The sequence below is a fragment of the Runella sp. R5_40 genome, from assembly GCF_057652295.1.
Genome location: NZ_JBYFCH010000025.1, coordinates 1 through 57,671, shown reverse-complemented (window position 1 = coordinate 57,671; position 57,671 = coordinate 1). Strand labels below are relative to the sequence as shown.

General features: G+C 45.6%; 53 protein-coding genes (1 of these 53 running past the window's edge). 23 read left to right on the top strand and 30 right to left on the bottom strand.

Going from position 1 to position 57,671, the window contains the following annotated elements; genetic code table 11:
* From AC23N5_RS27255 to AC23N5_RS27225, 7 genes are all read left to right on the top strand, one after another.
* Positions 1 to 666 carry the 3' portion of an RNA/DNA-binding domain-containing protein gene (locus tag AC23N5_RS27255; protein ID WP_487757962.1) on the top strand. It extends 969 nt beyond the left edge of the window, so only the last 666 of its 1,635 coding nucleotides appear in the window; its start codon lies beyond the left edge, outside the window; it ends in the stop codon at positions 664 to 666.
* Between the two features lie 126 nt (positions 667 to 792).
* Positions 793 to 2,196, top strand: coding sequence for a 3-isopropylmalate dehydratase large subunit (gene leuC, locus AC23N5_RS27250; protein WP_183975066.1), 1,404 nt, complete (start codon positions 793 to 795; stop codon positions 2,194 to 2,196).
* A 65-nt stretch (positions 2,197 to 2,261) separates the two neighbouring features.
* On the top strand, positions 2,262 to 2,858 hold the full coding sequence (gene leuD, locus AC23N5_RS27245; protein ID WP_487757961.1) for a 3-isopropylmalate dehydratase small subunit: 597 nt from the start codon (positions 2,262 to 2,264) through the stop codon (positions 2,856 to 2,858).
* 23 nt (positions 2,859 to 2,881) lie between these two features.
* Positions 2,882 to 4,381, top strand: a complete 1,500-nt coding sequence (locus AC23N5_RS27240; RefSeq protein ID WP_229601358.1) for an alpha-isopropylmalate synthase regulatory domain-containing protein — start codon at positions 2,882 to 2,884, stop codon at positions 4,379 to 4,381.
* 33 nt (positions 4,382 to 4,414) lie between these two features.
* Complete coding sequence (locus AC23N5_RS27235; protein WP_487757960.1) at positions 4,415 to 4,792, top strand: GxxExxY protein; 378 nt, start codon at positions 4,415 to 4,417, stop codon at positions 4,790 to 4,792.
* 67 nt (positions 4,793 to 4,859) lie between these two features.
* Positions 4,860 to 5,933, top strand: a complete 1,074-nt coding sequence (gene leuB / locus AC23N5_RS27230) for a 3-isopropylmalate dehydrogenase (protein ID WP_028522076.1) — start codon at positions 4,860 to 4,862, stop codon at positions 5,931 to 5,933.
* 5 nt (positions 5,934 to 5,938) lie between these two features.
* The gene (locus tag AC23N5_RS27225; RefSeq protein WP_183975072.1) at positions 5,939 to 6,301 is read left to right on the top strand and encodes a VanZ family protein; all 363 of its coding nucleotides are present in this window, start codon (positions 5,939 to 5,941) and stop codon (positions 6,299 to 6,301) included.
* A gap of 92 nt (positions 6,302 to 6,393) precedes the next feature.
* Here the strand turns inward: AC23N5_RS27225 and AC23N5_RS27220 are convergent, their stop codons facing one another.
* Together AC23N5_RS27220 and AC23N5_RS27215 are read right to left on the bottom strand one after the other, a co-directional pair.
* The gene (locus AC23N5_RS27220; RefSeq protein ID WP_487757959.1) at positions 6,394 to 6,738 is read right to left on the bottom strand and encodes a DUF779 domain-containing protein; all 345 of its coding nucleotides are present in this window, start codon (positions 6,736 to 6,738) and stop codon (positions 6,394 to 6,396) included.
* A 2-nt stretch (positions 6,739 to 6,740) separates the two neighbouring features.
* Complete coding sequence (locus AC23N5_RS27215) at positions 6,741 to 8,264, bottom strand: aldehyde dehydrogenase family protein (protein WP_487757958.1); 1,524 nt, start codon at positions 8,262 to 8,264, stop codon at positions 6,741 to 6,743.
* A gap of 216 nt (positions 8,265 to 8,480) precedes the next feature.
* On the opposite strand from AC23N5_RS27215, the gene AC23N5_RS27210 reads away from it, so the two are divergent.
* Complete coding sequence (locus AC23N5_RS27210; protein ID WP_183975078.1) at positions 8,481 to 9,410, top strand: AraC family transcriptional regulator; 930 nt, start codon at positions 8,481 to 8,483, stop codon at positions 9,408 to 9,410.
* A 19-nt stretch (positions 9,411 to 9,429) separates the two neighbouring features.
* Here AC23N5_RS27210 and AC23N5_RS27205 read toward each other — a convergent pair whose 3' ends face one another.
* Positions 9,430 to 10,497 carry a hypothetical protein gene (locus AC23N5_RS27205; RefSeq protein ID WP_487757957.1) on the bottom strand — a complete coding sequence of 356 codons (1,068 nt, stop codon included), beginning with the start codon at positions 10,495 to 10,497 and terminating at the stop codon, positions 9,430 to 9,432.
* A gap of 363 nt (positions 10,498 to 10,860) precedes the next feature.
* Here AC23N5_RS27205 and AC23N5_RS27200 point away from each other — a divergent pair, with 363 nt between their 5' ends.
* Positions 10,861 to 11,361 carry a GNAT family N-acetyltransferase gene (locus AC23N5_RS27200; RefSeq protein WP_487757956.1) on the top strand — a complete coding sequence of 167 codons (501 nt, stop codon included), beginning with the start codon at positions 10,861 to 10,863 and terminating at the stop codon, positions 11,359 to 11,361.
* Positions 11,362 to 11,365: 4 nt separating this feature from the next.
* On the opposite strand, the gene AC23N5_RS27195 is transcribed toward AC23N5_RS27200, so the two are convergent.
* The 4 genes from AC23N5_RS27195 to AC23N5_RS27180 form a co-directional block, all read right to left on the bottom strand.
* Complete coding sequence (locus AC23N5_RS27195; RefSeq protein ID WP_487757955.1) at positions 11,366 to 12,136, bottom strand: TIGR02757 family protein; 771 nt, start codon at positions 12,134 to 12,136, stop codon at positions 11,366 to 11,368.
* Positions 12,136 to 12,324 (bottom strand): hypothetical protein, encoded by a 189-nt coding sequence (locus AC23N5_RS27190; protein WP_183975085.1) that lies wholly within the window; start codon positions 12,322 to 12,324, stop codon positions 12,136 to 12,138. Before AC23N5_RS27190 ends, AC23N5_RS27195 begins: the two co-directional genes overlap by 1 nt.
* An 80-nt stretch (positions 12,325 to 12,404) precedes the next feature.
* Positions 12,405 to 13,097, bottom strand: coding sequence for a hypothetical protein (locus AC23N5_RS27185; RefSeq protein WP_487757954.1), 693 nt, complete (start codon positions 13,095 to 13,097; stop codon positions 12,405 to 12,407).
* Positions 13,094 to 13,567 (bottom strand): hypothetical protein, encoded by a 474-nt coding sequence (locus tag AC23N5_RS27180; RefSeq protein ID WP_487757953.1) that lies wholly within the window; start codon positions 13,565 to 13,567, stop codon positions 13,094 to 13,096. Before AC23N5_RS27180 ends, AC23N5_RS27185 begins: the two co-directional genes overlap by 4 nt.
* A 40-nt stretch (positions 13,568 to 13,607) precedes the next feature.
* Between AC23N5_RS27180 and AC23N5_RS27175 the strand changes: the two genes are divergently transcribed.
* Complete coding sequence (locus AC23N5_RS27175; protein WP_487757952.1) at positions 13,608 to 13,961, top strand: hypothetical protein; 354 nt, start codon at positions 13,608 to 13,610, stop codon at positions 13,959 to 13,961.
* Positions 13,962 to 13,973: 12 nt separating this feature from the next.
* Here AC23N5_RS27175 and AC23N5_RS27170 read toward each other — a convergent pair whose 3' ends face one another.
* The 13 genes from AC23N5_RS27170 to AC23N5_RS27110 form a co-directional block, all read right to left on the bottom strand.
* On the bottom strand, positions 13,974 to 14,747 hold the full coding sequence (locus AC23N5_RS27170; RefSeq protein ID WP_487757951.1) for a glycoside hydrolase family 16 protein: 774 nt from the start codon (positions 14,745 to 14,747) through the stop codon (positions 13,974 to 13,976).
* Positions 14,748 to 14,759: 12 nt separating this feature from the next.
* Positions 14,760 to 17,603: a family 78 glycoside hydrolase catalytic domain gene (locus tag AC23N5_RS27165; protein ID WP_487757950.1), complete on the bottom strand. Its 2,844-nt coding sequence runs from the start codon at positions 17,601 to 17,603 to the stop codon at positions 14,760 to 14,762.
* Positions 17,604 to 17,690: 87 nt separating this feature from the next.
* Entirely contained in the window at positions 17,691 to 19,076 is a 1,386-nt protein-coding gene (locus AC23N5_RS27160; protein WP_487757949.1) for a sulfatase family protein, read from the bottom strand.
* 135 nt (positions 19,077 to 19,211) lie between these two features.
* Positions 19,212 to 20,666, bottom strand: coding sequence for an FAD-dependent oxidoreductase (locus AC23N5_RS27155; protein ID WP_487757948.1), 1,455 nt, complete (start codon positions 20,664 to 20,666; stop codon positions 19,212 to 19,214).
* Positions 20,667 to 20,705: 39 nt separating this feature from the next.
* Complete coding sequence (locus AC23N5_RS27150) at positions 20,706 to 22,172, bottom strand: RagB/SusD family nutrient uptake outer membrane protein (RefSeq protein ID WP_487757947.1); 1,467 nt, start codon at positions 22,170 to 22,172, stop codon at positions 20,706 to 20,708.
* A gap of 44 nt (positions 22,173 to 22,216) precedes the next feature.
* Entirely contained in the window at positions 22,217 to 25,561 is a 3,345-nt protein-coding gene (locus tag AC23N5_RS27145; RefSeq protein WP_487757946.1) for a TonB-dependent receptor, read from the bottom strand.
* 184 nt (positions 25,562 to 25,745) lie between these two features.
* Complete coding sequence (locus tag AC23N5_RS27140) at positions 25,746 to 26,756, bottom strand: FecR family protein (RefSeq protein ID WP_487757945.1); 1,011 nt, start codon at positions 26,754 to 26,756, stop codon at positions 25,746 to 25,748.
* A gap of 31 nt (positions 26,757 to 26,787) precedes the next feature.
* On the bottom strand, positions 26,788 to 27,345 hold the full coding sequence (locus AC23N5_RS27135) for an RNA polymerase sigma-70 factor (RefSeq protein WP_183975102.1): 558 nt from the start codon (positions 27,343 to 27,345) through the stop codon (positions 26,788 to 26,790).
* 158 nt (positions 27,346 to 27,503) lie between these two features.
* Entirely contained in the window at positions 27,504 to 28,877 is a 1,374-nt protein-coding gene (locus AC23N5_RS27130; protein WP_487757944.1) for a RagB/SusD family nutrient uptake outer membrane protein, read from the bottom strand.
* A 15-nt stretch (positions 28,878 to 28,892) separates the two neighbouring features.
* Complete coding sequence (locus tag AC23N5_RS27125) at positions 28,893 to 31,907, bottom strand: SusC/RagA family TonB-linked outer membrane protein (protein ID WP_487757943.1); 3,015 nt, start codon at positions 31,905 to 31,907, stop codon at positions 28,893 to 28,895.
* A 279-nt stretch (positions 31,908 to 32,186) separates the two neighbouring features.
* Entirely contained in the window at positions 32,187 to 33,044 is an 858-nt protein-coding gene (locus tag AC23N5_RS27120; RefSeq protein ID WP_183975740.1) for a sugar phosphate isomerase/epimerase family protein, read from the bottom strand.
* 149 nt (positions 33,045 to 33,193) lie between these two features.
* Positions 33,194 to 34,633 (bottom strand): sulfatase family protein, encoded by a 1,440-nt coding sequence (locus AC23N5_RS27115; protein WP_487757942.1) that lies wholly within the window; start codon positions 34,631 to 34,633, stop codon positions 33,194 to 33,196.
* Positions 34,634 to 34,812: 179 nt separating this feature from the next.
* On the bottom strand, positions 34,813 to 35,913 hold the full coding sequence (locus AC23N5_RS27110; protein WP_487757941.1) for a slipin family protein: 1,101 nt from the start codon (positions 35,911 to 35,913) through the stop codon (positions 34,813 to 34,815).
* A gap of 569 nt (positions 35,914 to 36,482) precedes the next feature.
* Here AC23N5_RS27110 and AC23N5_RS27105 point away from each other — a divergent pair.
* Positions 36,483 to 37,493: a helix-turn-helix transcriptional regulator gene (locus AC23N5_RS27105; RefSeq protein WP_487757940.1), complete on the top strand. Its 1,011-nt coding sequence runs from the start codon at positions 36,483 to 36,485 to the stop codon at positions 37,491 to 37,493.
* Positions 37,494 to 37,619: 126 nt separating this feature from the next.
* Here AC23N5_RS27105 and AC23N5_RS27100 read toward each other — a convergent pair whose 3' ends face one another.
* Positions 37,620 to 38,525 (bottom strand): dihydrodipicolinate synthase family protein, encoded by a 906-nt coding sequence (locus tag AC23N5_RS27100; RefSeq protein ID WP_183975109.1) that lies wholly within the window; start codon positions 38,523 to 38,525, stop codon positions 37,620 to 37,622.
* A 112-nt stretch (positions 38,526 to 38,637) separates the two neighbouring features.
* The gene (locus AC23N5_RS27095) at positions 38,638 to 39,612 is read right to left on the bottom strand and encodes a GlxA family transcriptional regulator (RefSeq protein ID WP_487757939.1); all 975 of its coding nucleotides are present in this window, start codon (positions 39,610 to 39,612) and stop codon (positions 38,638 to 38,640) included.
* A gap of 128 nt (positions 39,613 to 39,740) precedes the next feature.
* Here AC23N5_RS27095 and AC23N5_RS27090 point away from each other — a divergent pair, with 128 nt between their 5' ends.
* From AC23N5_RS27090 to AC23N5_RS27075, 4 genes are read left to right on the top strand one after another with little or no spacing between them, the layout of a single operon-like run.
* Positions 39,741 to 40,202 carry a VOC family protein gene (locus AC23N5_RS27090; protein ID WP_183975111.1) on the top strand — a complete coding sequence of 154 codons (462 nt, stop codon included), beginning with the start codon at positions 39,741 to 39,743 and terminating at the stop codon, positions 40,200 to 40,202.
* 12 nt (positions 40,203 to 40,214) lie between these two features.
* The gene (locus tag AC23N5_RS27085) at positions 40,215 to 40,631 is read left to right on the top strand and encodes a transcriptional regulator (RefSeq protein ID WP_487757938.1); all 417 of its coding nucleotides are present in this window, start codon (positions 40,215 to 40,217) and stop codon (positions 40,629 to 40,631) included.
* Positions 40,628 to 41,047 carry a VOC family protein gene (locus AC23N5_RS27080; protein WP_487757937.1) on the top strand — a complete coding sequence of 140 codons (420 nt, stop codon included), beginning with the start codon at positions 40,628 to 40,630 and terminating at the stop codon, positions 41,045 to 41,047. Before AC23N5_RS27085 ends, AC23N5_RS27080 begins: the two co-directional genes overlap by 4 nt.
* Positions 41,044 to 41,418: a DoxX family protein gene (locus AC23N5_RS27075; protein WP_487757936.1), complete on the top strand. Its 375-nt coding sequence runs from the start codon at positions 41,044 to 41,046 to the stop codon at positions 41,416 to 41,418. Before AC23N5_RS27080 ends, AC23N5_RS27075 begins: the two co-directional genes overlap by 4 nt.
* Here AC23N5_RS27075 and AC23N5_RS27070 read toward each other — a convergent pair.
* Positions 41,412 to 42,287, bottom strand: a complete 876-nt coding sequence (locus tag AC23N5_RS27070) for an AraC family transcriptional regulator (RefSeq protein ID WP_487757935.1) — start codon at positions 42,285 to 42,287, stop codon at positions 41,412 to 41,414. The genes AC23N5_RS27075 and AC23N5_RS27070 overlap by 7 nt on opposite strands.
* Positions 42,284 to 43,102 (bottom strand): endonuclease/exonuclease/phosphatase family protein, encoded by an 819-nt coding sequence (locus AC23N5_RS27065; RefSeq protein ID WP_487757934.1) that lies wholly within the window; start codon positions 43,100 to 43,102, stop codon positions 42,284 to 42,286. Before AC23N5_RS27065 ends, AC23N5_RS27070 begins: the two co-directional genes overlap by 4 nt.
* Positions 43,103 to 43,150: 48 nt before the next feature.
* Between AC23N5_RS27065 and AC23N5_RS27060 the strand changes: the two genes are divergently transcribed.
* Entirely contained in the window at positions 43,151 to 43,678 is a 528-nt protein-coding gene (locus tag AC23N5_RS27060; protein WP_487757933.1) for a hypothetical protein, read from the top strand.
* Between the two features lie 241 nt (positions 43,679 to 43,919).
* On the opposite strand, the gene AC23N5_RS27055 is transcribed toward AC23N5_RS27060, so the two are convergent.
* Positions 43,920 to 44,837, bottom strand: coding sequence for a DMT family transporter (locus tag AC23N5_RS27055; protein WP_487757932.1), 918 nt, complete (start codon positions 44,835 to 44,837; stop codon positions 43,920 to 43,922).
* Positions 44,838 to 44,891: 54 nt separating this feature from the next.
* Complete coding sequence (locus AC23N5_RS27050; protein WP_487757931.1) at positions 44,892 to 45,926, bottom strand: tetratricopeptide repeat protein; 1,035 nt, start codon at positions 45,924 to 45,926, stop codon at positions 44,892 to 44,894.
* 287 nt (positions 45,927 to 46,213) lie between these two features.
* Here AC23N5_RS27050 and AC23N5_RS27045 point away from each other — a divergent pair, with 287 nt between their 5' ends.
* Entirely contained in the window at positions 46,214 to 47,203 is a 990-nt protein-coding gene (locus tag AC23N5_RS27045; protein ID WP_183975128.1) for a hypothetical protein, read from the top strand.
* Between the two features lie 334 nt (positions 47,204 to 47,537).
* On the opposite strand, the gene AC23N5_RS27040 is transcribed toward AC23N5_RS27045, so the two are convergent.
* Entirely contained in the window at positions 47,538 to 49,055 is a 1,518-nt protein-coding gene (locus AC23N5_RS27040) for a P-loop NTPase family protein (RefSeq protein ID WP_487757930.1), read from the bottom strand.
* 267 nt (positions 49,056 to 49,322) lie between these two features.
* On the opposite strand from AC23N5_RS27040, the gene AC23N5_RS27035 reads away from it, so the two are divergent.
* Both AC23N5_RS27035 and AC23N5_RS27030 read left to right on the top strand, forming a co-directional pair.
* Complete coding sequence (locus tag AC23N5_RS27035) at positions 49,323 to 50,225, top strand: Abi family protein (protein WP_487757929.1); 903 nt, start codon at positions 49,323 to 49,325, stop codon at positions 50,223 to 50,225.
* 98 nt (positions 50,226 to 50,323) lie between these two features.
* On the top strand, positions 50,324 to 51,328 hold the full coding sequence (locus tag AC23N5_RS27030) for a 4-hydroxyproline epimerase (RefSeq protein WP_487757928.1): 1,005 nt from the start codon (positions 50,324 to 50,326) through the stop codon (positions 51,326 to 51,328).
* 139 nt (positions 51,329 to 51,467) lie between these two features.
* Here the strand turns inward: AC23N5_RS27030 and AC23N5_RS27025 are convergent, their stop codons facing one another.
* The 3 genes from AC23N5_RS27025 to AC23N5_RS27015 are packed head-to-tail and all read right to left on the bottom strand — an operon-like array spanning position 51,468 to position 53,936.
* Positions 51,468 to 52,241 carry a glucose 1-dehydrogenase gene (locus tag AC23N5_RS27025; protein WP_183975134.1) on the bottom strand — a complete coding sequence of 258 codons (774 nt, stop codon included), beginning with the start codon at positions 52,239 to 52,241 and terminating at the stop codon, positions 51,468 to 51,470.
* A gap of 38 nt (positions 52,242 to 52,279) precedes the next feature.
* A complete protein-coding gene (locus AC23N5_RS27020; protein ID WP_487757927.1) occupies positions 52,280 to 52,744 on the bottom strand; it encodes a hypothetical protein in 465 nt (154 codons plus the stop codon).
* A gap of 4 nt (positions 52,745 to 52,748) precedes the next feature.
* The gene (locus tag AC23N5_RS27015; RefSeq protein ID WP_183975138.1) at positions 52,749 to 53,936 is read right to left on the bottom strand and encodes a M20 metallopeptidase family protein; all 1,188 of its coding nucleotides are present in this window, start codon (positions 53,934 to 53,936) and stop codon (positions 52,749 to 52,751) included.
* 107 nt (positions 53,937 to 54,043) lie between these two features.
* Here AC23N5_RS27015 and nadD point away from each other — a divergent pair, with 107 nt between their 5' ends.
* From nadD to rnc, 4 genes are read left to right on the top strand one after another with little or no spacing between them, the layout of a single operon-like run.
* Complete coding sequence (nadD, locus tag AC23N5_RS27010; protein WP_122933924.1) at positions 54,044 to 54,616, top strand: nicotinate (nicotinamide) nucleotide adenylyltransferase; 573 nt, start codon at positions 54,044 to 54,046, stop codon at positions 54,614 to 54,616.
* 57 nt (positions 54,617 to 54,673) lie between these two features.
* On the top strand, positions 54,674 to 54,910 hold the full coding sequence (locus tag AC23N5_RS27005; protein WP_028522122.1) for an acyl carrier protein: 237 nt from the start codon (positions 54,674 to 54,676) through the stop codon (positions 54,908 to 54,910).
* 31 nt (positions 54,911 to 54,941) lie between these two features.
* Complete coding sequence (gene fabF / locus AC23N5_RS27000) at positions 54,942 to 56,195, top strand: beta-ketoacyl-ACP synthase II (RefSeq protein WP_028522123.1); 1,254 nt, start codon at positions 54,942 to 54,944, stop codon at positions 56,193 to 56,195.
* A 12-nt stretch (positions 56,196 to 56,207) separates the two neighbouring features.
* Positions 56,208 to 56,954 (top strand): ribonuclease III, encoded by a 747-nt coding sequence (gene rnc, locus AC23N5_RS26995; RefSeq protein WP_028522124.1) that lies wholly within the window; start codon positions 56,208 to 56,210, stop codon positions 56,952 to 56,954.
* The last annotated feature ends 717 nt before the right edge of the window (positions 56,955 to 57,671 follow it).

Below are 57,671 nucleotides of genomic sequence, written 5' to 3'. Positions count from 1 at the left end.
ATCCTTCACAAGAAACAACGCAGAAATCCTTACCTTATCAATGTTCTTCATGATTTGGGGCTTATGGAGGGAGAAGGCTCAGGTTATGACAAAATCTACGAAATCCTTGGACGTGATTCTAAAGCTTACCCAGTCATTGAAAGTGATTTTGACTCCACGTCAGTGTTGCTGATGTCTCAAATCGAAAGCCCAGAATCATTAAAAGTCATGGATTTTATTTTGAACCATTACCCTTTACGTCAAAGAGAAATCATGACGTTGGGGGTGATAGCTCGCCACCAAAAAATATTAGCGACCCAATTAGCCAAAACCCTTCAACTATCCGATGACGAACGACTTAGGGCATACACTTCAAAGCTGATAGACGGAAAAATTATTGAAAGTCGGGGGGTAAGGAAGGGTACTGAGTTTTTGATAAATCCTACTATAATCAGTGCTGCTAGGATTAACCAAAAGCCTACACTAAAAACGGTTGAGCCTCATGTACTAGAAGCACTCATTATTCAAGACTTACGCGTTTATCCTAACTCTAAAATCAGTGAAATTCATAAGCGTATGGAGGATGTAATGATTGAAGATATCACCAAAACCGTTTATCGTATGGTAAATGACGCTCGATTGCAAGTAAATGGTGGCAAAAAAAATAGGACGTATCATTTGGCATAAAAAAAATAAAATAAAAATAAAAATAAGTTAAGCCGCAGCTAAATGCCCCAAATAGTGCTAAATACGCCCAATAATACCAAAATAAGAATGGTATAAAACGAGTAAAAAGAAAACAAAAATAAAAAAATGTCAAACCAACCAACAACTCTCTTCGACAAAGTGTGGGATGCGCACGTTGTCCGCAAGATTGCAGATGGCCCCGATGTATTGTTCATCGACCGCCACTTTATTCACGAAGTAACCAGCCCCGTAGCATTTTTGGGCTTGGAAAGCAGAGGCATTGGCGTGTTGTTCCCTAACCGTACATTTGCTACGGCCGACCACAACACCCCTACCATCAACCAACACTTGCCAGTTGCTGACCCACTTTCGGCCAATCAGCTCAAGGCGTTGGAAACCAACACCGCCAAATACGGTATTTCGCACTGGGGCTTGGGCCACCAAAAAAATGGTATCGTACACGTGGTTGGGCCAGAAAATGGCATCACCCTCCCTGGCATGACGATTGTTTGCGGTGATTCGCACACTTCTACCCACGGAGCGTTTGGAGCGATTGCGTTCGGTATCGGTACGTCGGAAGTAGAAATGGTATTGGCGTCGCAGTGTATCATGCAGCCAAAACCAAAGAAAATGCGCATTACCATCAATGGGCAATTGGGCAAAGGTGTCCTTCCTAAAGATGCAGTATTGTACATCATTTCTCAAATTTCGGCCAGTGGTGCTACGGGTTACTTCGTAGAATATGCAGGTGACGTGTTTGAAAACATGAGCATGGAAGGCCGTATGACGGTGTGTAACATGTCGATTGAAATGGGTGCGCGCGGTGGTATGATTGCCCCCGACGAAAAAACGTTTGCTTACCTCAATGGCCGTGAGCAGTCGCCAAAAGGCGAAGCATGGGAAAACGCCGTTGCGTACTGGCAAACCCTCAAAACCGACGAAGGCGCTGGGTTCGACTTGGAATACACCTACGATGCGGCCGACATTGAGCCACAAATCACCTACGGAACCAACCCTGGTTTAGGAACGGGCATTACCAAACACATCCCGAAAGCTGCTGATGTACTTGACGGAGCTGCTTCTTACGCTAAGTCACTGAACTACATGGGATTTGCCGAAGACGAAAGTATTTTGGGCAAAGCCATTGATTTCGTTTTCTTGGGAAGTTGCACCAACGGCCGTATTGAAGACTTCCGCGCGTTTGCCTCAGTGGTAAAAGGTCGTAAAAAAGCTGACAATGTAACGGCTTGGTTGGTACCAGGTTCGCACATTGTAGAAGCCCAAATCCAAGAAGAAGGTATTTTGGATATTTTGACCGACGCGGGCTTCCAATTGCGCCAACCAGGGTGCTCGGCTTGCTTGGCCATGAACGACGACAAGATTCCTGCGGGCAAGTATGCCGTAAGTACCTCTAACCGTAACTTCGAAGGTCGTCAAGGCCCAGGAGCACGTACCTTGTTGGCCAGCCCATTGGTAGCCGCTGCCGCCGCTATTACGGGTAAAGTCACTGACCCACGGGAGTTTTTGTAGTTCTATTGCGCATACATTATCACCCAGTATTTGTCACCCTGCAAAGGGTCTAATAATCACTCATCATGGCATACGATAAATTCACCATACTAACCAGTTCGGCAGTGCCGCTTCCGTTGGAAAACGTGGACACTGACCAAATCATCCCTGCTCGTTTCTTGAAAGCCACTGAGCGTAAGGGATTCGGCGATAACCTTTTCCGCGATTGGCGCTACAATGGCGACGATACGCCTAAGGCCGATTTCGTTTTAAACAATCCTCTTTACAGCGGTAAAATCTTAGTAGGAGGCCGCAACTTCGGAAGCGGTTCGAGCCGTGAGCACGCGGCCTGGGCTATCTACGATTACGGATTCCGTTGCGTAGTATCCAGCTTTTTTGCTGATATCTTCAAAAACAACGCCATCAACGTAGGGATTTTACCAGTAACGGTAAGTCCTGAATTTTTGGATAAAATTTTCCAAGCCATCGAAAAAGATGCTAACGCGGAGCTAACGGTCAACCTTCCTGAGCAAACCATCACGATTATTTCGACGGGTGATTCGGAGTCATTTGACATCAACGGCTATAAAAAACACAACCTCATCAATGGCTACGACGATATCGACTATCTACAAGCCATGAAAGAGGAAATCGGTGTATTTGAAGCCGCTCGGCCGTACTAATTTTTATGAGATACATTGAAATAATGGATACGACACTCCGCGACGGTGAACAAACCAGCGGGGTGTCTTTTTCGGCTTCGGAGAAATTGGCTTTAGCGCAGTTGCTCCTTACGGAAGTCAAAGTAGATCGTATTGAAATTGCTTCGGCTAGGGTATCGGCAGGGGAGCTAAAAGCAGTACAAAAGATTACGAAGTGGGCACAAGAAAATGGCTTCATCGACAAGGTAGAGGTACTTACGTTTGTCGATGGCGAAGCTTCTATTGATTGGATGCTGGAGTCGGGCGCTAAAGTGATGAACCTTCTTACCAAAGGGTCGCTTAATCACTTGACGCACCAACTCAAAAAAACGCCCGAAGCGCATTTTGCCGACATCCAAAAAGTAATTGAATTGGCACAATCGAAAGGGATTTCGGCCAATGTTTACCTCGAAGATTGGAGCAATGGAATGCGTAATTCACCCGAATATGTATTTCAATTTCTTGATTTTCTAACTACTCAGCCGATTCTACGGGTATTGCTCCCCGATACGTTAGGCGTACTTACACCCGCCGAATCATATTCGTACATTAAGTCAATTGTGGAACGTTATCCCGATCATCACTTCGATTTCCACGCGCACAACGACTATGACCTCGGCATCGCCAACGTCATGGAGGCTGTGCGGGCAGGGGCACATGGTCTGCACTTGACCGTCAACGGCATGGGTGAGCGTGCGGGCAATGCTCCGTTGGCCAGTGCCATTGCGGTATTGAAAGACTTTATGCCAGAAGTGGAAACGGGCGTCGTGGAAGAGTCCTTGTTTTCGGTGAGTAAAATCGTTGAAACCTTCTCGGGATTGCGTATTCCTGCCAATAAGCCCATTGTTGGTGACAATGTGTTTACCCAAACGGCGGGAATTCATGCCGACGGCGACAAGAAAAACAACCTCTATTTCAACGAGTTGATGCCTGAGCGTTTCGGGCGGAAGCGTTCGTATGCGTTGGGTAAAACCTCGGGCAAGGCCAATATCGAGAATAACCTTCGCGAATTGGGCATTAAACTTTCCGACGAAGACCTCAAAAAGGTAACGCAGCGTATCATCGAACTCGGCGACCGTAAAGAAGTAGTGACGCAGGAAGACCTGCCGTACATTATTTCGGACGTGTTGGACACCAATGCGATTGAGTTTAAGATTGAGATTCTCAATTATGTTCTGACGCACTCCAAAGACCTTCGTCCCTCGGCCACGCTCAAACTCAAAATTGAGGATGAGACGTTTGAGGAAAGCGCCCAAGGCGACGGTCAGTACGATGCGTTTATGAATGCGTTGAAGAAAATTTATGCCAAGAAAAGCCTTGAACTTCCTTTGCTGACCGACTACGCCGTCCGTATCCCAACGGGTGGAAAGACGGATGCCCTTTGCGAAACGGTCATTACGTGGAACTGGAACGCCAAAGAATTCAAGACCCGAGGCTTAGACTCTGACCAAACGGTTTCGGCCATCAAAGCCACTCAAAAAATGCTAAACTTGATTTCGCTTTAGAAGACAATTGATTAACCACAAAGGACTCAAAGAATGGCACAAAGTTCACAAAGTATAGATTACCAAATTGTCGGGTGCGCCTTAGAGGTTCACAAAGCACTTGGGCCTGGACTTCTGGAAAGTGCTTACAAAGAGTGTCTTTTTTATAAACTCAAACAATCAGGGCTATGGGTTGAAAAAGAGAAGCCAATGCCTTTGGTTTTTGAAGAAGTCAAATTAGACTGTGGTTACCGTCTTGATTTATTGGTAGAAAACAGCGTCGTGGTAGAGCTTAAAGCAGTAGAAACCCTGAACGATGTTCATTTAGCCCAAATTCTAACCTATATGCATTTGGGACATTTTAAATTAGGTTTACTCATCAACTTCAATGTCGCAAGATTAAAAGAGGGAATCAAACGAGTCATTCTTTGAGGCCTTTACGGCCCGCCGCTGCGGTGCTATTCTTTGTGCTCATTGTGGTTTATTTTTTACTAAGTAAATGGCAAAAAAACACATCCTTATCGTACCCGGTGATGGAATCGGGCAAGAAGTTACCACGGTTGGTAAACAAGTACTAGACCGTATCGCCGAAAAATTCGGCCATGAATTTACCTACGACGAAGCCCTCATCGGCCACGTAGCCATCGAAGCCACGGGCGACCCGCTTCCTGAAGAAACGCTCGTAAAGATGCGGGCTTCGGACGCCATCTTGTTTGGCGCCGTAGGTCACCCAAAATACGACAACGACCCTTCGGCCAAAGTACGCCCAGAACAAGGTCTGTTGAAAATGCGGAAAGAACTTGGTTTGTACGCCAACCTTCGTCCTATCAAGTTGTTCGACGAGTTGTTGGAAGCCTCAAGTATCAAACCTGAAATCCTTAAAGGCAGCGATATCCTTTTCTTCCGCGAATTGACGGGTGACGTGTATTTTGGAAAACGTGAGCGTCTCGACGACGGCAACACGGCTTACGACACCATGATTTATAGCAAGTACGAAGTAGAGCGGATTGCTCGCAAGGCATTTGAAGCGGCTCGTACGCGTAGTAAAAAATTGATGTCGGTTGACAAAGCCAACGTACTGGAATCGAGCCGTTTGTGGCGCGAAGTGATTCAAAAAATCGCCCCAGAATATCCTGATGTTGAAGTAGAGCACCAATTCATTGACGCCGCTGCGATGTTGCTCATCAAAGACCCACGTCGTTTTGACGTAGTGGTAACGGGTAACCTTTTCGGGGATATTTTGACCGACGAAGCCAGCCAAATCGCAGGCTCAATGGGTATGTTGGCCTCAGCCTCGGTAGGCGACAGCACGGGTGTTTATGAGCCTATTCACGGTTCGGCACACGACATCACGGGCAAAGGCGTAGCCAATCCGTTGGCTTCTGTACTCTCGGCAGCGTTGTTGTTGGATATTTCGTTTGGCCTAAAAGCCGAAGCAGATGCTATCATCGCCGCAGTTGACAAAGTATTGAAAGACGGTTTCCGCACGCGCGACATCGCTAACAGCGAAACTCCTGCCGACAAAATCCTCGGCACCGACGCCATGGGCGCAGAGTTGTTGAAGCATTTGTAGAATCAATGATTCAAGCGATTCGAAACATACTATCAAAGCCCCATATAGCCATCGTTTGGACGGTGGTTATTTTGGGGCTTTGCTCTATTCCACGCCAAGAAATGCCCGATGGAATGGGTTCTGACAAACTTCACCATTTTGGGGCATTTGGAATATTAGGTGCGCTTTGGTATTGGGCCAAACCTAACCCTTGGTGGGTCATTATTGGTGGAAGTCTGTATGGCTTATTTATTGAAGTTTGGCAGTACATTATGCCCATTGGCCGCACCTTCGATTTGTACGATGCCTTGGCCGATGCCGTTGGCGTCATCGTTGCGGTACCTATTGCCCATTGGGTTTGGAAATACTTCAAAACCTATGAGGTTTGAAAACACCCGAACTAAAACCTCATAGGTTTCAGAAATCTTAAACAAAAAAACCTATGAGGTTTGAACGCAACCGAATTCAAACCTCATAGGTTTCAAGAACCTACCTCGTGAGGTTGTAATAACCTCGATTTAATAATAAAACGCACCCCCATTGGTATTTCCAACGAAAAACTAGCCCCTCGTCCTGGTACTACGTCGAGGGTCAAGTGCGTGTGTTTCCAGTACTCAAACTGGTCGCGCGACATGTAAAAATCGCGGCCGTGAATTTCGCCTAGTTTTATATCGGTTTCGTTCAACATCAACTCCCCCACCTCAAAACACATCGGAGCTGAGCCATCGCAGCAACCGCCACTTTGGTGAAACATCAACGCACCGTACTTGGCGCGGAGCGTGTCAATGACCCGCTCCGCCGCCGCCGTTATTGCGATTCTAGACATGCCTAAAAGAATCCTAACTTGTTCTTATCATACGAAATCAACATGTTTTTAGCCTGACGATAATGGTTCAACATCATCTTGTGCGTCTCACGGCCAATGCCTGATTTCTTGTAGCCACCAAATGGCGCATGTGCTGGATATGCGTGATAGCAGTTGACCCACACACGACCCGCTTGTACGGCACGAGCCACTTTATACGCTTGGTGCGTGTCGCGCGTCCATACCCCTGCACCGAGGCCATAAAGTGTATCATTGGCAATTTCAATAGCTTCCTCTTCCGTTTTGAAGGTGGCTACACACACCACTGGCCCAAAGATTTCTTCTTGGAAAATGCGCATTTTGTTGTTGCCTTTAAACAACGTTGGCTTAATATAATACCCACCTTCAAGTCCTTCGTTGTAAGCAGCGCCACCACCCGCCAACAACTCTGCACCTTCTTCTTTACCGAGGTCGATGTAGTGCAAAATCTTTTGGTATTGGTCATTCGATGCCTGTGCCCCCATCATCGTACTTGGGTCGAGTGGGTGACCTAGTTTAATGGCGTTAATGCGCTCAACTACGCGCTCAATAAAGGCATCATAGATAGATTCATCCACCAAAATACGCGACGGACACGTACATACTTCGCCTTGGTTGAGGGCAAACATCGTTGCTCCTTCCAAGCACTTATCGAAGAACTCGTCGTCGGCATCCATGATGCTTTTGAAGAAAATATTGGGCGATTTTCCACCCAATTCGAGCGTAACAGGAATGATATTTTTGGAAGCATACTGCATAATCAGCTGCCCCGTTGTGGTCTCGCCCGTAAACGCAATTTTATTGATACGAGGGCTGGATGCCAATGGCTTACCTGCTTCAATGCCAAAGCCGTTGACAATGTTCAGTACACCCGCTGGCAACAAATCTTGAATCAATTCGGCCAACACCATGATTCCCACGGGCGTTTGTTCGGCAGGCTTCAACACCACGCAGTTTCCTGCGGCCAAAGCAGGCGCAATTTTCCAAGCGGCCATCAACAACGGAAAATTCCAAGGAATGATTTGCCCAACCACGCCAAGCGGTTCGTGCACAATCAGTGATAACGTATTAGAATCCAATTCTGAAGCCGAGCCTTCTTCGGCCCGAATAACGCCCGCAAAATAACGAAAGTGATCAATCGCCAAAGGTAAATCAGCCGCTTTGGTTTCTCGAATTGGCTTACCGTTGTCCCACGTTTCTACACTTGCCAACAGTTCCAAGTTTGCCTCCATCGCATCCGCAATTTTTAACAAAATGTTGCTTCTCGTCGTCACCGAGCTGTTATTCCACTGCGGAGCGGCAGCCCAAGCGGCATCCAAAGCAAGGTTAATGTCCTCTTCGGTCGAACGGGCTACTTTGGTAAATACCTGTCCGTCAACGGGCGAGGTGGTTTCAAAATATTCGCCTTTAACAGGACTTACCCACTGGCCGCCAATGAAGTTATCGTAGTGCGTTTTAAAGATGGGCTTCGCCACCAAGTTGTTTTGTTGTGTGATTACAGTTGACATCGTTTAAGGGCTTTGTGTTTCAAAAAGATTTTGCACAAAACAACCTTCAAAAAATCACATTTAATTGACTTATCCTGCTTACCATTTTCCCTATCCTATCAACTGATTGCACTATTCTATCAACTGTTGTACAATACTACCATTGTATGCGTTTTTGACGTACTTTTAGTATGATTTTAAGAATTAATACAACAAATTCTTTAGCAATAGATACCCATGGTTGAGTTAAATCCTTTGCATTACCAAAACCGCCGCCTCGAAACGTTGGTAGAAAATCGTACCCTGCATACGCTTAACAATGCCGAACTCAACATTTTTGAGACGCACCAAAAGGCCGCGCAAGTGATGTTGCAGTTTCATGAGCCTGTGTTGGCAAGTATGATACGGGGCAAAAAAATTATGCACCTTCAGAATACGCCTTCGTTTGGGTTTTTACCTGGCGAATCGGTGATTTTACCCTCTAACGAATTGATGTGTATTGATTTTCCCGAAGCCTCCGAACAAAATCCTACGCAATGCCTAGCGTTGGCCTTCAACGAAGCCAAACTCCAACAGGCCGTGAATTTGCTCAATGAACGTGGGCTGAAACAAAATGGGAAGGAATGGAGCATGACCGATTATAATTATCATTTTACCAACGACATTGCCATCAACCAAATCCTGCAACGACTTATTTTTATTTTCACCGAAAACCACCCCTCTAAAGATATTTTTGCCGATATGCTGCTGCAAGAGCTTATCATCCGCATTTTACAAACTGAATCGAAGAGTATTTACCTTAAAAAGTCTTACACCCAACCCAACAACGACCGTATTTCGTTTGTGCTCAATTTTATTCGGGAAAATATCACCGAAGACCTCACCATTGAGTTGCTGAGTGAAAAAGCCTACATGAGTGAGTCAAATTTTTACCGTACGTTTAAGCACGAGACGGGTTCTACTCCCATTGATTTTATCATCGAAGAGCGTCTAAAATTGGCAGAAAGTCTGCTTCGTGACCCTAAAATGAGCGTCAAAGAAGCTTTTATGGCCAGTGGTTTCAATAGCTTTTCGTACTTCTGCCGTATTTTTAAGAAAAAGAAAAACCTCTCTCCTACTGAGTTCAAAGAGAAATCGAATCAACTCAAAAATCGGCCCATGGCGTAGGTTGGTACACGTCGATGGGCTAGTTTTTCTTCGTAAACTTCTTTATAAATACATATACAGCAATCGCCAACCGCCAAGCAGCCCGCTTTACGGTATCTAGGCCAAATGCCCAAGTGATGTAGAGGCTTTTTTGAAGTGGCCCATAATTTTCTTCGAGGTATTTTTTTGCATTTTGCTCCGCATCTTGGTAAACCTCAAAATGCGTTTTGGATTTTGTTCCGCTTCCTGAGCTATCAAAGGGCGAATGGTTTGCATAATCATCAATGGGAAAAGCGATGAATTTGTACCCTCTTTTGTAAATTTCGTGGCTCCAAACAGTCCCTAAATCAACGCCTCCCCATGACCCTCCATAACAACCTAAATCCCCGTGAGGAAGTGTTTCTTTGCGGTATTTTTGAACGTCAATCAACGCACAATACTCATTAAGTCGGCATTCTGGGAGCAAGTGAACCCTTCCTTCTTTCAAAACTTTCAACTGTATGTCACGGCGTGGTGTTTCGTACTTTTCGGTGAGCTCAATGGCTTCCTCTAGCGAAGGCACATAGTCTTCATAGCGATTGCTGTTGCATTTATTTCCCCAATTAGGCCCTGCTGGACAGCTCCAACATTGGCCAACCGAACCTACTCCGATAGTATGTTGTGGCGATTCTTTTATTAGCTTAATCATCTCCCCCACAATATTTTTATGAAATAACATATCGTTGTGCATCACAACTAAATACTCTTTATCTGTTATTTCAAGTGGGTACTGAAACATGATACTGTGCCGAAACCGCGAATCAGATTTTGTTCGCTCATAATCGCTCAAGCCAACGGGAATAAAATAACGCGGATAGTACACGGATAAGTTTACCCCTGTGTTTCGGAAGTAATCAATCACTTTATAAATACCAATGTAGTCATTATGAGGCTGAACTCGCTCCCTAGCAAGATATATTGTATCAATATGCTCCCCACAGTGCTCTATCAGGCTTTTTATGGCAATGATTGTGTGGTGCGGCTTTCCATAAAAAGCAATAGAAACATCTACTTTTGAAGACCCTGCTTCCTCTTTTGTGATTTCATTTAAAACTGATGGCTTGTTCATGCGTGTGGAGTCTTAGTGCGCAAATAGTCGATTGATTTTTAATTGGTTTGCTTTTAATAGGTTGTTTATTAAGTTTCTTTATAATTTACCCGCAGATTTACGCTGATTCTAACACCGCAGATAACCGCAGATTTTGGGTGAGTAATTCGGCTAATGAGATTATCTGCGCCAATCCGCGTTGAATTTTAATCTGCATTTATCTGCGGGATAAAAAATATCATACTACTTTTCAAACAAGGTATTTAATTTCTACCAAGTCAGTCTTTATTTACTAGGAAAATAGTATGTTTAAAAGAAAACAAGTTAGGTATTTACTGTGAAATTACCGTCATAAGCCTAATTTTGCTCCAAAATGCGCTCATTATGCTTTACCTCGAAACTCCACGCCTGTATTTCCGCATTTTCCGACCCGAAGACGCTGCTGACTTATTCCGAATCGAAGGGGATGCCGATGTTATGCGATTCATCCGTACCCCTGCGGCTGACATTTCGCATAGCCACCAGCGCATCGCCAATGAACTCGTTTATGCCTCGGAAAACGAAGGACTAGGATTATGTGCTTGTTACGAAAAAGAAAGTGGAACGTTTGTAGGACTTGTCAAAATCAAACACGTAGAAAATACCGATGCCCTCGAAGTAGGATACGGGTTTGTGCCCGAAGCTTGGGGCAAAGGCTACGCCACCGAAGTGACTCGCACATCTATCGAACACCTCCAAACGAATTTTGCTGGACGCCCCATCATCGCCTTCATCCATCCTAATCATCATAGTTCACGGCACGTATTAGAAAAAGCGGGCATGAAGCAAGTACCAACCATCTTTGAAGGGCATGAAGAGGCGGTTGTGTTTGAGTTTATGGCTTAACTTCTCACATTTCCCCCTCTACACCGAGCCCAAACAGGGCAAAATCGTACTTAACGGGGTCGTTGGGATCGAGTTGTTTGAGGTTTTCGGTGAGTTCTAGGGCCGTTTGCCAGTCGGTGGTGGGACGCTGAATAAGTCCCAACTTACGCGCTACCCGATCTACGTGTACATCGCACGGGCATATCAATTGCGAAGGTTTCAGGGCATTCCAAAGGCCAAAATCAACTCCTTTGTCGTCTTTGCGCACCATCCAGCGCAAAAACATATTCAGCCGCTTACACGATGATTTTCGTACGGGTGTGGCAATGTGTTTACGGGTACGTTCTGGAAAATCTTCGAGGCTAAAAAACAACTCATGGAAGCCTGCAAGGCCCTTTTCTACGTGCAGCGCCTCTACGGGAAGGGCGTGTACAAACGCTTCTTCTAGCGAGTGATGATGTTGGTAAAAGTGCTTAAAAAAATGAAGAAAATAGAGCGTATCGGTGGCGTTGAACGTCCGATGTTTGAAGTTGAGAAACCGTTTTAGGTCTGATTCGGTATGATTACGAACAAAATCGTAAGGAGCACCGTCCATGAGTTGAATCAACTCTTGGCATTTGTTGATAATCGTTTTACGCTGTCCCCACGCCAAAACTGCCGCCCAAAAACCCATGATTTCGATGTCTTGTAACTTCGAAAACTGATGCGGAATACTAATGGGGTCGTTGGGGATAAAATTGGGCTGGTTGTACTGAGCTACTTTTGCTTCCAGCAGCTCCACCACATAGTTGGTCATTAGATGCTACGACCTCCCTTCAACACCCACACTAACCCGCGAGAAAGCCCCGAAAATAGCAGAACAATCCCCGTAAATATCCACGTAAAAAGCGAAATAAATGGGTAAAAAATGGTAAAAGCAACGCTCCAAATACGAAAGCCGAGGGATTTTTTGATTTGTTCGCGTTCTTGGCGGCGAGAAAGCATTTTTATTTATGTTAATGGTAATTAGTACAAATTTCGGTTTTTGAATCGAAAACAAAAAATCAATTTGTGAGCACTTTATTTTATCGCGACCCAAGGAGATAGAACAATTGGACTGTTGCCCCGCCCGTGCCCGTTACTAAACCATTAGACAACCGCAATCCTTGGCCTGGCAGGTAGGGATAATTTCGATTCCCAAACGCTGAAATAGCCATCGCATTGCGTGCCAATAATCGTGTTTGTAGGCGTTTAAATAGTAAGAATTGCGCTCCTAAAGTAAAATCTACCCCTGCTTCCCCCCCAGCTTTTGAGGGAACAGCCGTGGTATAACTTGGAAAATACTCGCCGTCAAGTACGATGTTTCCTTCTGCTTTGGTGCGAGACAGGGTAAGGTAATATCCCCAAAAGAAACTCACGGCCCCATGTCTAGTAGCACTATGATGTTCTCTGCCAAGTTTAAGATAAATCCCCGTTATCCGTTGTTGAAGGCGTTGGGCTTGTAGATGTTCTAACGAAGCGTATCCTAGCCCCAGCGTTATCAATTTAGAAGTATTTGCGCGCCCCAACTGCACATACACTTCTCCAATTCTAGGATTATAAAGACGCGCCTTTTCGTTCGTCACCAAACCACTTATTACTGTTTCGCTTTGAGAAAAAGTCATAAAAGGAATATTTTTAAACCCATCTATCCCAATAGCCTGAATTCGTAATGGCTGTTGCTGGGCTCCTGCCAACCATGAAAAGCTTAGCAAGAAATAAGTCATTAGCTGTTTCATAGTTCTGCAATTTGAACGTTTATTCCCCCTCCTGTACCGCTTTGGTAACTTGCATAATACCCATTATACTGTACTTCTGCCCTTTTGAAACTCGATAAAATGGTGCGCCCAGTCGTTGGTTTGGCTATTTCCAATACGTAACCGCATCGTCTAAAATTCTGTATATTGGTTGTATAAAACACCGTGAGCGTGTCAGTACGCCCTTGTTGTTCAAAAATATAGGTTGTTTGCGATTCGTTTAGGTTTAGTGGCAAATGCAAATCTCCATAAGCTGCTTCCGTGGAGGACTTTATGCCTTGGGGAGAAATTTCTTTTGTAGCGCCAACTACCCTAATTTTAGTAAAAATAGGTTTGGCACTCCGCCAATTAAATTGAATAGACAGCGTAGGTTCCGACGTCACACCGCATTCTTCGGTACAGCTCAAACAGGATAAGGCCCCAAAAAGAATAATGAATACTTGTATTTTCATGGCGTGTTATGAAGTATTATTACCCCAAAAATAAGAAACTATGTTTGAACACCACAGCCAAAAAGTCATCTCTCAACCTCGTTTTCAACGTCGAGTTATCAAATATGCTGCCGTAGCAGTCGGAATGATTGGAATTTCGTGGTTGATTGGCGCACTGGGCTACCGCTACCTCACCGACCCGCACATGGGCTGGGTAGATTCGTTTTATAATGCGGCGATGATTTTAGGAGGCATGGGTCCCGTTGATACGCTTCATTCGGACGTAGCCAAAGTTTTTGCGTCTTTCTACGCACTTTTTAGCGGAATCACCTTTTTATCAGCAACTTCGGTTCTGTTCGCCCCTTTTGTGCACCGTTTTTTACACGTTTTGCACGTCGATTCAAAAGACCAATAACCAACAGAATACCTACTTTTTATACACCCTCACGTAATCCACCAAAAATACGTCGGGGTAAACAGTGTATTGTAAATCTTTCTTTTCCGAGGGAAGTTCCATGCTTAAAATCAGGTATTCTTCCATCCGTGAAATCCCGATGGTTACTTCATAAAACTTGTACCCATCAATAAAAAAGGCGTATTTGTCGGGCGTCCATTCCAACGCAAAAGTGTGGAATCCTTCGCTTACTCCTTTGAGGTAACTTTGCATTCCGCGCGTACTTTTTTGGTTGGGGCCATACGCCCAATGTACATTATGGGAGACAATATCCACACCCAGTTTTTTGAAGAATTCAAAAATATCTATTTCAGCTCCATAAACGGCGGGGTCTTCACCCTTGGATATGTCAGGCGACTGAATCCAGAACGCTGCCCACACGCCTGGCGATTTCTGCAACTGCGCCCGACATTCAAAATAGCCGTATTTGGTTATCAGTTTCCCCTGCGTACCCACCGCCCCAATCAGAATACTGTCTCCTTTTTGGATAGCGTGCAATTTCAAAAAACCGTCCTTCACTTCCACCGCTTCGGGCGACACGTAGCCTAAGGCGCGCGGCCCTACTCCCCTTACCGCCCATTTTTTAGCATCCAGTTGATTCCCATTAAAATTATCTTCCCAAAACAGGGAATAGCCTAGTTTTTCGGGTGTAAACTGCTCCTGAGACATCGGCGGCTGGGCAGGACGCTGGGCCAAACAAACCTCAACGCATAAAAAACTAAGGAAAAAACAGACAAACGTTTTCATGTAAGGAGGCGTTTAAAACCCTGACAAAGCCGATTTTTTGTAACTCAACACGTATTTCCCCGAGCCAACCGTCACCGTATTTCGCTCACGGCGATTAATCCACTTGGGCTTAACAGTAGAGGCCACCAGTGCTTTCCCGTTGAAAGTAATGTTATTGGTTGGCGTTGGCGGCAAGCAAATCGTCGCCGTGGTGTTAACAGGCACTTCAATGGTCATCGTAATTAGGTCGCCCTTTTTCTGCCAAGCCGAGGTAATGCTACCATACACCGAACGGTGCGTAGCTTTCAGCGAATTGATAGTGGCGTTCATCGGTTCGGGTTGGATGAGGAACGTCTTAAACCCAGGCGACGTCTCTTTAATCCCCGCCATGTTTTCAAACATCCATTCGCAAATAGAACCGAACGCGTAGTGATTAAATGAGTTCATTCCTGCGGGAAAACCACCTTCTTTGGTGAAACTGTTCCAACGTTCCCAAATCGTATTGGCGCCGTTTTGAATCTCAAAACCCCACGAAGGATATTCTTTTTGGAACAACAACTTATAGGCCGTTTCACTGTAGCCTGTGTTTGAAAGCACTGGCAACATAGGCCGCACGCCCAAAAAACCCGTGGTGAGTTTATTGCCGTTTTTGACCACCAATTCATTCAGCCATTTGGCCGCTTTGAGGGTGTGGGTACTGTCCAAAAGATTCATAAAAATCGCGTTGGCATAGGCCGTTTGGGTATGCCCCTCAAACCCTTGCTCGCCGTCAACGTAGCCCCGACCGTCGCCGTACGCTGCGGCGTTACAAATAAATCGCCCTTCGGCATTGGTGTAATGTTTGAGAAAAGCAGCCTTCACTTTGGTATTTATTTCCCTAAAATGGCTCGCTTCTTTTTCGTCGCCAATGGCCAAGGCCATTTCCTGCATCAATTGGGCGGAGTACGCGTAATACATCGTAGCCAGCATATCTGGCGGCGTTTTTTTGCCCACACTCAACCAATCGCCAAAACCACCTTTGGGATCGACTTCGGCAAAAGCCGTTTCCTTAAACACGTACTCGCCTTTGCTTTTTGTTTCCAAAAACTGCATGAATTTCTTCATTTCTGACCAGTGCGTTTTGATGATTCGGGTGTCGCCGTAGGAGCGAAAAATTTGGTACGGATACACAATCCCCGCCTCCATCCAGCCAGGTGAATAGGTGTCAGTTTTGCGAACCGACGGCGCAGGGGCGTACAGCGGATAGGCGCCGTTGGGGAGTTGGGCATCGTTGAGATCCGCCACCCATTTTGTCCCAAAAGCCGCAATGTCGTTGTTGAGCGTAGCACTTTTTACGTACGCTTGGGCATCGCCCGTCCAGCCCAAACGTTCATCACGCTGCGGACAATCGGTCGGAACTTCCAGATAATTAGACTGCTGCGTCCAAATAATATTATGATACAATTGATTCACAAAAGCATTGTCAGTTTCAAATGTTCCTACTTGGGGGCTAGCCGACGACAGCACAAGGCCCAAAATATCCTGCATTCCGAGGCCATTTTGTAGCCCTTCGACTTGCACGTACTGAAACCCATGGTACGTAAAACGGGGCTCGTAGATTTCACCGTTGGGGTCGCCTTTGGCAATGTACAAATCAGTCCCGCGTGCCTTTCGGAGGTTTTCGGTCATGAGCTTGCCGTCGGGATACAGCATTTCGCCAAACCGAAAAAGAATAGAATCGCCTTTGGCTGCTTTGAAACGCACCTTGATGATGCCCGCAAAGTTTTGCCCCATGTCAATCAAATACGCCTTCGTCCCAATCTGTTTGATATTTTTGGGCGTTAAGCGGGCTACTTCCCGCACAGGGTCACCTGGGAAAGATTGAAATAGACGCTCGGCTTTCTCCGAAATTGTCATCACTTTTTTCCAAGCGGTCTCATTGTATCCCGTTTGATTCCAGCCCGTTAGCTCTTTGTTGGCATCATATACTTCACCGTTCAGAATATCCGACTCCACAATGGGGCCATAGTTCGCTTTCCACGTATTATCAGTCGCAATCGTTTCTTTTTGGCCGTTGGTGTATTCAATTTCCACCTGTGCTTTCAGCGCGGGTACATCGCCATAAAAGTTTTTGACAACGGAATTTCCCACCAACAACGCATACCCCAAATAACCCGCATACCACCCGTAAGAAAGGATAGAGCCCAAGGCATTTTTGCCAAGTTTCAGGTCTTTACTTACGTCAAATGTTTGGTAATAAAGGCGTTTGTTGTAGTCGGTCCAGCCTGGAGTGAGGTAATCATTCCCGATTTTACGCCCGTTGATTTGAAATTCGTACAAACCAAGCGCCGTCACGTACAGTCGTGCTTTTTTGATGGGGCCTTTTACATCAATCTCTTTGCGAAGAAACGGAGCGGGCGGTAGGTGGTATTCTTTTCCCTTTCCTAAATGGTTCAGGTTAAGCCCGATAAAACTGGCTTTCCAGTCGTTTTTTTGCAGCAAACCCATTTCCCACCTAGCGGGTTCGCTCCACGGGCCAGCCCCATTTTTTTTATCCCAACTCCTTACTTTCCAATAGCAGATTTGGCGCGATTCCAGCGGCTTACCCGCGTATTCAATTTGAGAAGTGGTCTCTCCTGTCACTTTTTTACTATCCCACACGTCTGCTTTCCCTTCTTCCAACAGCGCCACCGAAGTCGCCACCAAAATTTGATACCCCGTTTGGTATTGACTAGTGACGGCCGAGGTTAGTTCCCAGCTCAAACGCGGTTGAAGCACGTCCGTCACGGGATTGATTTTGTATTCGCACCGTAAATAAACGGCCTTGAGGTCGCTTTGTGCATACACGCTAACGCCCAACAGCAGGGCAACTGCCAAGGAAAAAAATCGTTGAAACATATCAGTTAAGGGTTTTCACTACTACTACGGGCAAAGTTGAAAGAAATACTACCCACAACTATCCTTCACTACCCTACCCATCAATTATCAACGCACTTTTTGTTTCCACGTTTGGTACTGAGTGCGCATGGTTTCGAGTTGAGAAAGGTAGTTTACGTCCTTGGCTCGATTGATTTTCTCATCGGGGTCGTTGCGGAGGTCGTAGAGTTCTTCGTAATTGTGCTCAATGTACTTCATGTATTTCAGGTCGTTGCGTACCACGCCTTCCACCTTGGGCAGACGAGGCGAACCCAGAAACGTGTGCTCGTAGAAAAATGCGTTTCTGGCGAGTTGTTTTGGCTTTTTCACAAGTTCCGCCAAGTTCACACCTTGCATTTCCGCAGGCACTTTCACTCCCGCCAATTGTAAAATCGTTGGGGCAATGTCGATATTAAGCGCCAATTGGTTGGAGGTCTTTTTACGAAGCTGAGGAGTACGGGGGTCGTACATAATGAGCGGCACCCGAATCGACTCTTCGTGTCCAAACCATTTTCCCGACATCCCGTATTCACCCAAATAATAGCCATTATCACCCATAAAAATAATCACGGTATTGGAATCTAAACCTTTGTCTTGCAAGGTTTTCATCATGTTTCCAACGACTTCGTCCACGCCGCTAATCAAACGATAATACTGCCGTACGCTTTCTTGATACATTCGGTTTCCGTCAAACTGAAAATACCAGCGCTCGCGGGCGATGTTCTTATCGGTTCGGAAAAAATCGGGGAACGATTGCCAGTACTTCGGGTCGGCTTTTTCGGGTTCAGGAATCGAATCGCTGGCGTACATCGGTTTGTATCGCTCTTGAACGATAAACGGGCGCGGATCGCCGTCCTGAATGTGCGGCGCTTTAAAACTCACCGACAGACAAAACGGTGCCTCGGGTTGGGTTTGCGCCAAAAACTGCTGAATGTCGTTGTTGACTTTATCGGTATGGTGAATAAAATTGCCTTGTGCGTCCTTCATTTCGTAATCGGGTTGCGGTTTTTCCGAACCCGCCCAAAAATCGAAGACATTGCTCGGCTGCGCTTTGGGTTCTCCAACGCCGTATTTGCCAATAAAACCGATTTGATACCCTGCTTTTTTCAACAACATTGGGTAAGTATTGGCAAAGGCTGCGGGCTTAAAACTGGTATTAAAATCTTCGATTTTGTGCCTCGACATGTATTGCCCACTCAAAATACTCGCCCGACTCACGCAGCAAATGGACGTCGTTACATACGCCTTTTTGAAAAGAACGCCGCGCGCGGCAAGTTGATCTAAGTGAGGTGTTTTAATCATTCGATTTCCCATCGCCCCCAAGGCGTTCCATCGGTGGTCGTCGGTGAGGAGAAAGATGATGTTGGGTCGCGATGTAGAAGAACCCTGCTTAAACGAAAAGAAAGCAAATACGCTCACTACCAAAGGAATAAACCAACGATTGAATAATTTCATAGCAGCGCGAGGTAACTTTCCATTAGAAGTAGGCGGATGCCGAGTTTTACTTTCGCTTGGTTTCAAAGACAACTAACTGTTGTTCAACATACGCGTCATTGATTAAAAGACCATTTACTTTTTTTAGCCCTTTACTTAACTACGCATTCCAAGTTGATGCAGCAACTGAGCCGCATCACTCCAGTCAATTTCGTGGGGGAGCTTATTGCTTTTAGCAGCTAAGGCAGCTACTGCCCCAGCTGCCTCACCCATTGCAACGGCATTGCCCGTAACACGGTAACTGGCATGGGCGGTAAAATCGCCGCTGATACAGCGCCCCGCCATCATAAGCCCATCGACATCTTTGGCAATGAGCGCTCGTAATGGAATATCATAAGGAATCATCTTGATACCTCCGCGCGAAATGGTTTCTACTTCATTGGTTTTTCGATCAGTAGCATGAATATCCACCCCAAAAGTAGGGCGTGTGACAGCGTCGGTATGACGAGCCCCCACTACCAAATCTTCTTTCGTAACAGTATAACGCCCCTGAATCCGACGCCCGTCACGGATACCTATTTGCTCGGGCGTAGCCACAATTTGCATTCCTTCCCAAGGGCCACCTAGTTTGTTGAGTCCTCTTACGATATTATATACCTCAGCGCGGGCGCGTACAGTAGCGTCGGTGATTTCGGTAGCGTCAAATGCTTTGATATTATACTCATGATTGACCATAATCATTACCAAATTTTCACGAATCAGAAACAACGTAGGCATTCCATAAGAAGGTGTGATACCAGCCCGTTTGATTTCTTTCGCGAAAGCATTGACAGCAGGCACGTGCCAATTAGCCCGTTCTCCTTCGTTGGTATAAAATGAAATGTATTGTTTGAGTGCAGCGGGGTCTTTTACTACTGCCAAGACATTGAGAGTCAGAGGCTGACAGGGACAAGTATCACCGCCTTTTCCAATTTCCCAAGCGTTACCCGCTTGCGCACCAAGATCACCGTCTCCAGTCGCATCAATAAACACTTTGGCCTTCCATGCCTCTCGTCCCGACTTTGATTCTGTAATGGCGGTGGTGAGGCGTTTTTTATCTCGATAAGCGGCCGCTACTCGCGTATGCAATAAAAACTTCACCCCCGCTTCTTGACACATTTCTTCCAAAAGCAGCTTCATTTCGTCGGGATGATACACAAACTGATCGGCGATTTTGTTACGGCGAGCATCTCTTTCGTCGAGTTTAGCCTTGATTTCTTTGGTCAAGCCAGGTTTATTAAAATCAAAGATATAAGTAAGAAGCCCTGCCGTCCATACACCGCCTAAACAACCGTGAATTTCGATAAGCTGGGTTTTGGCACCCGCCCTTGCAGCAGTGATAGCCGCTGATACGCCCGCAGGCCCCGCCCCACAAACCATCACATCTACTTCATCTTTGATAGGTAAGTTTTGTGCGGGTTCTTTAAATGTATTAGCTTCTGGGGATGCTGCCTCTGTTTCCTGCGAAAGTAAAGTAGCGACACTTGTACTGACAATAGCCGATCGTAAAAACTTACGGCGATTGAGATTAAACATGGGGGATAATGATTCAAAATTATCGTTGGAATTCATGATTTCAATGCTTTGAGTGTGAGGGATTAAATTTATGACCTAATAACCTGGATTTTGGTCTTTTACGGGATCGATGGCCGTGTTATAACCCAGTTCGGATACCGCAATAGGCCATAAATAAGTTTTATCAGCAATGGTTTTGCTTTTAGTGGCCATGATGATTTGTTGTGCTTTGCCCGTACGCTTGAGTTCTAGCCAACGTTTGCCTTCGTATTGAAACTCATAGCCGCGTTCTTTGATCACCAAGTCCAAAAAGGAGTTGGCATTGTAGTCAGCCAGCTTGAAGTCAATCGCTGAAGTAGTGGTAGGAACCAAGCCGTAAGCGCGACGATGCACTTGGTTGAGCGCTTCCAAGGCAGCCGCAGTAGGCCCGTTGGCGGCTTGACTGGCAGCTTCTGCATAAATGAGCAATATATCGGCATAGCGGTACCAAGGCGCGTCGTTGCCCGCACCTGAGCCACCAATTGCGTCAGGGTCGATGAATTTTTTTGACAAAATCGACGTAGCCCCCAGACCAATGTTCCAAACATACCAAAGTCCTTTTCGGAGGTCTTTGTCGTCCCAGTTTTTATAAACAGGATTGGTAATGTCGCTGTGATGTCCATAGACACCACCTCCGCCATGAAGCCGCGTACCAGGATGATTGGTGAGCCAAGGCCAAAGATTTCCCTGACCTGATTGACGCGAATACTTGAGGTAAAATACTTCTTCGGCAGTCGTAACGACAGTCGGGCCAAAAATCTTCTGGAAGTCTTCAGATACTTGGACAGGCACCAGCGAAAATTTCTTAGAAAGCATTACTTCTTCTGCTTTATCGCGGGCTTCATTGTAGCGTTTGAGTTCCAAATATACGTCGGCGAGTAGCGTTTTGGCCGCCCATTTAGAAGGACGGCCAGACTGAGATAGTTGTTCGGGGAGACCTGCTTCTGCGACTTTCAAATCCGCCAAAATAAGATCATACACTTCGGCTACGGAATTACGTTTAGCGTTGATATCTGTCATGTTAGCCTCAGTTCTGATAGGTACGCCTCCCCAGTTTCTGACTAAGTGAAAATAGTTAAAAGCCCGTAAGAACTTTGCTTCGGCTAGGTATTTGTCACTATTAGCTTTGGAAATAGACTTGCCGTTAGGAGCGTTTTTGATGACTAAATTAGCATTGCGAATACTCAAATAAAAGCCCTCCCATGCCCCTGCTGTACGGCTAATGTTCACGTTATCGAGCCCTTGAAAATTGTTCAAAACTGCATAACTACCACGTCCGTAAGCATAGTCATTGTGGGCTTCTAAAACAGCGATATAAACTCCCATACCACTGGTATTACTACTACGAAGCGGAGTATAAATAGCATTGACAGCGGCTTCTACTTCGGCTGCTGTGTTGTAGAAAGTTTCGACAGCGAGGGATTTCGGTTCTTCTTTTAGAATACTTTCACAAGAAGATAGCACGCACACCAGTACAAGCAAAAAGGTGGCTATTTTCGAAAAAACAAAGTATCTTTTTTTCATTTTGAATATCTTTTTAGGATGAAACATCAACTAGGCGACTTCACTCAAAAACCAACCCTCACCCCTACCGTCGTGGCTTTGGAGGTGGGATAACTATTGTGATCAAAACCTTGGGCGGTGGAATTAGCCCCCCCATTTGAGTTTACTTCAGGATCCCACCATGAGTAGTTGGTAAGGGTAAGGAAGTTTTGAGCGCTGGCATAAATCTGCGCCGACCGCATCCATTTTATTCCCCAATTTTTGAGAGGAAGGTTATAGGAAATTTGGATATTTTTCAGGCGTAGGTAAGAGCCATCTTCCACAAACCGATTGGAGACATTGGTACGGGTGGTATTGCTCACAATAGGGTACTTGGCATTGGGAGTAGCAGTTGTCCAATGATTGAGATATACTTCACGTGGCATGTTGAGGCCATATCCAAAATCAACCGTGTTGTTGATAGAACTGGTATTAAAAATATCATTCCCTTGGATACCTTGTAAGAAGATACTCAATTCAATATTCTTAAACGACCAATTAGAATTGAAACCATAAATAAAGTTAGGGTTAGGATTACCAATGTAGGTTTTATCTAACACAGTGACCGTGCCATCACCGTTGATATCCTTGTATTTGATTTTGCCTTTATCGTCATAACCATCTTCAATATACCCCCAAAAACGCCCTAAAGGTTGACCTTCACGAAGGATGTTGCGATTGTCAGTGATAGCCGAAATATCTACAAATCCCCCTAAAATATCCTGACCGCCGTAGAGCTTGATGATTTTGTTGCGATTAAACGCAATGTTGGTATTGATATTCCACTTCAATGCGCCTGTCAAAACATTAGCGTTCAGTCCTAGCTCAAGCCCCTTATTTTGTATTTCTCCAATATTTTGAATCGTACTTGTAAAACCCAAAGAAGAAGGTAACTGAACAGTATTGAGTAAATCGCGGGTATTTTTGATGTAATAATCTGCCGTAATTAGGAAGCGATTGTTGAAGAGACCAATGTCTAAACCAAGATCTTTTTGTTCGGTAGTTTCCCATTTCAAATTGCCTGGAAGGACTGTGCCAGGGGCATAGGTAGTAAATAGAGCATCATCAAAAACGGTTTTTCCCGAGAAAAGTTGATTGAGTGTGGCATAAGGGCCAATGGCTTGGCTACCCGTTAGGCCCCAACTTGCACGAAGTTTTAGATCAGAGATAAAGGTATTATTTTTCAAGAATTCTTCGTTCGAAATACGCCACGCCAAAGCTGCTGACGGGAAATATCCCCATTTGTTACCTTCGCTGTATTTGGAAGAGCCATCTATCCGAAAGCTCAAGGTGGCTAAGTACTTGCTATCGTACGAATAATTGAATCGCCCCAAATAAGACAAAAGCGTGGATTTAGAATAACTAGAAGTAGGAATACCAGGGGTATTAGCGGCGGACAAGTCGTACGTTTGACTTGTATTACTTAAAAACCCTACTCCATTTCCTCCCAATGATGTACTCAAAAAATCCTGATACGTAACACCCGCTACGGCCGAGATACTGTGTTTTTGGCCGATAGTTTTGAGATAACTGACGGTATTTTCACTTAAAAGACTGGTAAACTGACTCGTGCTAATTCCTGCACTCCCCTGCGAATTAATGTAGTTATTAGTCGTGTAAGAATCGGTACGATCGTCCATATTTTCAATTCCACCCGAAACCTTGATGGTCAATTCGGGAATAGGATTATAAATAAAAGCTGCGTTGGTCAATATCCTGTTTCCTTTGGTTTGGTTACTTTGCTCATTAAGAGGATTCATAGGATTTATGAGCAGAGCACTAATAAAGGAATAAGCAGTACCAAAAACGCGATATGTACCATCATCGTTGTAAGGCGAAAGAATAGGTGGAGAAGACACCGCTGCCGAAATCAACGATCCCCCACGGTTACCACCCTGACTATTTTGGGCTTGGGTCATAATCCGAGTTAGGGTACTGGCTAGATTAAAAGTAAATTTTTTACTGATGATATGATTGATATTAGTCCGCAGCGAATAACGGTTATAATCACTGCCTCGAATAATACCCTCCTGTCCAAAAGCACTTCCTGACACCGCAAATTGTGTTTTTTCATTTCCCCCATTGATGTTGAGTGACATAGTTTTCATAGGAGCCTTCTGAAACACAAAGTCTTGCCAATCAAAACCTTCACCAAAAGCATCAATTTGTGCCTGTGTGAAATAGGGTCGAATCCCGTCGTTGGTAGCTTGCTCGTTATAAAACGTGGCATACTCGCGAGCATTCATCAAGTCTAGTTTTTTTCGGAGTGTTTGTGCACTAAAACTTGTTTCAAAATCCACGTTGGTTTGTCCAGATTTGCCACGTTTGGTGGTAATAATGACGACGCCATTGGCACCTCTCGAACCATAAATAGCCGTTGCAGAAGCATCTTTTAGGATTTCGATGTTTTCGATATCAGCGTTGTTGAGTACCGTAGGATTGCTTCCCGCAATCGGAAAGCCGTCCACCACATAAAGTGGTTCATTGCTTCCTTGAATAGAATTTGTCCCCCGAATCCGTACACTGACGCCCCCTCCTGGCGCTCCTGTGTTTTGGGTTACTTGCACACCCGCTGCCCGCCCCGATAGGGCTTGCAATACGTTGGCCGTCGGAAATGAATTTAATTCTTTGGATTTGACCTGGGCTACCGACCCCGTCAAATCACTTTTTTTCACCACACCATACCCCACTACCACCACTTCCTCAAGTGCTTTGGTATCTACTTTGAGTTTGATGTTGATTTGGGTACGGTTGCCCACTACCTGCTCTTGTGGCTCGTATCCAACAAAACTAAATACCAACACGGCATCGCCATTAGGTACACTGAGCGAAAACTCTCCGTTGGGGTTGGTGGTAGCACCTCGTTGGGTACCTTTCAGTAAAACACTGACGCCTGGCAGCGGCTCCCCTTTTTCATTGTCCACCACCGTTCCTTTTACGACTTGGTCGGAAGGAACGGTCGCGTTTGGGATTGGCGTGGATATTTCGTCGGAAAGAGCCGCTTTTTCTGGCATTTTTTTGCGCAATAAAATCCGTGACCCCACCACCTCATACGAAATTTGAAGAGGCTGTAACAGTTCTTTGAGCACCTCCGAAAGTTTGTTGGTCGTAGCCAATGAGACTTTTTGGTCGGCTCGAATGGCGTTGGGGCTATACACAAATTTCACCCCAGCTTGTTTTTCGATGGTACTAAATACGCGCTTGATTTCGACCGCCTCAATTTTGAGCGAGATGGTCGTGTTCAGTACTTCCTGCGCTTTGGTGTCGCGGGCACTGGCCAACCCACAAAACAGGATTAGCATGGCAAGTTGAGTAACCGTCATTCTCATTGCTTTGAGCAAGAACGCTTTGGTTCGTCCATTTTTTTGCATAGTTTTAACATGTTTTTGGTTTAGAAAGACAAAAACTACCCGCGGTGGTGCTTCACGCCAATGAATTTGCACCGACCGAACGCCAATTCGGTTGCGGGTCACTCTAGGCCGACAGTGTTGCGAGCATTGTCGGCTTTTTTAGACCTTGTAGGTTTTGAAAACCTATAAGGTCTGTTTAAAACGCTTACTTACAACCTTCGCCATTGATGAACAAACTGGTACCGCGCTGTTCATAAGTGGCATTGATTGATTTACAAATTAAGTCGAGTTGGGTATGGAGTGGGAGTTCGTTCAAATCGGCCGTGAACACACACTGATTAAGGGTTTGGTTTTCAACGATTATTTGTACCCCGTACGCATTTTCCAGTTTTTTGAGGACTTTGGGCAAGGGCGTTTCTTCAAAGACAAACAAAGACGGGGTGGAGGGCACATGAATCACCACGGGCCGTTCAATCAGGCTGGGGGTAAGCTTCCGAGAGGTTTTATCAAACGTAATTTTTTGGTTCGGAGTCAAAATCACCCCGTTTCGCTGGAGTGGTTTTTTGGTTGAATTTTCATAGACCGATACGCGCCCCGTCGCTACTACGACCTCAATGGCCTGGGATTCTTCGTACGATTTTACCGTAAAACTTGTCCCAAGTACTTCGGTCACTAACTCGCCAGCGTGTACGACAAAGGGCTTGGTTGGGTCGTGTTTTACCTTAAAAAATGCCTCCCCTTTCAGAAAAACGCTGCGATTTTTTTGCCCAAAATGCTCAGGATAAGTAACGCTGCTGTTGGTTTTCAACAACACGATGCTGCCATCTTCCAGTTTTATTTCTCGCGGATTGGCCGCCGTATTTTTTACTTCAATGCCGTTGGGGGTTTCTATTAGTGGGCTAATCGCCACATCGTTTACGTCTATGCGACGCGTATTCCACCAAAAAACGCCTGCCAAGACAACCACCGATGCCGCCGCAGCCCAGCTCACCCAACGCCACCGTGGACGAACAATCTCCGCTTCGGGCGTCCAAACTGTTTGTTGAATATTTTGCCAAAGCCGTTTTTTAACACCGTTTTTTTCTGGTTCTTCCAACGTGAGCGATGTATTCTGGAGTAAATGAGCCTGCCAATCATGAATCAGTTTTTCCTCGTCGGGCGTGCAATCCCCCGCGAGGTACTTTTCAAGCAACTGATTAAATTCGTGTTGGTTCATGTGTTTGGTTTGTTATGAAGAAATGGGTGGATTAATTGTCAGAATGAAAAGCTTTCAAATGTTCTTTGAGCACTTTGAGCGATTTGGTAATGTGATACTCAACCGCCTTTTCGGATAGATTTAATTGCCGAGCGATTTCCTTGACCGATTGGTTTTCGAAGCGACTTAACTTGAAGACTTCCACACTTTTTTCGGGCAATTTTTTCATTGCTTCTTCTACAGCTTTCGACAAATCGGCAAATTGGACGCTTTCGTCGGTCGCGTACGACTGGCGGATTTCGTTAAAAATCAGGTATTCTTGAAATTTTCGCTGGGTGATTTGCGACTTGATGTAATTGGTGCTCAGGTGCTTGATAGAAACCACCAAATACGCACTCAAATGACGTATCACACTCACGTGGCGTTTTTGCCAAAGACTTTCAAACAGGTCTTGTACCAATTCTTCTGCTTCTTCGCGGGTGCCTGTTTCGTGGTAGGCTACTCCCAATAATTTATACCAATAGCGGTTGTATATCTCCTCAAAAGCGCCTTGGCTGTCGCTCCTCAGAAAATCGACTAATTGGTCATCGGAAAAGGTTTGGTACTTCATCGCATGGTGTTCGGTTAGTGTATAGTCAATTAAGTCGTCAAAACCCCTAGAATGATTTTAAAAAATCTTCAAAAATTAATATATACCCACCCAATCCACACAAAAAATCCCTGCCACTTCGAGTAGCAGGGATTTTCGTAAGCAAAGTATTACAAAGACTAGCGCGTTTTCACGTATTCATCCCAGTTGATTTCGGCTTGTGGACGCGCCAATTGTTTGAAGATAGTCCCACGGTCGAGGCTCACGTCAACGTTGGTGGCGTTGAGGCGGTCGTAACGGCGCAAATCCACCCAACGGTGTCCCCAAGGCTCTGCCCAAAGTGAGTAGCGGCGTTGGAACAAAATTTCGTCGATAAGGGCTTCTTTGGTCGTAGCACCCGTGTAGTTTCCAATTCCCGCTGCCGTACGGATGCGGTTAATGGCCGCCACGGCTTCGGTCGTTTTGTTGAGTTGGGCGTTGGCTTCGGCAGCGATAAGTACCAGTTCTTCGTTACGGAAAAACTTGATTTCGCTGGTATTCGCTGCATATCGGTTGTCTTGGTACTGACCCGCAAGCGGCGTTCCGTCGGAAGTAACCGAGACCGCAGCCGTACGACGGAAGAACTTCGTGCGTACGCGCGCATCTCCTGCGATTGTATCACGCAATACCGACGGGTGTACAACCACTAGCGTACTTACAGCGGCATTTCTTACAAAAAACAACGGATTGAACGCATCTGGGGGAGCACCGTAGGTGTGAGCAGGCCCCGCTTCTAAACTACCCGTGGCACTGTAAAACGACGCGTTGACGGCATCCAATGCTCCTTGCCAATCTTGACGATAAACGGCCAAACGGGCTGCAATCGCGCGGTTCATCTGACGAAGCGCCGCAATCGTTCCGAAACCGTTGCCCGTAAAACCTGTTGTCAAACGCAACGGAAAGTTACCCGTTCCACCCGCACCAAGTTCGGTATTTCCTTCGTCCAAAATACGCTTGATTTGCGTAAACGACTCCGCCAATGGCAAAAATGGCCCTGGGTTTTGTACATCTTTGACATCAATCCGAATGCCGTTTTCGTATTGCCCCATAGCCACAATCAGGTATTGATACGCCATAAGGGTTTTGGAAAAGCCCGAAATCGCATTCTTTTCTTCGGTCGTAAACGTATTGGTGTTATTCACCGCATCAATAACTGTCAGTGCTTGGCGAATCGCGAAATAGGGTTGCTGGTAAGTATTCAAATATCCAAACATATTGGGCGTTGCCTGGCGGCCGTTCATTCCGAGCCAGTCGGTTTGCCAACGCGGGTCAGAAGCGTTTAGATACCAAAGTTCCCTCCCTAATGTTCCAAATAGCGCTGTTACGGTAAAAAGGTAATCACGGTGACGCGACTCAAGGCCCGTTACTAAGTTTTGCACTTGCGTCCGCGACGCATTTTGGCTCACACTTCCCAATGAAGGGTTGTTGGGGTCATTGGGCGTATCGAGGGTGAAAAAGTTACACGAACTCATCAACAACAACAGCCCTACAAAAACCGAGTTTATATTTTTCATTGTCTTTATCATGTTTTAAAATTCAACAACTAAATGACCAAAAAAGCGACGCTGCGTAGGATACGGAGCAATGTCAACGCCTGACGCTACTGCCTGCAACCCGAACGTAGAAGTCTCGGGGTCGTAACCGCGGTACTTGGTAAATGTCAATGGGTTTTGGCAAGAGAAACCTACTTTCACCCGTGATATTTTGTTATTGGACCACTTGCTCAACGAATTGGTAGGCACGGTGTAGTACAATGCTGCCTCGCGCAGACGAAGATAAGTCGCATCTTGTACCCAGCGGTCAGCTCCATTGTGTGGCGCCAAACCTCGCTGACGGCCATTAGGAATACCGTCGCCATTGTCGTCGCGGAACCAGTCAGGAGAGGTTCCACCACCATCCCACAAGAACTCAGTTAAGTTGATGTTATCTCCACCTTTTTTCCAATGCCAAAGCATGTTAAAATCAAAGTTTTTCAAAAAGTTGATTTCATTGCTCCACGACATCTGAAAATCAGGCTGGTTGTTTCCTAAAAGATAAGCTCCCACGTTCACCTTTTCGGCAGCTGGGGTATCGTTGGCATCGCGTGCGGGTCGCGTTCCAACGATGGTCGTAGGCGAAAACCCTTCTTGGTACAAGAACGTACCAAGAGTTACTCCAAAACCTCCTGAGACGTAAGCAGGAATACCCAATTTAGTAAGAAGGATGTCATTTTTCCACCACAATACGCGTGAGCTCCAGCGAATTTTTTCTTTTTGAACAATGGTTGCCCCCAACGAAAGTTCTACCCCACGGTTTTGAAGCTGGGCCAAGTTCGTAGGAATGGTACTGATCCCCACCGCAGGAGATAGCTGCAGGTTTTGGATATTGCTGCGCGTTTGTTTGTCGTAGTAAGTAGCTTCGAGTTGGATGCGGTTATTGAATAATCCTAAGTCCAATCCAAACTCCAACTCACCTGCACGCTCAGGTTCGATGGCCGCGTTTCCTGCCGCAGTCGTTACGACCGAGCCGAGCAAGCCACCAATGTTTGCCGAGTTAAGCGGCGTAAAAGTTGTCCCAAAACCTGGTACCCCCGCCGTTTCACCGTACGCTACGCGGGGCTTAATTTGCGAGAAAATAGAAGACAAACTAGAAGAACGAATAAAGTCGAAGTTGGCTAGGTTGATGGCCAACGACGCTTTTGGGAAAGCCCAAAACTTGTTGGCATCACCGATGAGGGTTGATTTATCCCAACGTACCCCCGCCGTCGCGATGATTTTATCGTCCCAGTTGGCTTCTTGCTGTACAAATGCTCCTACGTCGGTAATGCTCTGGAAGCGTTGGTCAAAAATCTCTTGTACCGTTCCTTGGCGCAAGTTGGTTTGCCCCCCTGCCAATCCACGCGAACGGTTCAACAAACGGTCTTCACGGAAATTGAGACGAACCGCGCCTACCTGCGACGTGAGGTTTAGCTTGCCTATGTTCCAATTATACACCAAGGCTGCCTGCAAGTTAGTATTGACGTTTTCGGTTTTACCCCAAATCACGTCACCAGGGTTTCCTTGGGCGCGTTGGTATTGTAAATCTTCTGGAAGATAGACGAACGTCGTGCCTTGTGTGTAGTCAAAACCTCCTTGCCCCACGAGTTTGAGCAATGCTTTTTCTGATTTGTAGAGATTGGCCGTCAGGTTGAATGACTGAATAAAACGGTTGACGTTGGTGTTATTAATTCCACGGTCTGTCACTGCTACGGGGTTTTCGGCAAAATAAGGGTTATCGGGATAGCGACCACTTGCATCTGGGAACAGGTTGAAATAGTTTGGTACGTACGCAATGTTATACCCGATACTCGCTCCAGAGTTGTTTTGGTTTCCCGTAAAACCACGGTCAGAGTTGGTATTGATGTAATTTGAACCTACTGAAAGCGTAATGTCGTTGGTGAGTTTGTGGTCGATATTGGCGCGTAGCGAATAGCGTTTAAAGCCCGTGCGACGAATAATCCCTTTTTCATCCGTCAACGCACCTGAGATAAAGAACTTCGTTTTATCGTTTCCTCCCGAAATACCTAGACGGGTATTAGAAAGTGGGGCGGTGTTTCCGTAAAAATACTTTTCGTAGTCCCACGTTTGGCCATTGGCTGCGCGAAAACGCTCCAATTCGATGGGGCGACGAGCAGCCGCAAAAAACGTATTGATTTTATCTTCACTCCAGTTGTCCACCCCAAACAAACGTTGCGGCGTCGCCATTCCGTAGTCTTGGGCAAACGACACTTTGGTTTTTCCCGCGCTTCCGCGTTTGGTTGTGATAATAATAACCCCCGCATTGGCACGCGTACCGTAGATAGCCGCCGCCGACGGGCCTTTGAGTACCTCTACGTTTTCGATGTCGTTGGGGTTTAAGTCCGAAATACGGTTGGAGGCATCGTCTTGGGTTTCTGCCCCTGCGCCCGTCACCGAAGCGCGCCCAGAGCGGTTTACGGCATTGTTGGCATACACTCCATCAATGATGTAAAGTGGCTGCGATGCCCCCACAAGCGACGAAATCCCACGGAGCTGAATCGACACCCCGCCACCTGGCGCACCACCGTTGGTGTTCATGTTGACCCCTGCCAGTTTTCCGTAAAAAGCATTGTCCACCGTCTGAATTTGGGTGGTTCCCATCAATTCTTTGGCCGAAATAGTTGCCACCGCATTGGCCAAATTAGAACGTTTAATGCTCGATGCCAAACCCGTAACGACCACTTCTTGGAGATTTGACACGTCTTCCGTTAGGGTTACATCAATGGTGCTGTTGTTTCCAACTGCCACCTCTTTTGACTGAAATCCAATGGACGAGAAAACCAGAATGGCATTCTTTTGATTTAGGGTAATGGAGTACATACCATCTCCCCCACTGACCGTCCCAACGGTTGTCCCTTTGACAACCACATTTGCACCTGGAATGGGCGACCCATCCGATGACTTGACCGTTCCGCCGATTTTGGTTTGGGCTACTGCAACGAACGACAGCAGCCACATCCCCATAGCAAAAGCAAGTTTTGCCACTGAGGAATCAGTAGATTTGAACATAGATTTGGTGTTTAATTTAGTTTAGTTAATTAGTTAGTATAGTCAACTCAACAACAATAGCGAATGCTTAATTGTTTTAACACCCATTTGGTTTTAAACCATCGAAGAATTTTATGCTGTTGCGGAAGAGTTGCGGAGGCAATAATATTCAAATAATTCTATTTAAGAAAAGATTTGAACTAAATTTATATTCTAAACAGAAGAAAATATGGCAAACGCAAAAAAAACAAAGCGCCTTTGTCTGAACAAAGGCGCTTTACAATAAAAGACATAATTTAGTTACAAACTTTTCAAATAAGCAATGCTTTTAGGTACTTGTTGGCTCCAAGTAGGACTTTCATCCTCAATAAAATAGTGCTTAATACCAATCTTTTTTGCCTCGCGAATCACCCCAGCCACATCTACTTGTCCCGTTCCTAAAACGACATCATTTTCGAGCGCCGTGCCGCCCGTCAAATCGCCTTTTACTCCTTTGCGAAGGTCTTTGAGGTGAACCAGTTTGAAGCGATTTCCGTATTTTTTCAATAAGCCCACAGGCTCTGCTCCGCCGTGAAATGCCCACAAAATATCTATTTCAAACGACACATAGTCAGGGTTGGTATTTTTGACGATGTAGTCAAAAAGCGTTCCTCCTTCATACGGCTGGAACTCGTAGCCGTGGTTGTGGTAGCAAAACGTGATGCCGTTTTCTTTTAACACTTTGCCAATTCGGTTGAAGTCTTCGACGGCTTTTTTTGCTTCTTCAAACGTAAACCCTCCTTTTACTTTGTGCGGAATCCAAGCACACATCAAGAATTTTGAGCCCAAAACCTTGGCCGTTTCTGCTGCTTTTTGGGGGTCTTTGACCAATTCATCATAGCCTCCGCCTGTTCCCACAATGCTGATTCCGCGTTCTTCGCACATTTTACGAAATTCGGCAGGGGTCGTGCCTTTTTGTGCTCCGCCTTCGAGTTCGGTGATACCAAGTGATTTGAGGGTATCCAATGTCGCAGCTACGTTTTTAGGAAAACTCGCCCGATAGGTATAGGCTTGCATCCCAACGGGAAATGAATATAATTTCCCTTTTTGGGCTAGGCTCTCGCCGACAATGCCCATCAATGAGAGCAGTACGCCTCCCATTAAGCTTAATTTTTTCATCATTTTTGAAGTTAAGAGCGTTTACTACAAAAGGTATTTTCTGGTAACGTTTACTGTTTTTCTGTGTGCATTCCATCTGTGGGTTTCTGTGTGAAAATGTTTTTCTCGCAGATTGGCGCAGATGGAATACCCGCAGATGGACGCGGAGGTTAGTCTTTGAAGTATTTGTCCAACACTTCCTTGGGTTGCCATTGGTCAGGCTTACGCACGATGCCTTTATAATCAAAGGTTTGTGGGAGAATTTCTGAAGCAGTTAGTGGTGCCATATCGCCGTAAAACTGCTGATGTTTCCGTAGGTCTTCGGTCATCGTTTTTACTTTATCCGCAAACTCTGGCTTTCCCGCTAGGTTATTGAGTTCATAAGGGTCTGATTCTAAATCAAAAAGCTGAGTATAATCCACTTGCGGGTACCGAATCAACTTCCAGCGACGGTCACGGACGGTACGGATGGAGGCCCGATAGGCCGTAAACACCTGTTCTCGCACCGATTTGGTTTTTTGCTGTAAAATGCCTGAAATGTCTTTTCCTTCCAAATCTTTCGGCGCGGCGATTCCTAGTTGCTGGCAAAACGTGGGAAATAAGTCAAATAAATAGACAAAAGCATCGCTGCGTTGCCCTTTGGGGATACCTTTTCCGCTCACAATCAACGGCACTCTCATGCTGTGTTCGTATAGGTTTTGTTTACCCAACAACCCGTGGCTTCCCATCGCCAGACCGTTGTCGGCCGCAAAAACAATAAGGGTATTTTTATCCAAGCCTTTTTCTTTGAGTTTAGCCAAAATCTTCCCAATCGCCTCGTCAAGGTGGGTAATCATGGCGTAATATTCGGTCAACTGCGCTTTGATGACCTCGGGCGTGCGCGGAAAAGCCGCCAACATCTCGTCGCGTTCGCTCATGCTACTGCCAAAATGAAACGGGTGAGCAGACATAAAATTGGGCGGAAGCGGCGACGTTCCGTAGCGTTTGAGATAGTCGGGCAAAGGCGAGCGCGGGTCGTGGGGAGCCGTAAATGCCACGTAAGTCACAAACGGTTTCGAGGCCGTTTGTTTATCCAAAAAATCAATGGCCGTTTGGGCAAAATGGTCGGTTGAAAATCCTTTTTTTACGGGTTCGGTGAAAGTCCCATCGGCTTTGAGGTCGCACATGGGGGTTTGATAATGGTCAGCCATTCCACCCAACATGACATTTTTGGCCTCCATAAAACTTGCCCCAACTGCTTCGGGCTCGTTGTGCCATTTGCCCGTCATAAACGTATGATACCCTTGCTGACGCAGGAGCATAGGCCAGGTCGTTACGCCTTTGAGCCGGTCAGTCACTCGAAAATACCCTTTTCCGCTCATCAGCATCGCCCGACTCGGGGCACAAATCGCCCCGTGCAAACCACCCAAAATATGGGCTTCGCTGAATAAGGTTCCGTTTTGGGCAAGCTGGTCCAGATGCGGGGTTTTGACGTAAGGATTTCCGTAACACCCTAGGGCGTCAGCACGGAGGTCATCGGCAAAAAGAAACAAAATATTGGTTTTAGTAGATTGCGCTAACGTTTGATTGGCCACAAAAAAGCCCAGCGCAAAAAGTATAATTCGAAACATACGAAGGAAAGAAAGGGGTAAGGTTCTTATTTTATAAAGTACAAAACCGCCTTTTATACCTAAGTTAAACACATAGTTCACATAGAGTTTTCACAATAGGTACATAGCCATATAGTATGTTTTCTATGTGTATATGCTCATGTGCCCTATGTGTTTTAAAATCAATGGCTCAAAAGACATTACTTAGTCGTTCCGAAAAGCTGCTTCAATTGGTCGAGCACTTGCCCACCTCCCGCAATCGAAATGGTGTTGATTTTATCGGCAATTTTCTCGACGTACTCCATTTCTTTTAGGCGGAACAACATTTCGTTTTCCTCCATCAGTTTGGCGGTGTTGAGCAAGCTACGCATCGAAGCGGTTTCTTCTCGGCGCATGATGATGTTGGCTTGGGCTTTTTTCTCCGCCACCAACACTTGATTCATAATTTCTTTCATATCGCCTGGCAAAATCACATCCCGAATACCGCAGCCTACGAGGGTGAAGCCTAGTTTGGCTACTTTATCGGCCGTTGCGGCCAAAATAAACTCAGAAATTACTTCTTTTTTCTCAAGCAATTCGTCCAAAGACAGCGTCCCGATGTACTCGCGCAACGCCAATTGCATGAGGATATAGAGCTGTTTATCAACTTCTTTGTTCTCCACAAGTACCTTCATCACATCAGCGACTTTGTACTGAACGTGAAAGTTGACGCGCAACGACGCTTTGTCTTTGGTCAAAATCTCCTGCCCCGCTACCTCTAGTTGTAGCTGACGCATATCGACTTTTGAAACAAAAACCGACAAGTTGTTTCGCCACCAATAATAGGTTCCTGCTTCTAGCATCTTTTGTAGCTTACCGTCCACAAAAAGCAACCCTTTTTCGTAAGATTCTACGGTATAAGTACGCATATACGTTAGTACCTCTTTGGCAGCAAGTGCGGCCAAATCAATCTCTTCGGTAATCTCTACTTTGCTTAAGTCCACCCGAACGTAGCGATAGTTGATGATGCTTTTCCAAAACGCATAACGCCCTGGTTTAAGCACCGTTTTGAATAGCTCGTTTTCGTACTGCAACACAATCTCGTTATCTTTTACCTCTACCACGTCGAGCATAGCTGCCAACGTATTGTCTTTCAGTAAAATATCTAACGCGCAAGGCGCGACGAAAGGCTGAGTTGTATTGTATATTTTCACGGTCTTGAAAGGCGCCAACCAGTGTGTACCCTCTGTAATGGCTTTTACGTACGTTTCATCCCGAAAAACTAGCCCTACTTGATAGGCGTTGATGCGAACAATTTTCATGATTTTAAGCATTAATGATGACTGTTTCAGTTTAGCTTCAGGACAAAAAACACTTCGTTTTTTGAAGGCGGAAGCGGGTTTTTGTCTTTTTTGTTTAGGATTGTTTTCAACGGTTTTCCTTGGTTTTCCAAACAGCGTAATGCTTGTTTGCCAAGCCAAGTTTGTTCGTCAAAAAGAACCTCAAACGCGAAAAACGGCATTGTCCCGTTTGCTGGCTTTCTCCAAACTGTGACGAGATTGCCCCGTCACAGAAGCGTTTTTTGCCCTTATTAGCCCGATAGTGACCATTTTTGGTGAAGCGGCCTTCTTCTACGTCTGTTACTCTACCCAGCTGAGTTACATGGCTTGCACCAAGGAGGGATTCGAACCCTCGACCCACAGTGTGAAAGTCAAATTAGAGCGATTTCGACAGCATACCGTGCGATACGTCGGCGGTACTATGTGGCGATGAACACCAGCATCAGGTTCGTTATCGTTAACTTGACGATACAAAGGTTTATACCTTCTGCGCAGTCTTTTTGCGCAGTTGAAATTATTTTCGGAAATTTTCAAAAAAACTGGTTTATCCCATGCCCGCCAACCGCAACGCCCTCATACGGTACAAGACCATTGATGCTTGTTTACGTAACCGCTACCGCAAATGGACGCTCGAAGACCTCATTGAAAAAGTCTCCGAAGCCATGTATGAATACGAAGGCATGGACAAAGGCATCAGTCGCCGCACGATTCAGGCCGACCTTCAAATGATGCGAAGCGATAAGTTGGGATACTTTGCCCCGATTGTGGTAGTTGACAAGAAATACTACACCTACGAAGACCCCGCCTATAGTATTACCCAAATACCACTAACCGAGTTGGATTTGCAGCGGATGAACGAAGCCGTGGAAGTGTTGCGCCAATTCAAAGGGTTTTCGCATTTTCAACAGCTGACAGATGTCATTCAAAAGCTAGAAGGGCACGTGTATGCGGCCAAGCACCAACAACAAACCGTCATTGATTTTGAGAAGAATGAAAACCTGCGGGGGTTGTCGTTTTTGGAGACCTTGTACCAAGCCGTGGTGCAGCAGAAGGCGGTTTCGATGACTTACCAATCGTTTCGAGCCAAAGAAGCCAACCAATTTACGTTTCATGTATGGTGGCTCAAAGAGTACAAAAACCGTTGGTTTGCCGTAGGAATCAAAAACCAACTCTCCGAAGTGCTTCACTTGGCGTTAGACCGAATCATTGAATGTAGTATCGACGACGACAAGCCCTTTCGAGCCAACGAACACCTGCAGCCCGAAGCGTTTTATCAGCACGTCATTGGCGTGACGGTCAGCCCCAATCAGCGCCCCCGACGGGTGCGGCTTTGGGTGGCTGCGGCCCACGCTCCCTACTTAGAAACCAAGCCACTGCACAGTTCACAAGTAACGCTGGAACGCCAACAAGAAGGGGTTGTGATTGAGCTTTTTGTCCAACTCAATTTCGAATTAGAAAAAGAAATTTTGGGATTTGGAGAAATCATCAAAGTCTTGTCGCCCGACGCCCTCCGTAAACGCATTCAACAGCGTTTGAAGGAAGGTGCTGAGAATTACGAATAAGTGCTTTTATTCTAAAACACATAGGGCACAAATAGAATACATAAGACATTGTTGATTCAAGAAAAAAGAGGCAATAACCATTGCTGATTATTGCCTTTCAGGGTAGGGTAAAAAGTGTATAAATGCTTAAATCTGTGGCAATACAGGGCGTTTTGCCAACGAGTCGTTGATAACTTTCAATACATGCTCGCGTTCTTCACCTACCAATGGCAAGCGTGGCTGACGAACATACTCCGTTCCTAAGCCCGTAGCGACTTCGGCCAATTTGATATTTTGTACAAACTTCGTCGAAACATCAAGGTGCAATAGTGGGAAGAACCAACGGTAAATCTCGCGTGCTTCGGCGATACGGCCTTGTTTCGCTAATTCATAAATCACAACCGTTTCGCGTGGGAAGGCATCCACCAATCCAGCAATCCAGCCATCAGCGCCCATCAAAAGGCTTTCCAGTGCCAGGTCATCTACCCCCGACATAATCTTGAAACGTCCACCCAATTCGTTGATAATATCCGTCATATAACGCACATCACCTGTTGACTCCTTCATGGATTCAAAGTGCGCATTTTGAGCCAAATCTTTAAACATCGGAATGCTTACAAAGGTCTTGTACGCCACGGGGTTGTTATATACCATGTACGGAAGGTCAGTAGCATCGGCGACGGTGTGCATGAAGTGGAGGGTCTCGCGGTCGTCAGAAGGGTAGCGCATCGGCGGCAACAACATGATACCATCAGCGCCCGTTTTTTCGGCTTCTTTTACGAAATTCACCGCTACTCGGGTGCTATTTTCAGCTACGCCAATCACCAACGGTACACGGTCGGCAATCACCTCGCGCGCCGCTGCCAAGAGCGTTAATTTTTCATCGTACGTTAGGGTACTGTTTTCTCCCAACGACCCACAGATGATAATTCCGTGCACTCCTGCCTTGATTTGTTCGTCGATGTTGTACGTAAACATCTTGATGTCTAATGTTTCGTCCTCGAAAAACTTCGTCGTGACGGCGGGGTAAACTCCAATCCAGCTTGGTTTCATATTTTTGGTCTATTTCTTTTTTCTTGTTCCACTAATTACGACACAAAAGTACAAGCTATACATTCGTTGCTTTGGCTTAGATTAATACTTTCTGATACTATTTTGGTCAAAATCAGGCCGCGTCTTTGTTATACTTATTTTTGTAATCAATGGGCGACAGTCCCGTCACTTTTTTAAATACATCTCTAAATGCCTTCGTATCAGAATACCCTACATCGTACATCACTTCGTTGACTGTTTTACGGGTGAGTTCAAACTGCTTCTTGGCGACTTCGATTTTCACGCGTTGCAGGTATTCTACCACGGTATTGTTGGTTGCCTTCTTAAATCGCCGTTCAAACGTCCTACGGCCAATCCCAAAGTTGTCTGAGAGGTCATCCACCGTAATTTTATCTTGGTAATTGGTTTCTATAAAGTCTTGTACTTTCTTTATTTCGAGGTCTTCGTGCATTTTTTGTCCCTTAAAAATGCTAAACGGCGATTGGCTATCGAGCCCAATATCAAGTACAAAAAACTTGGCTGCCAAAATAGCCATCTCGCGACCTGCGTATTTTTCTACCAAGTGCAACAGCAAATTCCAATATGAATGTGCTCCCCCGCTCGAATACAGGCCATTGTGTTCCACAATGATTTTGTCGTCGGTGAGGGTAACGTCGGGAAACATTCGTCGAAATTCGTTGGCAAAAAGCCAATGCGTCGAGCATGATTTACCGTTTAGCAGCCCCGTCGAGGCCAACAAAAACGCCCCTAAACACAAACTCGCTACTTCGGCGCCACGTTTGTGGTGGTCAACAATCCACGGCAGCAGTGCCTGATTTCGCTCCAAGGCGTGTTCGATATGCCCACTGATCGCGGGTACAATGATGAGGTCAGTTTTGGGGAGTTCGCTGATGACCGCGTCGCAATGAATAGAAATTAGGCCATCGTTGAGCCGCACTTCTTTGGTCATACCCACCAATTGCACATTGAACAGCGGGGGGCGTCCTTGACCTTTGATAAATTCATTGACGGCTGTAAACATATACCGTGGGTCAACGATAGCCGCAGATACGGCCGTTTCGGGCACTAAAATCGAGACGTGTTTCATGGTCAAAGTTTTTTACAAAAGTACGAGCCACCAATGTCGGAATCAACCCCTCAGATTGTCGTTTTTACACAGCTTTGGTCACAGATTCCGTCTGTACTTTTGCAGTATCAATTTATCGCACAACACCCATGAAAACATCCCCTCTTTCCATTAATCTTTGGTTCAACGGCAATGCCGAAGAAGCCGTCGCATTTTATACAGCCATTTTTACTACCTCAAGCGTCGGGCGCATTACCCGTTCTGGAGACCAAGTACTCGCCATTGGCTTTGAACTAAATGGGCAACCCTTTGTAGCGCTCAACGGCGGCCCGCAGTTTAGTTTTAGTGAAGCTATTTCGTTCATCGTCAATGGCGAAACGCAGGACGAAATCGACTACTACTGGGAAAAATTATCGGCTGACGCTGACCCAAACGCCCAACAGTGCGGCTGGCTCAAAGATAAGTTTGGAGTTTCTTGGCAAATTGTTCCTACTCAGCTTAGCGAAATGCTTGGTAGCCCTGACCCACAACAAGCCCAACGGGTCTTAAACGCCTTGCTTGGAATGAAAAAAATAGATATTGCTCAATTGAAAGCTGCTTCGGAAAATTAAAAACTAACTACCATGGACACTCGTTTTTTCAGTAATGATATTCCAGCATTTTGTGTAACTGCGACTTCTTTTCCCGATGGTGTGCTAGCTGCCCACCAAACGCTACATTCAGCAATTCCATTTAGTACCCATCGTCGCTATTTCGGAATATCGTATGCTCAGCACCTTGGGAAAATTATCTACAAAGCAGCAGCAGAACAACTTACACCCGAAGAACCACTTTTGACTGGTTTTGAGGCTTTTATTATCCCCAAAGGATATTACTTAAGTATCTTTATCCCCCAATTTCGCAGCAATATCGCTGCTATTGGAGAGGCTTTTCAACAGTTATTAACCGACCCCCGCCTCGACCCTAATGGTTTTTGTCTTGAGCAATATGAAGGGGACGATGACGTGTACTGTATGGTAAAATTGATTTCCGAGCCATGATACAGCTTACACCTTACCTCAACTTTGAGGGAAATTGCCGCGAAGCCATGCTGTACTACCAACAGTGTTTAGGAGGAGAACTACGGCTACAACCCGTGGCAGAGTCGCCGATGTCGGCCCAAATGCCCGCCGAAACTGGAAACCAAATCTTACACGCCGTCTTGGAGAAAGAAGGCAAAATTTTACTTTTGGCCTCAGATATGCTTGGTAATAAACGGGTTGGAGGAAATTCAATCACTCTTTCTATTTATTTTCAGCAGCTCGACGAAACACAAGTTGCCTTTGAAAAATTAGCCCAAAACGGAGTAGTTACTCAACCTCTCCATCAAACGTTTTGGGGAGCAACGCTCGGAATGCTTACCGATAAATTTGGCAATCACTGGATATTTCACTTTTCTAAACACCCCAACTTATGAGCCCTAAAGCCCTAAAAATCAGCTACTGGACCACTACAATTATTTTTGTTTTGTTTATGACAATGGATGGCATTGGCGGAGTTACCCAACAAAAAGATGGACAAGAAGCCTTTAAAATGCTCGGCTACCCAATGTACCTTCTACTTATCGTAGGTTCGGCCAAACTTCTCGGCGTCATAGGCTTATTGCAAACCTATTCGTCCATCGTGAAAGAATGGGCGTATGCAGGTTTTACCTTCAATTTCATCTGCGCTGCCCTTTCGTGGGCGTTTGTGGGTGAGCATACGGCTTTTGCCATTTTCCCGTTGGTAGTACTTGCCATTATGGCCACCAACTACTACCTCTGGAAACGTTACCTTACTCTTCATTGACCCAATTCTCCCGCCGATTTTACGTATTCTCGGGGCGTCAGTTTGGTGATTTGTTTAAACTGACGGTTGAAATTGGATAAGTTGCTGTACCCACATTCAAAGGCAATTTCGCTGACACTTTTGGTGGAGTCTTTGAGCAAACGACACGCGTGCTCAATGCGGACTTCGCTCAATAGTTCCGAAAATGTTTTGCGCGTGTGGGTACGCAAAAAACGACAAAAAGCAGGCGAAGTCAAATTAGCGACATTGGCCACGTCCTCCAGCGTGATGGGGTCGGCGTAATGTCCTAAGATAAAATTGAAGACGTTTTCTAACCGCTGTTGGTCCACGGGCTGCTTCGGTTTTCGGTACGATGCCCCTGCCAAAAGTTCGTAGTCTTGCGACAACGTCAGGAAATCAAGGAAGGTCAGTAAGGCCGTAAATTGTTCAAAAGAACGTTTTTGGGCTATTTGCTCAAACTGATTTGTGACGTCAGTAGGCTGCCCAAACCGCAGCCGCACCCCGCGTTTTGCGTCTTGTAAGATGGCGTGAATGTGCCGTAACTCTGGCGTTTTTTCAAAAAATTGCAAGAAAAACTCTTCTCTAAAAAAAAACGTACACGCCTTGATTTGTAACTGTGCGTTTCGCTCAAAATAGGCAGGGTCGCTGAGGAGGACGTGCGGCACATCGGCACCCAACAACAGCAAATCCAACGGCTGAAAACGGTCGATGCGGTCGCCCACTACCAGCGTACCCGTTCCTTCCAAAATGAGAGTCAACTGAAATTCGGGGTGAAAATGGAGTCGTTCATAAAAATGCGCCCCTTCGTCCACCTGCACCCGAAACGAGCGGTCGTCCACGGTCGGAACTCGAAATAGAAGTGCTTTCATTTGCCAAGCGAATAAGTGACCAACACGGGTAAATGATCAGACGCGGTGGGTTCGTCCAATACCTTATATTCTACGACTTTAAAAGGAGCTGACTGGTGCGTCCAAAAATAATCAATGCGTTTTCCATTGCCTGGGTACGTGGCTTGGACTGAGTTTGCCCCTGCGTCGTTCCAATATTTGGTCAAAGCCTCCAGCGTGTGATTGTCGGCAGTAGCGTTAAAATCTCCCCCCAAAATCACGGGATAAATGCTATTTTGGAGGTTTTCGTTGATAATCGCCGCCTGTAAACCACGATTCAAAGCCGATTTGTGGTCGAGGTGGGTGTTGCAAAATCGAATAGATTTCCCTTCCGATAAAGGTACCAATGCACACATCAAAATGCGCTGTTCGGTGGAATCAGGGTTAGGTAACTTTAATTTTTGAACGTGCTCAATCGGCCTTTTTGACAATATTCCCAAGCCGTACTTTCCTCCTTGCAAATCTATCGCGGCCGAAAAGGCCGAATGATAATCAGAAAGAAGCGACAAAATCCGCATCTGATTCAACTTCCCCGACCGAGGCACTACGCTGTCTATCTCCTGCAACGCCACAAAATCAGGTTGGTACTCTTTCACCAATTCCACTACTCGCGTCAGGTTGGTTTTACCCACGTTATTTTCGCCGTGGTGAATGTTAAACGTCATCACTTTTAGGGTCATGGGCTTTGCGGCAAGCTTTGCTTTGTTTTTTTGAGCCTCCACACCTGCCAGACTTCCCCAGCAAATCAATAAATAAAGACTATATTTGAGAACTTTCACCGTTAGTATCTTTACCATTTATAACAGAAAAAACGTTAGTAATTCAACAAAAATACAACCTCTGCTGTGAAAACAAAGTATCTGCTTCTTTTCCTCTTCCTGACGTTCAGTCTGGCCATTCAAGCCCAAGTTTCTCGCATAGACAGCACTACGGCTTTGCTCAAAAAGTATCAGTTTTCGCACCTTAAACCGATTGTAGTAGGCGCCAACGGCAGGTATTATTACGGCGGTGTTCGTCTGCGTAGCAATTATTCCTTAGAAATCCCTTTTGGCGAGCTCGACGACCCCGAGGTGAATCATTATTTTAAAAGTGCACGCGTCATCCGAACGGTCGGTACGGTGGTGTCGGTGCTTCCTACCATTTATTATTTGCTTGAAGGCGGTTCGGCCAACGTAAGCCGTCGGACCTTTTGGGCTACTTACCTTGCCTCCATCGGCGTATCGCTAACGGCCAATATCATTTCTACGTTAAAAATTCGCCGAGCAGTCAGTGTCTATAATACCCGTTTAGCACAACCCAGAATTGGCCTTTCGCTGCAAAATACGCCCTTATCTCGGCCCGCAGTAGGTTTTGGAATCGCTTGGAACATGTGACACGTGAGAAAAGGCACTCATATCCTTTCCCCTTTTTCGGCGTCAAAAGCGGGTTTTGAGAAACCCTTGGCACAACACGTGAGAAAGGATACTCATATCCTTTCCCTTTTTTCGAGCACTGGGCGGGTTTTGAGAAACCCTTGGCACATTACGTGAGAAAGGATACTCATATCCTTTCCCCTTTTTCGGCGTCAAAAGCGGGTTTTGAGAAACCCTTGGCACAACACGTGAGAAAGGATACTCATATCCTTTCCCCTTTTTCGGCGTCAAAAGCGGGTTTTGAGAAACCCTTGGCACGGGCACGGATGCGCTGGGCTACGTACAGTCCTGCCACAACGAGTGCTGTTCCTACAAACGTATGCCAAGAAAGAGGTTCTCCCAGAAAAAAAGAAGAGTACGTAAACCCAAAAACGGGACAAAGGAAAAGCCACATCGAAGCCCGCACGGCATCTAAGCGAAGTAGATAAAACCACAACTGCAACGAAATGACGGAAACAGGGACAATCAACCAGCCTACTGCTCCCCAAAACTGCGCATCCCAGCGGGTATGTTCCCAATCGGCAAAATAAACCGTAAAAGGCAATAACATAATTCCCCCTAACATTACTTGCCAACCATTGATAAGCACGTTGGGTAATCGCCACGAGATGCGGGCATAATACACACTCGCAGCCGATACCGACACAATTCCTGCCATCAAAATAGCTAATCCTCGGGTTGTAGCAAAGCTATTCTGGAGCAAAGGCCATGTGGCCAACCCCGCTCCCGAAAGTCCCAACACAACCCCTAGGGCTTCGTTCCACTTGAGACTGCGCTGTAACCATATTGCTGATAACACAATGACAAACAACGGCCCAGTAGCCGTGGATAAACTTCCGATGCCCGCCGATACTTCGCGCATCGAAAGCACAAAGGCACTCAAATATAACGTTGTATTGAACAGGGCAAAAATCGCCAATTGACCCCATTCACGCCCTCGTGGAAGTGTTTTTTCGCTATTGGCAAAGGTATATCCAAAGGTCAACATAAGCGTACCTGCCAGCAAAAACCGAACATTGGCCAAAATGAGCGGGTCGGCCGAACGAATTCCAAATTTCGTTGCCACGGAAGCTGATGCCCAAAGCATCGCAAAAAGAATTCCTATGAGTGTATTTTTCATTGGTGGAACTTTCCGAAAGTTCAAACTTTCGAAAAGTTGTTAAGGTCGTTGTATTTATCGACAGTTTTTCTTCCGTTCGGAGGCTGCTTCCGCGTCGCCAATGGCTTCTCCTTTTTGCCACGTACGGCAGGCTTCGTCCTTTTGGTTGTTATCTGCTTGGGCTTTGCCTAACCAAAAATGAATTTGGTCGGTCGAAGGGTTTTGGTCATACGCTTTTTTCAATTCAACCAATGCCTCTACTTTATTGCCCGTTTGCATCCAGTACAACCCCAAATTGCGGTGTGCGTAACTGTTTTGAGGGTCTTTTTCCAAAGCACGTTCAACCAACTTTCTCGCCTCTTCTGTTTTTTTCTGTAAAAGTAAGATGTAGCCTTTATTATTAAGGTAAATGGGATTGACAGGGTCAAAATCCAAGGCGCGTTCTACCATTTTCACGGCTTGGTCGAGTTGGTTTTGCCGCGCAAAAATCAATGCCAAATTATTGTACGCAAGTTGTTGTTGTGAATCAAGTTTGAGGGCTTTTTCAAAATCAACTTGGGCAGATTTAAAGTCTTTTTTTTCAAAATACGCTACGCCTCGGTTGACCAGTGCCTGTACGTTGGTTGCTTTCAATGCTACGGCGCGGTCATATTCTGCCAACGCTTGGTCATAATAACCTTGATTAAATTTCAAATCACCCCAGCGGAGGTAATAATTGGTGGAGTCTTGGTAATTCTTACGAATTTGTTCGAGGTCTGCAGCTGCCTGAGTAAACTCTTTACGATCCACCAACGCCCCCGCCCGATTAAAATACGCCTCGTCGAGTTTTTTATCGAGTTCAATGGCTTTGTTAAAATCTTCCAATGCCTTTTCCGTTTCTCCGACATGCAAATAAGCAATACCTCGGTTACAAAACGCATCGGCCATATCGCCTTGCTTTAGAATCGCTTCGTCATAGTAGCGAATCGCCTCGGCATACTCTCTTTTTTCAAGTTTAAGATTTCCTTTCAAAAAAAACTGAGCAGCCTCCGTTTGGCTTTGTTCGGAGCAGCCCACCCAACTTATCGCAAAAAAAATACAGAGCATAATGCTCCAGCGAAACCCTTTCATTTTATACAATATCATCACAAAAAGTGGCTTAGTGAGAAAAAAAGAGACTTTTGGCTACAAAGATACAGGCTTCTAACGTGCCTAGCATTTGAAATAAAAAAAATACCAAAATTAAAATTCCTTAATTAGACATACCTTTTTGGCACAGTTATTGTCTATCAATAGTCAGCAACATTATGGAATACAACCACTTAAACTCAGCTTATCGACACCACTTTACAAACTAAAACAGCGTCATTTTCGTTTTATTTGTAACAGATTCTATTACTAGAATAATGCAAAAAGCCATGATAAGTAACCAACAAAATATACCAACAAACACGCACGAAGAGTGGCAGAAGTCCATTCCTGCGCAGGTATTCTTGAACCATTTTCGTAGTATAGACTACTACATCCGCCACACCACCCCATTAGAAGAGGTTCGCCAATTAAGTACCCTTCAACGCTTCAATCCCAAACGAGAAGGAGCACGCGTAGGTGCCGCAAAAAAATGGTTATTGCACGCATGGAGCGCCGAATATACGCTCCGAACCGCCGCCAATCACGCCGACGAAAACTACCAAAAGCACTCCCTCCACTGGACGTTTCCGCAAGCCTACTATAGTGTCTTGTACGGAGCCAAAGCGTTTTTAGCCATCCAAGGAATCGACGTGCCGATTGAAGCCGTCGTGGGGCAAATTATTAACGGGTACGTTGCCAAAGGTTGGTATCCTGAATCCATTGGATTTTATGTCGATGGGCCGCTAGGACACTATACCTATCATCAATTACCGCAAACTACCGAGCCAGCATTGCTCCAACCGCTCGAAACGCCGAAACAAGCCGAAGCGCACATTGCTCAGTTTTTAAAGACAACGCGTGACTTACGCTTACGGGCTTACCGCCGCCGTTTACAAGCAAACCCCGAAAAAGCATTGCGCTCAAAAACGGGAAAAATTATCACCAAATTTGGGGCAACACACTGGGAGGAAATCGCCAAACACACGGGGCCAACAACCTACTTTGACCTCATGAGTCGGTTGAAAATTTCGGGCACCCAGCGAGAAATTGAGCGTTTTGTGGAAGCCGACATCGACGTGCCTAAGTTTCATCAGTCATTGCTCAATATTGTGAAATACCTCAACTTTATCCACGAATGTTATGTGGCCAAAGTAATGGGCTTAAAAGCCTATCAACAGTGGATTGAGGAATTGCCTTCGTACTTACGTCAGAGTTTCCTTCAACAGCGTTACGAAAACGGAATTATCCCCATTGTAAGTGCTGTGACCAAATTCTGAGCCATCACGAGGTTTTGAGAAACCTCCTTCGTGGATTTGAGAATCCACGAGCACGGCAAACGTGTGTGGTTGGGTACTCATACCCAACCCAGCGGTTTCTCAAAACCGCGTGAAGCAAAAACCTGAGCCATCACAAGGATTTGAGAATCCACGAGCACTAAAAAACCTCCCGAAAGTTCTAACTTTCGGGAGGTTGGTATTAAAAAACATCATCACCTGTGTGGTTGGGTACTCATACCCAACCCAGCGGTTTCTCCAAACCGCGTGAATCAAAAACCTAAGACATCACGAGGTTTTGGGAAACCGCTTTCGTGGATTTGAGAATCCACGAGCACTAAAAAACATCGTCATCATCTTCGTCCTCATCGGGACCCGAAAACATACTGCTCAACAAGTCTTTGAAATGCAGTCCACGGTCCAGCATCTGCTTACCAATGAGCGAGTGTTCGGCCATACCGTGCAGGGCAAACTCCATCATAAATAGTTTTTCTTCCCGACTCAAGCCACGGTGAAAATCATCCACCAAATCATCTAATCCTTCAATTGTCTTTAAACGGGCTTCGTATTCGCGGTTGGTGAGTTCGCTCAAAATATCCATTTCGTTTTCCCCAAACCACTGTTGCACTTTTTGGAATGGATTCTTCGCTCCCTTTCTCTTTTTTAGAGATTCGGGATTGGGAAAATACGTCAAAAACTGCGTACGAATCGCCTTTCCAATCAGGTTTTGCGCCACAATAACAGGGCCTTCTACTTCGCCTTCATAGACCAATTCTACTTTTCCACAAATGGCAGGTACAGCTCCGTACAAATCCGAAATACGCACGTACGTTTCTTTTTCACCGTTGAGCAACACCCGACGTTCGGCTGCCGAAAGTAAGTTTTCAAAAGCCGCAATCGTCAAACGCGCCGACACCCCACTTTTCGAATCCACGTACTCACTGTCGCGGGCTTCAAAGGCAATTTGCTCCACCAAGTCTTTCAGAATTTCGTTGACTTTGACCATGCCTTTTTGCTCGGTTTTCACCACCGCTTCTTGCGCCGTAATTTTCTTCCCGATTTCAAGCGTTTTCGGATAGTGCGTCACAATTTGGCTGTCAATACGGTCTTTCAACGGCGTCACAATACTCCCGCGATTGGTATAATCTTCGGGGTTTGCCGTAAAAACAAACTGGATATCAAGGGGAAGACGCAGTTTAAAGCCACGAATTTGGATATCGCCTTCCTGCAAAATATTAAACAATGACACCTGAATACGAGCCTGTAAATCAGGCAATTCATTGATAACAAAAATACAACGGTGCGAGCGCGGAATGAGTCCGAAGTGGATCACGCGTTCGTCCGAATAAGGCAATTTGAGCGTTGCAGCTTTGATGGGGTCAACGTCCCCAATAAGATCAGCTACCGATACGTCGGGCGTGGCTAGTTTTTCAGCATATCGCTCCTGACGGTGTACCCACGCAATCGGTGTGTGGTCGCCTTTCTCATCCACAAGGTCGCGCGCAAAACGTGAGAGCGGCTGCAACGGGTCGTCGTTTAGTTCCGAGCCTGCCACCACAGGAATGTATTCATCGAGCAAATTAACCATCAACCGCGCAATGCGGGTTTTGGCCTGTCCACGAAGCCCTAAAAGGTTGATATGGTGCATCGACAAAATAGCCCGTTCGACGTCGGGGATAACGGTATCTTCATACCCCCAAATGCCAGGAAAAACAGATTCTTTGGCCCGTAATTTCTCAATAAGGTTATCTCTTAATTCTTGCTTAATAGATTTGGGCTGATAGCCCGCAGCTTTCAGTTCGCCAAGCGTGTGGAGTTGGAGAAGCTGTTTAGGCTTTAAATCGCGGTAGGCCATACGTTCTAAAGATTGGTTTGTTTCAATAGATAAGTAACAGCCATCGTATTTGAATAGTTTTGGCGCACGGTTTAAAGTTTTTAAATTCGAAGAACTATAGTACCTTTGTATCAACAGTACTCGCCACGCTAAAGTCTTCCAAGACTGCGTACCAGGGCGAGTCTTTTGTTTTTATACCCTTTCGGTTCTTCTCTTCACCTCTATTATTTTTGGTTTTTCTAAACCCCTAGCTTCGGTTTTTATCTTATTTTTCGATGTATTTTACTTATGATTTACGATAAAAATGCCCTAACAATAGAACAACACATCGCTCAATTAAAGGAAAGAGGATTAACATTTAATGACGAAGACTATGCCAAGCATTACCTTTCTCAGGTAAGCTACTACCGCCTTGCAGGATACTGGTGGCCGATGCAGAGTAACAAAGAAACCCACCTCTTTAAATCAAATAGTAAGTTTGAGGACGTAGTACATTTGTACAATTTTGACCGAGAATTGAGAATTATTCTCTTTGATGCCATTGAAAAAATTGAAATTAGTTTGAGAACCAAACTAATCTATCACCTGTCTCATGAGTTTGACCCTTGGTGGTTCCAAAATACCGCAATTTTTCAAGATACAGGGGCGCTTATCGAAACGTTAGCAAGCATCAAAGAGGAACTAGATCGTTCAAAAGACATTTTCATTAAAGAGCACAAGAAAAAGTACAAAGATGATTCAAGGCTTCCCCCAGCTTGGAAAACGCTTGAATTAACCAGTTTTGGTTCGTTATCTAAACTTTATGGAAATTTAAAAAACACTGTTCGCGCAAAAGACACTATTGCCCAAGAACTGGGGGCTGTCAATCATACTTACTTACCTAGCTGGTTACAATCAATCGCTCAAATTCGGAATTACTGCGCTCATCATAGCCGTTTGTGGAACAGAAATTTACCAGGAACGCCTAAAATATTACCACGTCCTCCGCACAAGTGGGTCAATGACGTTCCCTCTGATACTCAAAAATTGTATTTACACTTGTGTATTATGAGGTACTTACTGAACCTAATCGCTCCTGAAAATTCTTTTTCTACCAAACTGCGCGATTTGTTCAACAAATACCCCTCTGTCGATCCTAATGCCTTAGGGATGAAGCCCCATTGGCAAGATGAACCTTTGTGGCAATTGTAGCAACCTAGGTCATGTTTTTTCGTTACTTTTATGGCTTCGTATGATGGTCTCATACACAAACATTCATTTAGATATTTTACTACTATTTCTGTTACGCTGTGTCTTCAAAAACCTTTTTCTGCATTGATGCCCACACCTGCGGCAACCCTGTGCGCTTAGTCGCAGGCGGCGGTCCTTTATTGGAAGGACGCAACATGAGCGAAAAACGCCAGCACTTTCTCCGTGAATACGATTGGATTCGCAAAGGGTTGATGTTTGAGCCACGCGGCCACGATATGATGTCGGGCAGTATTTTATACCCACCTCACGACCCCGAAAATGACGTTGCGGTGCTTTTTATCGAAACCAGCGGCTGCCTCCCCATGTGTGGGCACGGCACGATTGGCACCATCACCATTGCCATCGAACATGGGCTTATCCAACCCAAAACCCCTGGCATCGTTCGGATGGAAGCACCTGCGGGCTTGGTACTTATCAGCTACGAACAAGTAGGTAACAAAGTAAAATGGGTAAAATTGGTAAATGTCCCTTCGTACCTAGCTGCCGAAGGCATTGAAGTAGAATGTCCTGATTTGGGAATGTTAAAGATGGACGTGGCCTACGGCGGGAACTTCTACGCCATCGTGGATGTACAAGAAAATTTCCCTGGATTAGAGCATTTCAAAGCCGAGCAGCTCGTCGGTTGGGCACGGGTTTTGCGTCAACGTATCAACGAAAAATACAGCTTCGTACACCCCAACGACCCTACAATCAATGGCCTGAGCCATATCGAGTGGACAGGGGCGGTCATTGACCCTACCTCATCGGCTCGAAATGCGGTTTTCTACGGCGACAAAGCGATTGACCGTTCTCCTTGTGGTACAGGCACCTCTGCCCGTATGGCGCAGTGGGCGGCGCAAGGGAAACTCAAAAAAGGAGATACGTTTATCCACGAAAGCATCATTGGAAGCAAGTTCATTGGCACGGTAGAAAACACGGCCAAGGTGGGTGATTTTGAAGCCATTGTGCCTGGCATTCAAGGTTGGGCCAAAGTATATGGCCTCAATACCATCACCATCGACGACGAAGACGACCCGTACGCACACGGGTTTCAGGTGATTTAAGTTCAGTTAACAGTTATCGGTTAACCGTTAATTGTGTTGATTATTAGGAGATTAATAATACTATTATGCACCTGATACTTAAAACAATTAACGATTAACCGCTTAGGCGGACTGCGTCAGTACCCCGAACCTATTACTATTATTCAGGCGTTACGTAGGCCGCTGTGATACCTCCATCTACAAGGAATTCAGTACCAGTTACGTACGAAGATTCGTCCGAAGCTAAATACAAAACAGCGTACGCCATTTCTTTCGCTTCGCCAAAACGTCCCATTGGAATATGTACCAAACGGCGTTGTTTTTTCTCTTCAGTACTCAAAAATTTCATCAACAACTCTGTGCGAAGTGGTCCTGGGCAAAGGGCATTTACGCGTATGTTTTCACGAGCGTGAATCACTGCCAACTCACGGCTCATCGAAAGAACCGCCCCTTTACTTGCCGTATAGGCTACTTGTGGCGTAGCTGCACCCAACAAGGCCACAAACGAAGCTGTATTGATGATGCTTCCTCCGCCCGCACGACGAAGCGCAGGAATGGCGTATTTACACCCAAAGAATACCCCTTTTACGTTGATATTCATGGTCAAGTCCCAAACTGATTCTTCGGTCGTAACGGCGTTGTCGTCGTCGCTGTGCATGATACCTGCGTTGTTGAAAACAACATTCAACTTTCCGAATGTTTGTTCAGCCACCGCCACCATGTTTTCACAGTCCGCCGCTTTCGACACGTCGGCACGTACATAGACCGCTTGTCCGCCTTGGGCTTTGATGAGGTCAGCCGTTTCCTGTCCTGCCGCGTCATTGACATCGGCTACAACAACTGCTGCTCCTTCTTTGGCAAACAACAATGCCGTCTCACGGCCAATTCCGCTACTTCCTCCAGTAATAAGGGCTACTTTGTCTTTTAAGCGCATGTTTTTAGAAATGTAATTATGAATTTAGATTGGTGTTATTAAAGTCTCATCTCTTTGGGAATCATTCCCATAAATGCTTTATAGACCCGTACAACTCCCTCAGGTGCGGGGTGTTTGGGGTCTCCCCAGCTTACTTTATGTTCTTTTTTTCCTTTTTTGTAAATCAGGAAATACGAAATACGGCTCGGATGCTGAAATGTTATTTTTTCAAAATTAATGTCTTTCAACGATTGAAACGCCGTAGCTACATTTTTGGGTGTTTGTCCGCCCAATACCTCCAATTCTTTGGCGGAATTGATACGGCGATAAATCCCTCCGTCTTCCAACAAGCGGTATTCTTTTTCCAAATTTCCGATGCTTTGGCCCACAATCAACTGCTGCCCTTCATACGTAAAAGGATGTTTTGACACGGCAAAGGGTGTCGGTCTCGGTGACGTTTCTTGTCCCAAAACCACTGAACTTACCCCCACAATCAAAATGACTAGAATCAATAACTGCTTCATACATTTAGCTAAGTTTCAATTCCTCCAACGCTAACCAAGTCATTAAGCCTGGGCCAATTTCCAATGCCGATTCGTCAATGTCAAACGTAGGCGTATGTACGCCCGAAACAATCCCTCTTGCTTCGTTGCGCGTTCCTAAACGGTAAAAACAAGCATCGGTTACTTGCGAATAAAAGGCAAAATCTTCGCCTGCCAACCACAAATCGAGGTCAATCACGTTCTCGGCTCCCATGTACGACACCGCCGCTGCTTTGGTACGACGCGTGAGTTCGGGGTGGTTTTTGAGGAATGGATAACCTTTACGCACTTCTACGTCGCAGCTTCCGCCCATGGCTTCGGCCAATCCTTGCGCAATTTTGGTAATGCGCTTCCAGCCTTCTTCACGCCATTCTTCATCCATGCAACGGAACGTACCTTCTATATATACTTCGTTAGGAATGACGTTGGTCGCGCCGTTGGCAATCACTTTTCCAAACGACAACACCGACGGCGCGGCGGGTTTACGGTTGCGGCTAATGACTTGTTGCAACCCAACAATGACGTGCGACGCAATCAACACGGGGTCGATAAGCGTATCGGGCATCGCACCGTGGCCGCCTTTTCCTTTGACGGTCAAGTACAATTCATCCGTACTGGCCATGTACATGCCTTCACGGAAACCAATTTTTCCTACGGGAATATTGGGCGCAACGTGTTGTCCTAGAATACTCGCTGGACTAGGATTTTGAAGCACTCCTTCTTTGATCATCAACGAGGCTCCTCCAGGAATTTTTTCTTCGCCAGGTTGGAAAATCAACTTTACCGACCCTTCAAATTCGTCGCGGAGTTCGTGCAAAATACGCGCTGTTGCCAACAACGACGACGTATGCACATCGTGCCCACAAGCGTGCATCACACCAGGGTTTTGTGATTTATAAGGAACGTCGTTTGCTTCAACAATCGGAAGGGCGTCCATATCGGCCCGAAGCGCCACCACTCGGCTACTTGGGTTGCGGCCTTCAACAAGGGCAACTACCCCCGTTGCAGCGACCCCTTCTTGGGGCGTAATTCCTATTTGTTTCAATTCATTGGCCACAAATTTTGCCGTATTGTACTCTTGAAACGATAACTCTGGATTGGTATGTAAGTAATGTCGGTTAGCCACGGTAGCGGCGGCGTAGGCCTTCGACAAGGCTTTGATTTTTTCTAACATGGTAATTAGTCTTAACTTTGACCAGACAAAACTACAAAATAGAACATCGGAAGACGCAAATACGGGCGATTTTCGCAGATAAATTCTATTTTTCTATACGCTGACGCATGAAAATCGGACTATTCTTCGGCTCATTTAATCCCATTCACATGGGGCACCTTATCATTGCCAATACCATGGCCACGGCGACCGACCTCGAACAAATATGGTTTGTGGTTTCGCCCCAAAATCCGTTCAAAAAAAACAAGAGTCTGCTGCACGAGTTTGACCGCTTTGACATGGTGGACCGCGCGATTTCGGACAACTCTAAATTAAAAGTAACCGACATCGAATTTTCAATGCCTCGGCCGAGCTATACCATTGATACTCTGACCAAATTGCAAGAAAAATTCCCGCAGCATACCTTCAAATTAATCATCGGGGAAGACAATTTAGCGCAATTTAAGAACTGGAAAAACCACGAAGCCATCCTTCAATATTATGGTTTATACGTTTATCCACGCCCAAATTCGGCTCCTCACGAATTTGGCAATCACCCTGCCGTACAATTCATTTCGGCTCCGCTACTCGACATATCCGCAACATATATTCGTGATTGTATCAAAAACAATCGTTCTATTCGGTACATGGTGCCCGACATTGTCGAAGAAATGATTTCAAGGAAGAAATTTTATATTTGACAATATGCTTTGAAATACATTACTTTGCAGCGATTTTGAACCAAACTTCTCACAAAAATGTCAGAGATTGCAAGCAAAGTAAAACAGATTATTGTTGACAAATTAGGCGTAGATGCAGCCGAAGTGACTGATGAAGCAAGCTTCACAAACGATCTTGGTGCGGATTCGCTTGACACGGTAGAATTGATCATGGAATTCGAAAAAGAATTCAACGTATCAATTCCTGATGACCAAGCTGAAAACATCGGCACTGTAGGTCAAGCAGTAAAATACCTCGAAGAAAACGTCAAATAAGCATATTTTTTGTAACTTATAGATCCATTTTATGATTCTAAAGCGAGTGGTAGTGACAGGTATGGGTGCGTTGACTCCCATCGGTAACACACTATCGGAATACAAGGAAGGGTTGTTTAACGGTGTCAGCGGAGCTGGCCCAATCACCCGATTTGATGCGACCAAATTCAAAACCCGCTTCGCTTGCGAAGTGAAGGGACTTGACATGGCCCAGTTTATTCCTCGTCAAGAAGCTCGTAAAATGGATCTTTTTACACAATTTGCTGTCGTCGTTGGCGATGAGGCGGTAAAAGATAGCGGGCTAGACCTTGAAAAGGAAAATCTCGACCGTGCTGGCGTTATTTGGGGTTCAGGAATTGGAGGTCTTAAAACGTTTGAGGAAGAAGTGCTTTCTTTTGGGAAAGGCGACGGTACTCCTCGTTTTAATCCATTCTTTATCCCTAAAATGATTGCCGATAGCGCTTCGGGGATTCTTTCGATGCGTCACGGATTCCGTGGGCCTACTTACGTAACCGTTTCGGCCTGTGCGTCTTCTAACAACGCTATCATCGACGCTTTTAACTACATTCGTTTGGGCAAAATTGATTTTTGCTTGACAGGTGGGTCAGAAGCAGCCGTTACGCAAGCAGGCGTGGGTGGATTCAACTCCCTCAAAGCCCTTTCGGAACGTAACGACGATTATTTAACGGCATCTCGCCCCTATGACCAAGACCGCGACGGTTTTGTGTTGGGCGAAGGCGGTGCAGGATTGATTCTCGAAGATTATGACCATGCGATTGCCCGTGGAGCTAAAATCTACGCGGAACTTATCGGTGGTGGTATGTCTTCGGACGCGTATCACATCACTGCTCCCCACCCTGATGGTATCGGCGCTTACTTGTGCATGAAAAATGCCCTTGAGGACGCTGGTATCAACCCTGAGGACGTGGACTATGTAAATACCCACGGAACATCGACACCGATTGGAGACCCTCAAGAAATTAAAGCGATTGAACGACTTTTTGGAGAACATGCGTACAAACTCAACATTAGCTCAACCAAATCAATGATTGGGCACTTGTTGGGCGGAGCAGGAGCGGTAGAAGCGGTGGCATCGATTCTGGCTATTCAGCACGGAATTATCCCACCAACCATCAACCACTTTACGGATGACCCAGACATCAATCCTCGCTTAAACTTGACATTCAATAAAGCGCAAGAACGCGAAGTGAAAATTGCACTTAGCAACACTTTTGGCTTCGGTGGACATAATACTTGCGTCATATTTCGTAAATTTGAAGGATAAAATTCATCCCAATTGCCTACGGTATTAAATCCCATAATTGATTTCTTCAAGCCTGGGAACTTATCCCCAGATAAGAAGTTTAAAAAGGCCGTGGAGCTAATCATCGGCGCAAAACCTTCTAATATAGAGGTTTACCAGTTAGCTTTTCGCCATACTTCCGCGTCTAAGGAGACGTCGATTAAGGGATTTAGAGAATCGAACGAGCGCCTTGAGTACCTCGGCGATTCGGTGTTGGGCATGGTCATTGCGGAATATCTCTTCAAAAAATTTCCTTACAAAGACGAAGGATTCCTTACTGAAATTCGCTCACGCATCGTAAATCGTGAGACGCTCAATGGCATTGCCCGTAAAATTGGGCTCGACCGTCTGATTGAATTTGACGGCAACCGTCGGGGAATGCCACCCAACTCTTCTATGTATGGCGATGCCCTTGAGGCACTCGTCGGAGCGGTATATTTGGACAAAGGATTTCGGTTTACCAAGAAATTCATCACCAAGGAGCTCCTCACCCACTACGACCTAGACGCGCTTATCAATAACAACGCCAACTTCAAGAGTCGCCTTATCGAATGGGCGCAACGCGAAGGCAAAGAAGTGCGTTTTTCGATTGTCCAAGAAAATGGCAGCCGTCACTTCCGCGAGTTTATTTCACAAGTTACCCTCGATGGCGAAGTTTTCGCAACGGGCAACGGCTATTCTAAGAAAAAAGCCGAACAGTCCGCCGCCGAAAAAGCTTGCGAGATTTTGGAATTGAAATAAGGGACGGACACGAGATTGGTACTCGTGCAGGCTATTTCATTGTATAAAGGCTAGAAGCCTTGGAATAAGCGACACAAGCGGCGACGCTCGCGCCATCGGTAACGACTACTGATATGGTACTATATCGCATGAAAAAATATTTCATTTACCTTATCATTTCCCTATTCTGCTTCACATTAATGAGTTGTAATCAGCAACGCACGAAAGCTACGTTTAGTGAGTCTGATACTACTCAAATCCTGCAAGTTGTTCTTACTGATTATCAGCTGGAATCTTCGCTAAATGGGTTCAAACAACAACAACTCAAAATAGTCCAAAACAAAACCATTTCGAAACAATATAACGTTTATAAAAACGGGAAACTGGTTTTACTAAGTGCCATTGACTCGCAAATGAAACCCTCCTGAATCCGTACAAACCTGCTTTTTACTTGGAAGTCACTAAACTCAAAATGGTAGCCCCAAATGAAGCCACGGTATTTTTTAGGTTTAAAGGTACTGGCTTAACATTTTCAGCTAATTTAAAGAAGCAAACCAATGGTTCTTGGGAAATAGTAAGCTCGGCAATTGGGTATATCTAGTAAAACTTACAGCATGAAAATAGTTATCTTTCTCTCTATCAGTTTATTGATGATTCAAAACTTGTCAGCCCGATAAAAAACTGGACACAAGTTAAGGGAAAACCTAACTTGTAGTCAATATGAGCAAACATCGTAAA

Coding starts and splice junctions, on each gene's coding strand:
- AC23N5_RS27150 (WP_487757947.1), bottom strand. CDS start 22,172: ATGAAAAAAAGATACTTTGTTTTTTCGAAAATAGCCACCTTTTTGCTT.
- AC23N5_RS27015 (WP_183975138.1), bottom strand. CDS start 53,936: ATGTTAGAAAAAATCAAAGCCTTGTCGAAGGCCTACGCCGCCGCTACC.
- AC23N5_RS27210 (WP_183975078.1), top strand. CDS start 8,481: ATGGTTGAGTTAAATCCTTTGCATTACCAAAACCGCCGCCTCGAAACG.
- AC23N5_RS27055 (WP_487757932.1), bottom strand. CDS start 44,837: ATGAAAAATACACTCATAGGAATTCTTTTTGCGATGCTTTGGGCATCA.
- AC23N5_RS27040 (WP_487757930.1), bottom strand. CDS start 49,055: ATGGCCTACCGCGATTTAAAGCCTAAACAGCTTCTCCAACTCCACACG.
- AC23N5_RS27190 (WP_183975085.1), bottom strand. CDS start 12,324: ATGCTTTCTCGCCGCCAAGAACGCGAACAAATCAAAAAATCCCTCGGC.
- AC23N5_RS27120 (WP_183975740.1), bottom strand. CDS start 33,044: ATGAAAAAATTAAGCTTAATGGGAGGCGTACTGCTCTCATTGATGGGC.
- AC23N5_RS27035 (WP_487757929.1), top strand. CDS start 49,323: ATGATTTACGATAAAAATGCCCTAACAATAGAACAACACATCGCTCAA.
- AC23N5_RS27050 (WP_487757931.1), bottom strand. CDS start 45,926: ATGAAAGGGTTTCGCTGGAGCATTATGCTCTGTATTTTTTTTGCGATA.
- AC23N5_RS27220 (WP_487757959.1), bottom strand. CDS start 6,738: ATGTCTAGAATCGCAATAACGGCGGCGGCGGAGCGGGTCATTGACACG.
- AC23N5_RS27165 (WP_487757950.1), bottom strand. CDS start 17,603: ATGTTTCAACGATTTTTTTCCTTGGCAGTTGCCCTGCTGTTGGGCGTT.
- AC23N5_RS27195 (WP_487757955.1), bottom strand. CDS start 12,136: ATGACCAACTATGTGGTGGAGCTGCTGGAAGCAAAAGTAGCTCAGTAC.
- AC23N5_RS27070 (WP_487757935.1), bottom strand. CDS start 42,287: ATGAAAGCACTTCTATTTCGAGTTCCGACCGTGGACGACCGCTCGTTT.
- AC23N5_RS27240 (WP_229601358.1), top strand. CDS start 2,882: ATGGATACGACACTCCGCGACGGTGAACAAACCAGCGGGGTGTCTTTT.
- leuB (WP_028522076.1), top strand. CDS start 4,860: ATGGCAAAAAAACACATCCTTATCGTACCCGGTGATGGAATCGGGCAA.
- AC23N5_RS27085 (WP_487757938.1), top strand. CDS start 40,215: ATGGACACTCGTTTTTTCAGTAATGATATTCCAGCATTTTGTGTAACT.
- AC23N5_RS27155 (WP_487757948.1), bottom strand. CDS start 20,666: ATGAATTCCAACGATAATTTTGAATCATTATCCCCCATGTTTAATCTC.
- AC23N5_RS27200 (WP_487757956.1), top strand. CDS start 10,861: ATGCTTTACCTCGAAACTCCACGCCTGTATTTCCGCATTTTCCGACCC.
- AC23N5_RS27095 (WP_487757939.1), bottom strand. CDS start 39,612: ATGAAACACGTCTCGATTTTAGTGCCCGAAACGGCCGTATCTGCGGCT.
- AC23N5_RS27215 (WP_487757958.1), bottom strand. CDS start 8,264: ATGTCAACTGTAATCACACAACAAAACAACTTGGTGGCGAAGCCCATC.
- AC23N5_RS27145 (WP_487757946.1), bottom strand. CDS start 25,561: ATGCAAAAAAATGGACGAACCAAAGCGTTCTTGCTCAAAGCAATGAGA.
- AC23N5_RS27160 (WP_487757949.1), bottom strand. CDS start 19,076: ATGAAATTATTCAATCGTTGGTTTATTCCTTTGGTAGTGAGCGTATTT.
- AC23N5_RS27080 (WP_487757937.1), top strand. CDS start 40,628: ATGATACAGCTTACACCTTACCTCAACTTTGAGGGAAATTGCCGCGAA.
- AC23N5_RS27105 (WP_487757940.1), top strand. CDS start 36,483: ATGCCCGCCAACCGCAACGCCCTCATACGGTACAAGACCATTGATGCT.
- AC23N5_RS27175 (WP_487757952.1), top strand. CDS start 13,608: ATGTTTGAACACCACAGCCAAAAAGTCATCTCTCAACCTCGTTTTCAA.
- AC23N5_RS27130 (WP_487757944.1), bottom strand. CDS start 28,877: ATGAAAAATATAAACTCGGTTTTTGTAGGGCTGTTGTTGTTGATGAGT.
- AC23N5_RS27185 (WP_487757954.1), bottom strand. CDS start 13,097: ATGAAACAGCTAATGACTTATTTCTTGCTAAGCTTTTCATGGTTGGCA.
- AC23N5_RS27125 (WP_487757943.1), bottom strand. CDS start 31,907: ATGTTCAAATCTACTGATTCCTCAGTGGCAAAACTTGCTTTTGCTATG.
- AC23N5_RS27205 (WP_487757957.1), bottom strand. CDS start 10,497: ATGAACAAGCCATCAGTTTTAAATGAAATCACAAAAGAGGAAGCAGGG.
- leuD (WP_487757961.1), top strand. CDS start 2,262: ATGGCATACGATAAATTCACCATACTAACCAGTTCGGCAGTGCCGCTT.
- AC23N5_RS27020 (WP_487757927.1), bottom strand. CDS start 52,744: ATGAAGCAGTTATTGATTCTAGTCATTTTGATTGTGGGGGTAAGTTCA.
- AC23N5_RS27170 (WP_487757951.1), bottom strand. CDS start 14,747: ATGAAAACGTTTGTCTGTTTTTTCCTTAGTTTTTTATGCGTTGAGGTT.
- AC23N5_RS27045 (WP_183975128.1), top strand. CDS start 46,214: ATGATAAGTAACCAACAAAATATACCAACAAACACGCACGAAGAGTGG.
- AC23N5_RS27180 (WP_487757953.1), bottom strand. CDS start 13,567: ATGAAAATACAAGTATTCATTATTCTTTTTGGGGCCTTATCCTGTTTG.
- AC23N5_RS27140 (WP_487757945.1), bottom strand. CDS start 26,756: ATGAACCAACACGAATTTAATCAGTTGCTTGAAAAGTACCTCGCGGGG.
- AC23N5_RS27110 (WP_487757941.1), bottom strand. CDS start 35,913: ATGAAAATTGTTCGCATCAACGCCTATCAAGTAGGGCTAGTTTTTCGG.
- fabF (WP_028522123.1), top strand. CDS start 54,942: ATGATTCTAAAGCGAGTGGTAGTGACAGGTATGGGTGCGTTGACTCCC.
- AC23N5_RS27235 (WP_487757960.1), top strand. CDS start 4,415: ATGGCACAAAGTTCACAAAGTATAGATTACCAAATTGTCGGGTGCGCC.
- leuC (WP_183975066.1), top strand. CDS start 793: ATGTCAAACCAACCAACAACTCTCTTCGACAAAGTGTGGGATGCGCAC.
- AC23N5_RS27090 (WP_183975111.1), top strand. CDS start 39,741: ATGAAAACATCCCCTCTTTCCATTAATCTTTGGTTCAACGGCAATGCC.
- AC23N5_RS27100 (WP_183975109.1), bottom strand. CDS start 38,525: ATGAAACCAAGCTGGATTGGAGTTTACCCCGCCGTCACGACGAAGTTT.
- AC23N5_RS27065 (WP_487757934.1), bottom strand. CDS start 43,102: ATGGTAAAGATACTAACGGTGAAAGTTCTCAAATATAGTCTTTATTTA.
- nadD (WP_122933924.1), top strand. CDS start 54,044: ATGAAAATCGGACTATTCTTCGGCTCATTTAATCCCATTCACATGGGG.
- AC23N5_RS27005 (WP_028522122.1), top strand. CDS start 54,674: ATGTCAGAGATTGCAAGCAAAGTAAAACAGATTATTGTTGACAAATTA.
- AC23N5_RS27025 (WP_183975134.1), bottom strand. CDS start 52,241: ATGCGCTTAAAAGACAAAGTAGCCCTTATTACTGGAGGAAGTAGCGGA.
- AC23N5_RS27135 (WP_183975102.1), bottom strand. CDS start 27,345: ATGAAGTACCAAACCTTTTCCGATGACCAATTAGTCGATTTTCTGAGG.
- AC23N5_RS27225 (WP_183975072.1), top strand. CDS start 5,939: ATGATTCAAGCGATTCGAAACATACTATCAAAGCCCCATATAGCCATC.
- AC23N5_RS27115 (WP_487757942.1), bottom strand. CDS start 34,633: ATGTTTCGAATTATACTTTTTGCGCTGGGCTTTTTTGTGGCCAATCAA.
- AC23N5_RS27075 (WP_487757936.1), top strand. CDS start 41,044: ATGAGCCCTAAAGCCCTAAAAATCAGCTACTGGACCACTACAATTATT.